Raw genomic sequence first — 57,671 nt, forward strand, 5'->3', positions numbered from 1 at the left:
CAAGAGATATGGCAATGAACTTACGGCTGTCTATCATGGAAGGAAGACTAGGCACCTTCGCGACTGCCGGCAATATCACCCCGCCCGCTTAACGGGTGCCCTTTGATCCAGAAGTTCAGGGAGGTGCCGAGGTTTGGCATCTGCGGCGCGCCCAGCATATTAAGGATGCATTCGAATGGGGTATCGCCGGGCTACCACCTTCTTCTGTCGCTCTATTGATGCCTCATTCGGTGTACCACGCTTGCACCTAGAACCCGACCTATTGCTCGCGAGACATGTTTGATTTCCCGCCCCGTTAATGTTGGGGTGCCGCTCGATAAGCTCAGATGAGAAACGCTGCTGCTTGTCAGCCAGCGCCGCGTCTGGTTACTTGTCCAGATACACGGGGGGCGTGGGCATGAAGGCGGTACTCTCCTCACTTGTGATGCTTGCTGTCGCAAGCTCTGCGGCCGTCGCACAGTCGGTGATCCCGAAAGGATGGTTCCTGCACGACGACCTGTCGCCCACACTGACGCTCGCCTATTACGATCCTGCGTCCGGTGATGTCGACGTCTCGCTGACGTTGTCGTCGCGTTCTACCCGAAGTCCGGCGACATGAGCGAAGGGCGAAGCGCCAAGCTCGAACTGCGCAACGGCGACGCAACCCATTCCATCGATGCCACCGGCAAGACCTACAACGGCCGCTATGTCTTCGACGGACTGACGACCATGGAACCGGCACTGGGGAAGTTGCTCGTCGGCGGGTTCACGATCCTTGTCGGCGGCGAGGAAATAGGCACCTATACGCCGAACGAGAACGATGGTGCGCATGTGCGCAAACTGGCCGAAGCCTGCACCGGCTGACCGCCGTCGCAGTCCCTCGTCTGACGGTCCTGTTTTCAAGCTTCATTTCGAGAGGCGAATGTCGGAACACAATAAGCTTCGCATCGAGCAAGGCGGCACAGCAATCATGACGAAGAAACCTTCCTTCAACACACCAATACTGGCGTTATTGTCAGTCATGGCCATCACTGGTTGTCAGTCGACGACTGGCGGGGCTTCAAGCGCGAAAATCGAAGCTGGGTGGCTCCAACATGATGTGGCCATGCGTCAGGCCGATCAAATGAGAGTCCGAAATAGATTGCCAGTGTCCATCCAGTGCAAGGTAGATGGGGGGACATCTTCCGATCCTTCCCGCGCAGTAAGAGTCAAATGGGTTTCAACCGAGAAAGCGATCCGGTGGACATGGGCTGTCGGAGACGACCGTGATATTGCGAAGGCAAATACCATCGCGGCAGCAAACGGATTAAAGATTGCGTCCAAGTATCGCGCCATCGATGCACGAACCAAGCTCTCCTCCGTATGCGCGATCTGGCACGGTAAGCCCGGGAACTAGGAAACACAGGTTGCAAACCGCCTCGCGACGCGAGGGATGTCCCTGACACTCGGGCAACGCTCCGCACTGGCGGTGGAGCATTGCTTGCCATCGGCCGTCAGCCTGACATGTGGCTCTGCGATCTTTTCCAAATCGCCAACTATCGTATACATTTTGTACGACACTCATCTTCCACATCGTACACAATATATGCATACATAGCCCCGCGACAGATCGAGGCGACGTTGGCACCGGGGGAAGAATGGTGCCGGCGGCCTGCGATCGCCAATCGAGGGAGGGAAGCATGAAACGTAAATTCCTGGCGCTGTGCGCCGCAACCGCCGCACTGATGGTCGGTGCCACCGCCGCGCAATCGGCCACGCTCGACACTGTCAAGGCGCGCGGCAAGCTGATCTGCGGCGTATCGCTCAGCACTCCTGGCTTTGCCGCCGCAGACGACAAGGGCCGCATGCAGGGTTTTGACGCCGACATCTGCCGCTCGATCGCGGCTGCCGTGTTTGGCGATCCCGACAAGGTCGACTTCGTCCTGACCAACATCAACACGCGCTTCCAGGCGCTGCAGTCGGGCGAGATCGACGTGCTGTCGCGCCAGACGACGGCGACTTTTTCGCGAGAGACGTCGCTCGGCATCGATTTTGGCCCGACCGTGTTCTATGACGGCCAGGGCCTGCTGGTGCCCAAGTCGCTCGGCGTAGCTTCCGCCAAGGAACTTACCGACGCCGCGATCTGCACCCTGCCGGGCACCACCACCTCGCAGAACCTGACCGACTTCTTCCGCACCATCGGCGGCAAGTTCGAGCTGGTCGTTTTCGAGAGCCCCGACGAGAACCGCGCCGCCTTCTACTCCGGCCGCTGCGAGGCGATCTCGTCCGACCGTTCCGACCTTGCCTCGATCCGCGCTGTCGCCAACAACCCCGACGACTACGTGCTGTTGCCGGAAACCATCTCCAAGGAGCCGCTGGCGCCCGCCGTGCGGCAGAACGATTCCAACTGGCGCGACATCGTTTCGTGGTCGGTGTGGATGCTGATGGCGGCCGAGGAGAAAGGTATTACCCAGGCCAATGTCGACGAGATGCTGAAGAGCGAGGACCCCGAGGTCCAGCGCATGCTGGGCGGTGCCGACGAGCTCGGCAAGATGCTCGGCCTCGACAACAAGTGGGGCTACAACGTCATCAAGAGCGTTGGCAACTACGCCGAGGTCTTCGACCGCAATCTCGGCGAAAAGACCAAGCTCGGCATGACGCGCGGGCCCAATACGCAGTGGAATGCCGGAGGCCTGCTCTACGCGCCGCCGGTCCGCTAAGAATTGCAAGGTCCGCGCCGTAACCCGGCGCGGACCTTCTTCCCTGTTCACACGACATCGGCGCGCTCATGCTGTTTTTGAACGACACGCGGTTTCGCGCGGCCTTCTACCAATTCGTCGCCATTTCAGCGGTGCTGCTCGCCGCCTGGGTGATGTACCGCACCGCGAGTGCGAACCTCGCCAGGCAGGACATCGCCACCGGCTTTGGCTTCCTGTCCAGGCAGGCCGGCATCGCCATCAGCGAGACCTCGATCGCCTACGGTCCGACCGACACGGTTGCCCGCGCCATCCTCGTCGGGCTGATCAACACCATCAAGGTGTCGTTCCTCGCAGCACTCTTCGGCACCATCATCGGCGTTTTCGTCGGCATCGGCCGGCTGTCGGCCAATCCGCTGCTCAGCCGGCTGATGCTTGCCTATGTCGAGGTGCTGCGCAACGTTCCGCTGCTGCTCTACCTGTTCTTGTGGTATTTCCTGATCATCCTGGTGTTCCCGCCGGTGCGCCAGGCGATCCAGCTGTTTCCCGGCTTCTTCTTGTCCAACAGCGGCCTGGCCGTGCCATCGCTCGAATGGCACAGCGGTTTCGAACTTGTGCTTTCCGCACTTGGTCTCGGCATCGCCGCAGCACTCGTCGTGCGCAGTGTTGCCCGGCGCCGGCGCATCGCCAGCGGCCAGGCAAATGCCGGCTGGATCGTCGCGCTCATCCTGCTCATCTTGCCGGTGCTTGCTGTCTGGGCCAGCGGCCAGGTCTCGCTGTCGTGGAGTGCGCCGGAGGCCGGGCGCTTCCGCCTCACCGGCGGCTTGCAGATCCGCCCGGAGTTCGTGGCGTTGCTGGTCGGCCTGATGCTGAACCTGTCGGCCAGCGTCGCCGAGATCGTCCGTGCCGGCATCCAGGCCGTCAGCAAGGGTCAATGGGAAGCTGCACAGGCGCTCGGCCTGCCGCGCTCGCGCACGCTCAGGCTGGTGGTGCTGCCGCAGGCACTCAGGGTGATCGTCCCGCCTTTGACCAACACCTATCTCTCCGTGTTCAAGAACAGCTCGCTCGCCATCGCCATCGGCTATCCCGACCTGGTGATGGTTTCGAACACCATCATGAACCAGACCGGCCAGGCGATGGAGACCATCGCCATCTTCATGGGCATCTATCTCGGCCTGTCGGTGCTGATCTCGCTGTTCATGAACTGGTACAATGCGCGTGTCGCGCTGAAGACGCGCTGACATGACCGACACCCAGGCACTTTCCGCACCGATCGCAAATGTCGCCCGCCCGGCGCGGCGCTCGCAGTGGCGCACCGCCTATTTCGGCACGCCGGGCAATGCGCTGGTCACGCTGGTCTGCGGCGGCGTCATCCTGCTCCTGGCCAAGTTCGCGCTCGGCTGGCTGTTCCTCAATGCCGTCTTCGACGGCGGCGCCGAAGCCTGCAAGCAAAGCTCCGGCGCCTGCTGGCCGTTCCTGGCCGACAAGCTGCGCTATATGTTGTTCGGCTTCTACCCGTTCGAGGAGCAGTGGCGCCCGCTCGTCGCGCTCAGCCTGTTCCTCGGCAGTTGCGGTTTGTCGATGATCCCGCGTGTCTGGGGCAGGGGGCTGTTGCTTGCCTGGGTAATCGGCATCCTGCCGCTGCTCTACGTCCTGATGGCCGGCGGGGTTTTCGGCCTGACCGCGGTGCCGACGTCGAAATGGGGCGGCCTGCCGCTGTCGTTCATGCTGTCCTTTGTCGGGCTGGCCTTCGCCCTGCCGCTCGGCATCGGCCTCGCCTTGGCGCGCGCCTCGCACCTGCCGGCGATACGAGTGCTCGGCGTCGGTTTCATCGAACTGGTGCGCGGCGTGCCGCTGATCAGCATCCTGTTCATGGCTGCCGTCATGCTGCCGCTGTTCATGCCGGACGGGGTCACCATCGACAAGCTGTTGCGTGCGCAGGTGGCGATCATCCTGTTTGCCGCGGCCTACATCGCCGAGATCGTGCGCGGCGGCCTGCAGGACGTGCCATCGGGACAGTTCGAGGCCGGCCGCGCGCTCGGTCTGCATTACTGGCAGGTCATGTTCAAGATCGTGCTGCCGCAGGCGCTGAAGAAGGTCATCCCGGCGCTGGTCGGCCTGTTCATTGCGTTTTTCCAGGACACGACGCTGGTGACCATCATCGGCCTGCTCGACTTCCTCGACACAGTCCGCACGGCCCTGCGCGACCCCGACTGGCAAGGCATCGCCGTGCTCGAAGGTTATGTCTTCGCGGCCGCCATCTACTTCCTGTTCAGCGCGCTGATGGGGGTCTACAGCCGTTTCCTTGAGCGGCACTTCAACACGTCGTATCGGTAACTTGCCGACCGGCAGCTTGATCTCGACGCGTTCGCGACTGCCGCCGATTTCGAGCTCGACGCGGCGCGCCGGCGCCGCGGTAGGCTGCCGGCCCCCTAGCATGTCAGCCGAGACGGATTGCGGGTCGAGTGCGAAGAGATGTCGACGTCGACGCGCCGGCGGCGCAAGCCTACCTGGCAAACGACCCGATGACGAGTGCGCCCATCACCAACGCAGTGCCGATTGTCGCGAGGATGGTGAGTGTTTGAAGAACCCCGATGGTGGCACCTGCTGCTATCACTGCAGCCGAGGCTGTAGCGGCGATGAACGCCAACACAGGCCTTTTTCGGACGACTTCGATCATGGGGCTCGATCCTTTCTGCTTTCCCCGCAATCTAACCGCTCGCATGTGAAATGCCATATCTCGCACCTGCGACATGAGGACTGGTTGCGGGATTTGAACCTGCAACCTCCAGCCTATGAGGCAGGCGAGCTACTCGTCCGGGATATCGGCAGTCAATGTAGCTGGCGGCCAGACTTCGCGCACCAAGCACGGAACCGTTTCGGTCCATACCGGTTGTTACACATCAACTCAGGAGGTATCGAGATGATTTTCCGAAACACACTTGCCGTCACCATCCTGCTCGCAGGAACCGCATTCGCGACTGCCCAGACTGTGATCGTGACCCCCGAACAGGAGATCGTAGTCCGGGAATATGTGAAAACCAATCCGGTGGTCGTCGAACGCCCGTCCAACTTTGAGCTGGTAATAGGAGCTATCGTTCCTGATATCCTCAAGCCGGGCGCACTTGCCGACAACAAGTATCAGTATGTCGTAATGGACGGCCGTACCGTTCTTATCGACCCGCAGACCCGCAAGGTCGTGCACATCATGGACTGACCGACGGGCGGCCGCCTTGATGCAGGATTCCTGTATCAGGGCGCCTTCTGCCAGGCCGCGTTTCCGCCGCTAGGCATGGCCCATATCGATCCAAGACGGGCCCTTTTGCAGCCGTCCGCAGCGCCCTTTCTCGAAGCCGATCGCATTCTTGTGGGAACGAGGTCTGCGCCTCGCGTTGCGAAGGCAACATAAGAGGAGGTCGTATGCTGCGTCTCTTTGCACTGCTGTTTTCGGATATTGCACCTACCGCATCGGCCGCGAGTTCATCGAAAGCGTGCCGGATAATTTCGATCTCGTAGAGCCCCTGCCGCTGCTGCCTTCTCCGGAGCGACAGAGACATGACGCCCATCTGGCGAGGAGAGACCGGCGGCTCAAAAAGCGCGCCGCAGGCGCTTAGACAGTTCGGCAGAAATTTCCCAACAGCGCCGGCGAACTGGCGAACCGGAGAGACCCGATGACCGACAAGCAAGAGTTTGAAGCGAAATTCTGGAAATCGATCCGCGCGGACATGACCGTCATGGTGGGCATCGCCGGAGTTGACCCGCGCCCCATGACGGCGCAGTTCGATGGCGACCACAAGACTATCTACTTCTTTACTGCCAAGGATACCGAGATTGCCGAAAAGCTGACGGGCGCGAAGAAGGCAACCCTTGTCTACGCCGCCAAGAAACATGACCTGTTTGCAACCATCCATGGGACGATCAGGATCGACAACGACCGCAATACGATCGACCGGCTGTGGAACCGCTTCGTGGCAGCCTGGTTCGAGAAGGGCAAGGATGACCCCAAGCTCTGTCTGCTACGCTTCGACCCGGCTGACGCCCAGATTTGGCTTGACGCCTCAAGCCTTGTCGCCGGCGTCAAGATGTTCCTCGGCCTGGGCGATCCCAAGCAGGATTATGCGGATAGCGTAGCAAAGGTCAGCCTCAAGTAACGCGAAGGACCCGCTCAAGCCGCCGGTTCCACGGGAGGCCCGGTAACGGCGTTGCGGGCCTCGCCTCCCTGAGGTCGACCGAGTCAAACCGAGACAGTGAGCGCCAGTACGCCCTCGCAGCTACTCCACCACCTTCGGAAACACCTTCCAGCGCTTCGGCCGGAACGCGACCCGGCTTTTCTGGGCGGCGGGGTGGCCGACGGGCAGCTCGATCTCGACGCGTTCGCGGCCGCCGCCGATCTCCAGTTCGACCCGGCGGGTGCCGGCAACGCGCCGGCTCGCCGCCACCGTGCCGGCAATGCAGCCATTGCATTCGTCGAGCAGCTCGATGTCGTGCGGGCGGAAGTAGAGCGTCGCCTCGCCATCGGTAAGTTCGGGTGCGGCAAGCCCGATCGGCCGGTCGGCGATCCAGACCTGTCCGTCCTCGACCTTGACCGGCAGCGAGCTCGACTCGCCGATGAAGCCGTAGACGAAGGGCGAATTGGGCGTGTCGTAGACCTCGTCGGCGGTGCCGATCTGTTCGATGCGGCCCTGGCTCATCACTACTACCCGGTCGGCGAGTTCGAGCGCCTCTTCCTGATCGTGGGTGACGAAGATCGTGGTGTGGCCGGTGGCGTCGTGGATCTCGCGCAGCCAGCGCCTGAGTTCGCGCCGCACCTGCGCGTCGAGCGCACCGAAGGGCTCGTCGAGCAGCAGTACGCGCGGCTCGATGGCCATGGCGCGGGCAAGCGCCACGCGCTGGCGCTGCCCGCCCGAAAGCTGCGCCGGGTAGCGCTTTTCCAGGCCTGAAAGCTGGACGAGGTCGAGCAGTTCGGAAGCGCGGCGGCGGATCTCCGCCCTGGTCGGCCGCTTGGCCGACGGCCGTACCTTGAGGCCGAAGCCGATGTTGTCGGCCACCGTCATGTGTCGGAACAGCGCGTAGTGCTGGAACACGAAGCCGACATTGCGCTCCTGGATGGTCCTGTTGGAGGCATCCTCGTCTCCGAAGAAAATCGTGCCGCGCGTCGGCCGTTCGAGCCCGGCGATCAGCCGCAGAAGTGTGGTCTTGCCCGAGCCCGAAGGCCCGAGCAGCGCGATCAGCTCGCCCGACTTGATGTCGAGCGAGACGTCGCGCAGCGCCGGAAACCGGTCGAATTCCTTGCGCACATTTGAAACGCGAACTTCCATCAGTCGACCTCTGTCAGTGTCCGCGCGTGGCGGCGATCTCGGCGCCGTAGCGGAGCTCGAGAAGGGTTTTGAGCACAAGCGTCACCAGGGCGAGGCCGGCGAGCACGGACGCGACGGCAAAGGCGCCGACGGCATTGTATTCGTTGTAGAGGATCTCGACATGCAGCGGCATGGTGTTGGTCATGCCCCTGATGTGGCCCGAGACCACCGACACGGCGCCGAATTCGCCCATGGCGCGCGCGTTGCACAGCAGCACGCCGTAGAGCAGGCCCCATTTGATGTTGGGCAGGGTGACATGCCAGAAGGTCTGCCAGCCATTGGCGCCGAGCGAAAGTGCCGCCTCCTCGTCGCCGGTGCCCTGTTCCTGCATCAGCGGGATCAGTTCGCGGGCGACGAAGGGGAAGGTGACGAAGACGGTCGCCAGCACGATGCCGGGCACGGCAAACAGGATGACGATGCCGTGCATCTTGAGCCAGGGCCCGAGCAGGCTCGATGCGCCGAACAGCAAGACATAGACCAGGCCTGAAATCACCGGCGACACCGAAAACGGCAGGTCGATCAGGGTGGTCAGGAAAGCCTTGCCCTTGAACTCGAACTTGGCGATGGCCCATGCGGCGGCGACACCGAACACCAGGTTGAGCGGCACCGAGATGACCGCGACCAGCAGCGTCAGCTTGATCGCGGCGATCGTGTCGTGTTCGTTGATGGCTTCGAGGAACGCGCCGATGCCGCGCGAAAACGCCTGTTCGAACACCACCACCAGCGGCAGCAGCAGGAAGATGGCGAGGAAGGCGAAGGCGACGAACATCAGTCCGGCGCGCGCCAGCGGCCGCTCGGTCACCGCCAGCGAGGCGTGCTCGTGATAGGCGTCGGCGGGGTAAAGCTCTGGATCAGCCATAGCGCTTGCGGGTCCGCGACTGGATGAGGTTGATGATGAGCAGCATCAGGAACGACAGTGCCAGCATGATCGTGGCAATCGCGGTCGCGGCGGCATAGTCGTACTCCTCGAGCCGGATGACGATCAAAAGCGGCGCGATCTCGGAGATGTAGGGCAGGTTGCCGGCGATGAAGATGACCGAGCCGTATTCGCCGACGCCGCGCGCGAAGGCGAGCGCGAAGCCGGTGATGACGGCCGGCGCCAGCCCCGGGAACAGCACCCGGAAAATGGTCTGGAAGCGGTTGGCGCCGAGCGTGGCGGCAGCTTCCTCGACCTCCTTGTCGATCTCCTCGATGATCGGCTGCACCGTGCGCACGACAAAGGGCAGGCCGATGAAGATCAGCGCTATGACGATGCCGAGCGGCGTGTAGGCGACCTTGATGCCCAGCGGTGCCAGCAGGCTGCCCATCCAGCCTTTCGGCGAATACAGCGTGGTCAGCGCGATGCCCGCCACCGCCGTCGGCAGCGCGAAGGGCAGGTCGACCATTGCGTCGATGACGCGGCGGCCGGGAAAGCGGTAGCGCACCAGCACCCAGGCGACGATGGTGCCGAAGACGACATTGACGGCGGCGGCGATGAAGGCTGTGCCGAAGCTGATTTCAAGCGCCTTGACGGTGCGGCGGTCGGTGGCGATGGCCCAGAAATCGGTCCAGCCGAGCGAGGCCGAACGCCAGACGAGGCCTGAAAGCGGGATCAGGATGATGAGCGTGAGGTAGGCAAGCGAGAAGCCGAGCGTCAATCCGAAACCCGGAATGACGCTCGGCTGTCTGAACCGCCACCCCGCCTTGGCGGGTGCTGTGGTCATGTCGTCCTGGTCTTCGCCTTACTGGGCCGGCTTGTAGATCTGGTCGAATATACCACCATCACCGAAGTGATAGGGCTGCGCCTTTGCCCAGCCGCCGAAAATCGGATCGTCGATGGAGACAAGCTTCAGCTCGGCCTGCTTCTGCAGGTCGGCGGCAGGCACCAGTTCGGGCTTGGACGGCCGGTAGTGGTGCTTGGCGGCGATGGTCTGGCCTTCCGCCGAATAGAGGTAGTTCAGATAGGCCTCGGCGACCTTGCGGCTGCCCTTGGCGTCGACATTGGCGTCGACCACGGCCACCGGCGGCTCGGCCAGGATCGATTGCGGCGGGAAGACGATGTCGAACTTCTCGGCGCCGAACTCGTCGAGCGCCAGATAGGCCTCGTTTTCCCAGGCCAGCAGCACGTCGCCCTGTTCGCGCTCGGCAAACGTCACGGTCGAGCCGCGGGCGCCGGTGTCGAGGATCGGCACATGGGCGTAGAGGTTGGAGACGAATTCCTTGATCTTGGCTTCGTCGCCGCCGAACTGGCCGTTGGCCCAGGCCCAGGCGGCGAGGTAGTTCCAGCGTGCGCCGCCCGAGGTCTTTGGGTTCGGCGTGATCACCTGGACGCCGTCCTTGACCAGGTCGCCCCAGTCGTTGATGCCCTTGGGGTTGCCCTTGCGGACCAGGAAGATGATGGTCGAGGTGTAGGGCGAGGCGTTGTTGGGCAGCTTCGAGCGCCAGTCCGGATTGATCTTCTTCGATTTCTCGACGATCGCGGTGATGTCGCTTTCCAGCGCCAGCGTGACCACGTCGGCGTCGAGCCCGTCGATCACGGCGCGCGCCTGCTTGCCGGAGCCGCCATGCGACTGCTGGATCGTCACGGTCTCGCCGCTCTCCGCCTTCCAGTGCTTGGCGAAGGCCTCGTTGTACTCCTTGTAGAGCTCGCGGGTCGGGTCATAGGAGACGTTGAGGAGCGTGGTATCGGCATGGGCAAAGCCCAGACCGCCGAGTTGAACCGCGCCGGCCAGCAGCGCCGAGAGAAGTACCGTTCTGCGTGAAGTGGTCATTTCCGCCTCCGTTCGAATATGGTTCTACTCTATCGAACTGGTAGAAATTAGATGCGGCGAATGTTCCGAATTTCGCGCCGCATGGGCAAATTTCATGCGAGCTGCCGGGCCGTCGGAAATTTTTTTGCTCGCTCAAAAAGTCCTGACCGGCCCGGGCGATATGAACGTTCGCCACAAGCGATGACAGCTAGGGGAGTTGGCGGGGGAGGCAAGGGCAGTCAGGCCTTGGCGATTTGCCCCGACCAAAATCTTTCAACCTCGATCCATTGCGCTGCGCTGCGCGGGCCCAGCCACTGCTTCAGTTGATCCGGCGATGTGGTCTTATGGAGGTTCCGGTTTTGGAGGTCTTCCAGCAGCCCGATCGTTGTCGCCTCCCGTTCGAGCTCATCGCCGTCGGCGAGCCAACGTTCCACGACTGCGAATATATGCTGAAGTTCACGGACCTGGCCGCCCTCCAGCTTGCCAATCACGTGTCGCGCCAAATCTCCCAGGGCCAGGTAAAGTGGCAGTTCGGTTTGGTCGCGCCATTTGTCTGCAAACGCGTCCCAAACCGGCTGGAATGTCGGGTCGACCTCCATAAGCACGTCGAACATGTCCAGCCGAGAGATCAAATCATCTACTCCACAAACACCCGCACGCTCGCCGCACGGCCCGCCGCGTCGATCACTGTCAGCGTTGAATAGCCCGTACCGTCGGGTTGCCATGTTGCCTCGCGGCGACGCGCCAGGGCCGCCAGCGGCTTGCCGTTGGCGAGCCAGCGGAACGGCGCGCGGCCGCCCTGCAGCTTGAGCACCAGCGGCGATGCGGCGTCCGTCGCAGCGCCCAGCTCGACGCGGGCGCCGTCGGGCGGAAAGACGATCTGCGGCGCCGGTTCGGTAATCGCTGCCGCAACTGTCGGCAGCTCGCTTGAGGTGGAGAAACGTTCGAGCGTCACCGGCAGGTCGGCGCGGGCGGTGCGCAGCGTTCCCGCCGGCGGGCGCGGCAGTGGCATCGCCGGCAGGCCGGAACGGGCAAAGCCCTCGAACAGGATGGGTGCTGCCGAAACATATCCCGACAGGCCGGGCACGGCACCGGCATCCGGCCGCCCCGCCCAGACGCCGAGCACGTAGCGGCCGTCATAGCCGATCGACCAGGCGTCGCGGTAGCCATAGGACGTCCCGGTCTTGTAGGCGATGGCGCGCTTGGCCGCCCCCTCCGGCGGCCTCACGCCGGAAAGAATGTCGCCGATCTGCCAGGCCGCCTGTTCCTCGAGCACCGTTCCGTTGGCGAGCGGAGGGGGCGTGGCCGTCTCCGATCCATCGCGCAGAATCTTGGCGCGGCCGCCATTGGCAAGCCCGGTGTAAAGCTGGACGAGGTCGCGCAGCGACACGCCGACGCCGCCGAGGCCGATGGCCAGGCCAGGCACTTCGTTGGGCGGCAATTGCGGAGTGACGCCGGCCTGGCGGAAGCGCGCGGTCAGTCGCTGCGGCCCGACCGCGTCGAGCAGGCGGATCGTCGGCACGTTGAGCGAAAGCTGCAGTGCCTGTCGCACCGAAACGTCGCCCTGGTAGCTCATGTCGAAATTCTTGGGCCGGTAGCCGGCGAAATCGGCGGGCCGGTCCTCGATCAGCGTCTCCTGCGCCACCAGTCCCTGTTCGAAGGCGAGGCCATAGATGAACGGCTTCAATGTCGAGCCGGGCGAGCGCACAGTGCGGGTCATGTCGATCCAGCCCGAACGCGAGGCGTCGAGGAAGCTGGCCGAGCCGACCTCGCCGAGGATTTCGCCCGTCATGGCGTCGGCCATCACCATGGCCACCGAGATGCGTGGCCCGAGCCGGGCGGCCGCCTCGCGTGCGACGGCCTCGAGCCCTTCCTGGACGCTTCTGCGCAAGGTCAGCTGGTGCCGGTCGGTGCCAGGCTGGTTGCGCAAGGCGGTATCGGCGGCATGCGGCGCCAGTGCCGGCAGCGCCAGCCGCGTGGCGGTCACGTCGTCGAGGGCGGCGCGTGCGGCCTCGCTTTCGCCGAGCAGGCCCGCCGTCACCATGCGGCCGAGCACACGGTCGCGCGCGGCCTGCGCGTTGTCGGGGTTGCGGTCGGGGCGGCGGCGCTCGGGCAGTTGCGGCAGGGCGACCAGAAGGGCTGCTTCCGAAACCGTGAGCCGCTTCGGTTCCTTGCCGAAATAGGCGAGGGCGGCTGCACGCACGCCCTCAAGGTTGCCGCCATAGGGTGCGAGCGTCAGGTAACGCTCGAGGATCTGCTTTTTCGATAGCCGCCGCTCGATCTGCATGGCGCGGGCGAGTTGCTTCAGCTTCGAGGCAAGGCTGCGTTGCTCGCGCGGCTCGATCAGCCGCGCCAGTTGCATCGACAGCGTCGAGCCGCCGGAGACGATGCGGCCGTTGGTGACGAATTGCTGGGCTGCGCGCCCCAGCGCCAGCAGGTCGACGCCTTCATGATCCCAGAATCGCTTGTCCTCATAGGCAACCAGCATCTTGACCAACTGCGGATCGACCTGGTCGAGGCCGACGCCCAGCCGCCAATGGCCCGACGGTGTCGCATAGGCGCGCAAAAGCTGGTCGTCTCGGTCGAGCACTTCGGCCGAGACGGTGAGCTTCTCGGGCAAAGGCGGCGGAAAGGCGCGGTCCAGCGCCAGCAGGCCACCAAAGGCGAGGGCGGCAAGGGCGGCTGCGCTTGCTGTCCAGACCGCGGTCTTACGGATCACCTTTGCGGAGAGCATGGCTCTGCCCCTCACCCTTACCCTCTCCCCGTGAAGAACGGGGAGAGGGAGGCGTCAACGTTGCGGCCATCTTCCTTCTCCCCGTCATGACGGGGAGAAGGTGCCGGCAGGCGGATGAGGGGCAGCGCCAACCTCTCTCCTGATGCCGATGCTGGACTGAAAGCAGACATCGCTATTCCGCCTTCACCTCCATCATGCCGGTGGCCGTACGTGCCGAATATTGCGGGCGATACATGTCCTCGACATTCGCCGCCGGGTGGGCATAGACGCCCGGCGTCACCGCGCGCACGACATAGGCAAGCGTGAATTCCTGGTCGGCGCCTTCGCCGCTTTCCATGGCGGCGACAAAGCGGTCGTTGCGGAATTCGAGATGTGCGGCCTGCGTTTGCTCCAGCCACGAGAAGTTTGACAAATTGGCGCTGTTGACCAGCCCCGGATTGTCGATCTCGAAGCCTGCCGGCAGCATGTCGGCCACCACCACGCGCGAGGGCCAGTCGTTGAGCTCGCTGACCTTGAGCACGACGACGAAGCGCTCGTTCTGCTGGACCTCCGTCACATTGGCTTCGCTGCCGTCGAGCCGGTAGTAGGTGCGGCTGATCGTAAAGCCGTCGCCGCCGGCGGGCAGGGGTTGTGCCGGGGCGGCGACCGTCGTCACCACGGCCTGCAGCGGGTCCTTGCCGGTATTGGCGATGGTAATCGGATTGACCAGCAGGTCGGCACCGTCGACGCGTTCGGAATAGGCGCCGCTATGGGCGGCACCGTTGACGTCGAGCGAGATGGCGTCGTTGCCGGCCTTCAGCGCGCGCGCCGCCAGCAGCATCCAGGCGTCGTCCTGGGTGCTGGTCCACTTGGCCGCGGCGCGGTCGGCCGCCACCATCTTGACCAGCGCCGGGATCACCGAGGGCACCGGCTTGCTTTCGGCGGCGAGCGCCAGCATGGCGGCACCGTCGCGCAGGCGCGAGCCATAGTCCGAGCGGTACCAGTTGTGCTCGGTTGTCGCTTTGGCAAGCTGGATTGCGGACTGGAAGGTCTGCTCGGAGCGCTGGCCGTCGCCATAGAGTGCCAGGCTGGCGCCGAGTTGGGCCACCGCCATCGGACTGGTGAAGGCTTCGAGCTTGGTGTCGGCGAAGTAGCGCAGGTCGCCGACCGAGGCCTTCTTGTTGCGTGCCAGCACGTAGAGCGCGTAGGCGATCTCCGAGCCGCGGTCCTCGACATCGACGTCGTAGCCGATCGAGTTCTGCAGGTTGTTGAGCGCCTGCATCATCGCTCCCTGGGGCACGTCGAAATTCTTCTCGCGCGCCCGGGTCAGGAAGTCGGTGACATAGGCGTCGAGCCAGAGGTCGCCGGAGCCGGGCGACCACAGGCCGAAGCTGCCCGACGAGGACTGGTAATTGAGAACACGGTAGATCGCGCCCTGGATGCGCTCGCGCAGTTCCGGGTCGTCAGCCATGCCGGCCTCGGCGCTGAGCTCGCTGACATAGAGCAGCGGCAGTGCCCGGCTCGTCGTCTGTTCGGCGCAGCCATAGGGGTAGCGGTCGAGCGTCATCAGGAGCGAGGGCACGTCGAAGGCCGATGCCTGCGATACGCCGACGCTGACATGGGCGTCGTCGAGCAGGCTTGCGGCCAGCAGCTCCCTGTCGATGCGCAGCGAGGCGTTGGGCGAAAGGTCGACCACCATGCGCGTGGTCACCGGCAACTGGCCGGGTCGCACGGGGAAGGAAAGCTCCTGTTCGACCGTCAGCCCCTCGGCGTTGGCGAGCCGGATCGTCAGGCCGGCAGTGCCTGCCGTCACCGGCATCAGCGGGATCTTCACCGTCTGGCGCTTGCCCGGCTCCAGTGTCACCTTCTCGGGCAGGGCGGCACTGCCGGTGGACAGGTCGCCCGTCGTCTCGACGGTCAGCGCATAGTCGCCGGCCGGCGCGTCGGTGTTGGCGATGTCCAGCGTCATCTCGGCGAAGTCGCCCGGCGCCATGAAGCGCGGCATGCCGGCCGTCAGCACGATCGGATCGCGCACGATCACGTCGCCGGTGGCGTGGCCGACCGCGTTCTTCGTCCACGCCACGCTCATCACGCGCACCGTGCCGTTGAACTGCGGGATGTCGAAGTCGACGGTCGTTTTGCCGTCGGCATCGAGTTCGACGATGCCGGAGAAGAAGGCGACCAGCTTTTCCTTGGGCGGGCTGCCCTGCGAGGTCAGGGCCGCACCGTCACCACCGGTGCGAAGCTTGCCCATGGCACCGAGAGAGCCGTCGATCAGCCGGCCATAGAGGTCGCGCAGTTCGAGCCCCAGCATGCGCTGGCCGAAATACCAGTTCTCGGGGTCCGGCGCCTTGTAGTTGGTCAGGTTGAGAATGCCGACGTCGACGGCGGCGACCGTGACATAGGCCTTGTCGCCTGCCGCAGCCCCCGTCACCGCAACCGGGATCGACAGCGTCTTGCGCGGCTCGGTCTTTTCGGGAAGCGTCAGCGCGACGGCGAGCTTCTTGTCGGCGGGATCGACCGAAAGCCATTTCAGGCCGATGGCACGCGCCGGCATGCGCGATTCTTGCGCTTCGCCCGGACGATAGAGCGTGGCCGTCACATAGGCACCGGCGCCCCAGTCCTCGCCGACGGGAATGTCGACGGTCGCACCGCCCTCGGGGATGCTCGCGGAAACGGTCTTGAGCAGCTTTTCGGCGCCGACGGTGACCAGAAGCTCGCCGGCAAAGCGCGGCGATACCTGGAGCTTGGCGACCTCGCCGGCGGCGTACTTGTCCTTGTCGAGCGCGACTTCCAGGCCGTCGGGCGTCTCGGTCGAGGTCGCCGAGACATACCAGCCGGCGTCGAACTCGTAGCTCGTTGCCGGCCCAGTCGGATCGGCGGTCTCGACCTCGAGGCGGTAGCGGCCCCAGTCGACGGGCAGCGACACCGTGGCCTCGCCGTCGGCGGTGAGGTCGACCTGGCCGGTCGCGACCGATTTGGTGAAGGTCACCGGCTCGTAGTTCCACGAGCTGCCCGAACGGTACCACTGGTAATTGCGCTCGACCTTGACCAGCGACCACTGCGCGCCGCCGAGTGCCGCGCGCTGGCCGCCAGGTTCGGCGGCGATCAGGCTGAACTTGGCGGTGCCGCCCTGCGGCACTTCCTCGCCCGAGAAGTCGGGGCGGATGCCGATCATCGTCGCCTGCGGGCGGATGCCGATGTCGAGCTTTTCCTCGACGGCACGGCCGCCGGTCTCGCGCATGCGCACCGTCAGCGCCGCGTTGACCAGTCGGGTCGTCGACGGCAACTGGTCGATGCTGACCGGGAACGTCGCCTTGCCGTCGTCGCCGACGACGGGCAGGTCGGTCAGCGGAATGCGGGTGGCTTCGCCTTCCTGCTCGTCGGCAAGGCCGAAATAGAAGCCCTTGAAGGCGTCCCACTGGCGCTTGGTCGACAGCGTCACTTCGCCTTCGAGCGCGAGGCCCGCAGCCGGCGCGCCATAGAGGAAGCGGCCATCGACGGTGGCCTCGGCGGTTTCACCGGCGGCGATCTCGCTGCGATCGGCGGTCAGCGTGAACTCGATGCGGTCGGGCACGAAGTCTTCGACCAGGAACATCTGGCTCGAAACAGCCGGCTGCTTGGGGTCGGTGTGGATGGCGAGCGTCCAGGTGCCGCGCATGGCGGCGGAGGACAACGCAAGGTCGACGGCGTGGCCGCCCGACTTGCCGCCCTGGCTGACGATGCGCCGGTCCTCGACGCCGTCGGGACGGGTGAAGATGAAGGTCAGCGGCAAATTGTCGACGCCTTTGGCGGCATCGTCGCGCGCCAAAGCCGCCGCATGCACCGTCTCGCCGACGCGGTATATGCCACGTTCGGTCCAGGCGTAGACGTCGAGCACGCCGGGTGCGGCGCGGCCGGTGACGCCGCGGTCGGACAGGTCGAAGCCGGCGCGCGTCATGTCGAGGAAGACGAAGTCGGCGTCACCCTGCTTGGCCATCAGCACCGCCGGTGCCATGCCGCCATTGCCGCGGGTGAGGCCCGGATTGAAGGTGGCGCGGCCCTCGGCGTCGGTCTTGGCGGTGCCGAGAATCTCGTTGTTGCGGGCAAGCAGCGTCAGTTCGGCGTCGGCGATCGGCTTGGCCGAGCCGAGCGAGCGGGCGAACACGTTGAGCCCGTCCTGGCCGGTATAGGTCGACAGGCCGATGTCGGAAACGACGAACCATTGGGTCGCCTTGGACGCCCAGGAGTCGCTCTTGTCGTCGATCGGCTGGGCGGTCAGCACATAGACGCCGGGCTTGCGCTCGGGCAGCGCCTCGTCGACCGGGAAGGAGGTCGTCACTTCCTTGTTGAGTTCGTTGACGATCCCCAGTTGTCCTTCCCAGACCGGCTCGCCCATCTGGTCGGAGATGCTGGACAGGTCATAACCGTCGAGCTGGCGCAGGAACTGGTAGCCCGAGAGCAACTGCGCCAGCGAGCGGTCGCCGACGCGGTAGAGCTTCATGTCGGCCGCTTCCATGTTGACCGAGACGACCGGGATGCCGCGGCGGGCGGAGGCGGGCAGCACGAAGCTGTCGCCGGTGAAGCGGGCCGACTGGGCCCGGTCCTGGACGTAGACGGACAGCACGACCGGTGCTTCGAGCACTTCGCCGATCGCCGCCGGCAGGCCGGAGCGGAAGCTGACGCGATAATGCTTGCCGTGCTCGAGGCCCTCGACGCAAATCTGCTTGTCCTTGGCCTCGATGCCCTTGGGGGCTGCGTCGTCGACGGTGACGAAGGGCGCGTAGTCGACGCCCGTCTTGACCAGCGCCTCGGAAAACTGGGCGCAGACGCGCGGCGAGGTGGTGTCGGCATCGATGGTGTGCTCGACGACGCGGAAGCCTTTCCGCGCTTTCAGGTCCTCGTATGCGGCACGCACGGACGCCGAATTGTCGAGCGCGAGGCTCGCCTCATAGGCCTGCAGCGACGGGCGGAACATGTCGCGGCGGTCCAGCCCCTGCGCCAGCAGCGACAGGTTCTCGGCGCGGCTTTTTGCGGTGCGCGACAACAGATATGCGTTGTAGGCCGCCGACGTCGCGTCGCGCTGCAGCGAGGCGGTCTCGTCGCCATTGGCCGGCTGGACGCCGATCACCGCACGGGCGAGGCGGGTCCAGATGGCGACGTCGTCCGGTAGGATGGCGACAGCGACACGGAATTTCTGCATCGCGGTGCGCGGATCGCCCAGCAGTAGAGCATTGTCGCCGGCGGCCGACAGCGCGGCCAGCCCTTCCTCGCCGATGGCCACCGAGCCATCGGTCAATGCGTTGCGATACTGGCGGGCCTCGTCGGCCATCGAAGCCGGGAAGAAGGACAGTTCGGCCGGTGCGCCGATGTCGGGATCGCCATTGACCGGAACGACCTTGCCCCCGATGGCGCCGGTGAACGGCTTGACGACGGCGAAGTCGGACTTGAGGAAGCACCATTTCGCCTTGGTGTTGTAGGTGAAGGCGCGGCACGACGAATCACCGAGGCACGACGTCTCGCACTGGTCGAGCGTCACGTTCTGCTCGGACCTGAGGTCGAAGCCGAAATAATCGCTGTTTTCAGTGGTCACGATGCGCCGCGGCTCGGCCGCCAGCGCTCCGAATGTCCAGGCCAGAAAGAGCAGAACGAAAACCGGAAAAGCACGCGCCGCACGCATCGTCATATCCCTCCAACACCCTCGTCGTCGCTTCACGCGACATGTTCAGGCTTGCCGCCGCACAGTCAATACGGAAGCCGCCGGGCTTGGCCCAGCGCGCTAAATTGCTTGTCATGGACGCTGTGCATGGTTATTGCCCGGCCATGCGGATCGCCCCGATGAACACACCCGAATCCCTATCCCGGCTGTCATTCATTCGCCCAACCAATTCTGACATATCGATTGTGGCTGCTTTACGAAAACACAGAAACTTCATTCCAATTTTAGGATTGGGAGTTACCTTGGCTTGATGTTTGTGCGGCGTATGCGTGGAATCGACAGTCCAACAGGCGCTCGCGTGCTTTGGCGCGCGGGTGTGGCGGCGCTGTTGTCTACCACGATACTTGCCGCCGAAACGCACAAGGCGGCGGCCTTCGAAATCTTCGGCATCAGGCTCTGGGGATCGGCCGAGGAAGAAGACGCCGATGTCGTCGACCCGCTCGACTATGCCGTCACTTTCGAAGTTGTCGGCGACGACGACGACCTCACCAAGGCGCTCGAAAACGCCTCTACGCTCAAGGGCGAGGAAGAGCGGCCGGTATCGGGTTCGCTCGGCCTGCTCGCCAAGGCGCGCAATGACCGGGAAAGGCTGATCGCCGCCCTGTTCTCCAAGGCGCGCTATGACGGGGTCGTCGACATCACCATCGCCGGCAAGCGGCTCGACGACCTGCAGCCCGACGCCGTGTTCGACGGTCCGCAGCCGATCCCCGTGACGGTGACGATCCAGCCCGGCTCGATGTTCACGCTTGGCGACGTCGTGCTCAAGGGCGACGCAGCCAACATCCGCGGCGCCAATTTCGGGCTGATCGCCGGCGGCAACGCCAATTCCGACGCGATCCTCAAGGCGGAAGCCGGGATCGTCCGCGCGCTCAAGGAAGAGGGCCGGCCGCTGGCCAAGGTCGTCGGCCGCACCATCGTCGCCGACCACGCCACCACCACGCTCGACGTCACCCTCGATGTCGCAGCGGGGCCGATCGCCGGCTATGGCGAAACCACGGTTGAAGGCACCGAGACCGTCGACCGCGACTTCACCGTCTACATGACCGGTCTCGAACGCGGGCGGCAGTATTCACCCAAGGAGATCGACGACGCGCGCAACAGGCTGCTGGCGCTCGAAGTCTTCAGCTCGGTGTCGATCAACGAGGCGCTGGCGCTCGATCCGGCCGGCGAAATCCCCATCGACGTCCGCGTCAGCGAACGCAAGATGCGCTATTTCGGCGCCGGCGCCACCTTCTCCAACACCGAGGGCGCGGGCATCGAGGGTTATTGGGGCCATCGCAACCTGTTCGGCCGTGCCGAAAAGCTGCGTATCGGCGGCTCGATCAGCCGCATCGGCGACACCACCGAACTCGGCGACCTCAACTACAATGCCGGCATCATGTTCGAAAAGCCGGGCGTCATCGGGCCGGCCTCGAAGTTCTTCGCCAACCTCAAGGCGGTGTCCGAGCATCCCGACGCCTACGACCGCTTCTCGATCGGCGGCAATGTCGGCCTGTCCTACGAACTGACCAAGGAGCAGACCGTCTCCGGCTCGGTGGCGGTCGACTATTCCGACATCGAGGATGCGCTCAATCCCGACGGCAAGCGCTACCTCCTGGTCAGCCTGCCGCTGCAATATGTCTATGACAACCGCGACGACAAGCTGAACCCGACGCGCGGCTTCCGTGCGCTCGCCTATGCCGAGCCGACCTACGACGCGCTCAACGGCAACATGTTCGTCAAGCTCAAGGGCGAGGGCTCGGCCTATTACGGGCTCGGCGCCGACAACCGCTTCGTGCTCGCCGGCCGCGTCGCCATGGGTTCCATCCTCGGCGCCAGCGTCGAGGACGTGCCTGCCGACCGGCGCTTCTATGCCGGCGGTGGCGGTTCGGTGCGCGGCTATGCCTATCAGGGTATCGGCCCGCACACCGACGGCAAGCCGACCGGCGGGCTGTCCTATGCCGAAACCTCGATCGAGATGCGCTACGCCTACAACGACAAGATCGGCATCGTGCCGTTCATCGATGCAGGCACCGTCTCGACCAGGCAGTTCCCCGATTTCTCGACCGTGAAGGTCGGCGCTGGCATCGGCGTCCGCTACCTCACGCCTTTCGGCCCGCTGCGCGTCGACGTGGCCGTGCCGCTCAATCCCGGTCCCGGCGACCCGAGCTACGGCATCTATGCCGGCGTCGGCCAGGCGTTCTGACCACGATGGTTATGCTGAAGAAAATCCTGCGTCTTCTTTCCATGGCGATCTTGGTCGTCCTGGCCCTGGTCATCGGTGCGGCGGCCGTTTTCACGCTGACCGCCAAGGGTCGCGAAAACCTCGCAGGGCTGATCTCGTCAGTGGCCTCCACCGACGACCAGAAGATCAAGCTGAGCGGGCTCAACGGCATCTGGTCGGGCAACCTGACCCTCGACAACCTCGTTATCGAAGACAGGGAAGGGGCTTGGCTCGCCCTGCGCGGCGTCTCGGTCGACTGGTCGCCGCTGGCGCTGCTCTCCTTCACCTTCCGCGCCGACCGCATTGCGGCCGAGCGTATCGAGGTGGCGCGCCTCCCCAAGCCGGGCACCCAGCAGGCAAAGAGCAGCAGCGGCGGCCTGTCGCTGCCGGTGGCGCTCGACATCAGGGAAATCGACCTGCCCGAGATCGCGCTCGGCGAGGTGCTCGCCGGCACTGGCATTGCCGAGCTCGCAGCCAAGGGCATGCTCAAGGCCGGCGGTTCGCCGCTCGGCATCGAGACCAGGCTCAACGTCGCCCGCAGCGACGGCAAGCAGGGGTCGGTCGATGCCGACATCGCCTTTGCGCCCGATGAAAACCGGCTGACGCTGAACGTCCGCGCGGCCGAGCCTGCCGGTGGCATCATCGCCAACATCCTGAAGCTGCCCAACCAGCCGGCGGTCGACCTGGTCGTGTCGGGCGAAGGGCCTCTGGCCGACTGGAGCGGCAACGGCACCTTCGCCGTCGACGGCACTGTCGTCACCCGCATCTCCGGTACGCACAAGCTCACCGACCAGGGCAATGTCATCGCCGCCAAGGGCGACGGCGCATTCGAGGATTTCCTGCCCGCCACCCTCAAGCCGCTGCTTGCCGGCAGCACAACCTTCGATGTCGCCGGCACACGCACCACGACCGGCGGCATCGACATCGAGCGCGCCACCGTCGCCAGCAGCGCATTGACCGCCAACGCCGCCGGTTCGCTCGATCCGGAAGGGGCTGCCGACCTGTCGCTCGACGTCAAGGCCAATGAAGGGCCGATCGTGCTCAGCCTCGGCAGCGATGCCCAGCCTGTCACCGTTGCCATCAACGCCGCCAGCCTGCGCGCCCTGGGCGATGGCAAGGTGCCGGCAGTCGATTTCAGCGCCTCGCTGCTTTCGGTCATCGCCGGCAACACCGAGTTGCGCGACATCGCCGCCTCTGCTCATTCCGACGGCTTCGACATCGCCAACCGCAGCGGGCCTGTTACGATCAAGCTTGGCGTGGCCGAGCTCAAGACCGACGTGGCCACGCTTGCGCCGCTGGTCGCCGGTCGGGTGTCGGTCGACATGGCCGGTTCGGTCAGCAAGACCGAGATCGCGGTGGATCAAGGCATCATCCGCAGCGATGCGCTCAATGGCGAGATGAACGCCAAGCTCAATCTTGCCGACCTTGCGCTCCAGCTCGGACTCAAGGCCGACGTGGTCTCCAGCGCGCTGCCGGCGGGCATCCGCATCGCGCTGGCCGAACGGACCCAGTTCTCGGCCACCGCCAGCCGCGATGCCGAGGGCGCCTTCGCTGCCAATGCCATCGAGCTCACGTCAGGCGCCCTCAAGGCACAGGGCACGGCCCGCGTGCAGGGCAGCGAGATCGACGCCGATCTCAAGGGCTCTTTCGCTGACGTCTCGCTGTTGTCGAAGGACGCCAAGGGCGCCATCGATTTCGCGCTGACGGCCAAGGGTGCGCGCACCGCGCCCGACGTGTCGCTGACGGTCACCAGCGACCGCATCGAGGCGGCAGCACGTGAAATCACGGGGCTGAACCTCAAGGCGACCGGCAAGGTCGATCCAGCCAATCCGGCTGCCAATGTCGCCCTGTCGGGCGACGTCGCCGGCCAGAAGCTTTCGGGCAGCGCCGTGCTCGCCACCGCCGACGGCACCAGCCAGATCAAGGGCCTGTCGCTTTCGCTCGGTCAGAACAAGCTGTCGGGCGATCTCGTGCTCGACAAAGGGTTCGTGCCGATCGGCACCATCAACATCGACATGCCAGACATTGGCCCGCTCGCCGCACTCGCGCTCGAAACGGCCGAAGGCGACATCCGGGGCCGTATCGACTTCACCCGCAGCGGCGATGTCCCGCAGGTCAAGGTCGAGCTGACCACGGCACAGCTCAAGCGCGGCGACCTCGCCGCCAATGCCGTCGCCGTCAACGCCGATGTGTTGAACTATCTCAAGGCGCCGGCGATCTCCGGAACGGTCAAGGCCAAGTCGGTCACCTCCGGCAAAACAGTCATTTCCGGCATCGATGTCGATCTCAAGCGCGATGGCGAGTGGACCGGCTTCTCCGGCGGCGCCACCGTTGCCGACATTCCGGCCAAGGCAGCCGGCCGCCTCAAGGTCGGCGGCGGTGTGACGACCATCGAGCTTGCTTCGGGCGAGGCGACCATGCGTGGCATCCGCGCCGCCATCGCCCGGCCGACCACCGTCGCGATCGCTGGCGGCACGACGACTCTCGATCGTCTAACGCTGAACCTGGGCGGCGGCACGGCGACGATCTCCGGCACTGCCGGTTCGGCGCTCAATCTCAATGCGGCGCTTGCCAACGTGCCGGCATCGCTCGCCAATTCCTTCTCGCCCGGCCTCGGGGCTGCCGGTTCGATCTCGGGCACGGTCAAGGTGACGGGCGCTGCCGCCAACCCGACCGTCGGCTACGACCTCAAGGTCGCGGGCGCGGCGACGTCGCAGACCACAGGCGCCGGCTTCGGCGCCATGAACATCGGCTCCACCGGCACGTTTGCGGGTGGCAAGCTCACCTTCCAGTCGACCATCGGCGATGGATCGGGCCTGGCGCTGAAGGGCGGCGGCACCGTCGTCACCAACCAGCCGGTAGCGCTCGACCTCAATTTCGCTGGCCCGGTGCCGTTTTCGTTCCTGACCCGCACGCTTGCGGCCCAGGGCATGCAACTGACCGGACAGGCCGACGTCAACGTCCAGGTGCGCGGCCCCGCCACGTCGCCGGTCATCGGCGGCAGTGTCCGTTCGTCCGGCGCGCGTCTCCTGATCGCCCAATCGGGTATCGCAATCAACGACATCAATCTCGACATCGGCATCGGCGGTGGTGTCGCGCGCATCAACCGGCTCACCGGTGCGTTGTCGACCGGTGGTGCGCTGACGGCCAGCGGCACGGTCGGCACCGACGCGGCGCAGGGGTTCCCGGCCGACATCGCCATCAAGATGACCGATGGCCGCTACACTGATGGCCGCGTCGTCACCGCCAATCTCGGCGGCGACATCGCCATCAAGGGGCCGCTGGTCTCGGCGCCGGTGCTTTCGGGCACCATCAACCTTGCGCGCACGGTCATCAGCATCCCGGAAAAATTCCCCGGCGCGCTGACCGCCGTCGACGTCAAGCACAAGAACGCGCCGAAGGCCGTCGTCGCCCAGCAGGAGGCGATGCGCCCGCCGGCCAAGGCCAGCGGCGGCAGCGGCGCGCTGACGCTCGACGTCACCGTCAATGCGCCCAACCAGATCTTCGTCCAGGGGCGTGGCCTCGACGCCGAACTCGGCGGCTCGCTGCGGTTGACCGGCTCGTCGGCGTCGCCGCAGGCCGTCGGCGAATTCAAGCTGCGGCGCGGCCGGCTTTCCATCTTGGGCAAGCGGCTCAACTTCACCGAAGGCTCGGTCGGCTTTTCCGGCTCGCTGGTGCCGACGATCAACTTCGCCGCCGAGACGACCGCCGGAGATGCCACCGTCACCATCCGCATCACGGGCGAGGCCAACAATCCGAAATTCGCCTTCTCTTCGGTGCCGGCACTGCCGGAAGACGAAGTGCTGGCGCGGCTGATTTTCGGCCGTTCGATGTCGAACCTGTCGCCGCTGCAGATCGCCCAGCTCGCAGATGCAGCGGCCCAGATGGCCGGCATCGGCGGCTCCACTTCGCTGCTTTCAAGCCTGCGCGCCACGCTCGGGGTCGACGATCTCGACATCCGCACCAACGAACAGGGCGGAACATCGGTCGCCGTCGGCAAGTACCTGAACGACCGCACCTATCTCTCGATCGAGAAGGGCGACCAGCCTGGCTCCGGCAAGGCCACCATCGACCTCAACATCGGCCGTGGCGTCAAGCTGCGGGGCCAGGCCACCGACGGCGGCGAGGCCAAGGGCGGCATCTTCTACGAACGCGAATACTGAGATCGCCGACCGCGTCTTCTGACATCATAGACACAGTGTCGTGGCACTGTCGTCGATTGTCGGGACATGGGTAGATTAGCAACGACGAAGATTCCGAATGAATCCGGCGCGCATTAGCATTTTTGCGCCAACTCTGTCGCTATCACGCGAACTGCTCCCCTCCCAAAATTGCAAACTTGGCCTTGGGAACGATGACATCCAACCGTTTTGACAACGGTAAACGGATGCGAAATGGTAACGTTACAGGCCAATTCAATGGGAGACGGAAATGACATTCTACAAGAGCAACTCTGATCTTGTTCCCGGCCACATCCGTGAGCTGGCGAAGAGCGCCGGGTCCGGGGAGATGGACCGCCGGGAGTTTCTGGCACTGGCGAGCGCCTTCGGCGCCACGACGGCGATGGCCTATGGCATGCTGGGGCTGGTCGCCCCGACCGAGGCCCTGGCGCAGGAGCCCAAGAAGGGCGGTGTCATCCGCGTTTCCATGTTCGTGAAGGATCAGAAGGATCCGCGCAGCTATGACTGGCCGGAAATGGCCAACGTGACGCGCCAGTTCCTCGAGCCGCTGGTCAAGTACACCCGCACCTTCACCTTCGAGCCGGCCCTGCTCGAAAGCTGGGAAATCAACGACGACGCGACCGAGTACAAACTCAATGTGCGCAAGGGCGCGACCTGGAACAACGGCGACGAGTTCAACGCCGACGACGTCATGTTCAACCTGCTGCGCTGGTGCGACGCTGCCGCCGAAGGCAACTCGATGGCCGCTCGCATGGGTGCGCTTGTCGATCCGGCGACGAAGAAGGCCAAGGAAGGCGCGATCACCAAGGTCGACGACCACACGATCACCATCAAGTTCCCTGCGCCAGACATCACCTTCATTCCCGGCGTCTCGGATTATCCGGGCATCATCGTCCACCGTGACTTCGAGAAGAACGGCTCCAACCTCGTCAGCCATCCGATCGGCACCGGGCCCTTCGAGCTGGTCTCCTATGACGTCGGTTCGAAGGCCGTGCTGAAGCGGCGTGAAAACGGCAAGTGGTGGGGCGGCGAAGCCTATCTCGATGGCATCGAGTTCATCGACTACGGTCCCGATCCGTCCGCTGCCGTCAACGCCTTCGAAGCGGGCGAAGTCGACACCAACTACGAAACCGTGGCCGACTATGTCGACATTCTCGACGGCCTTGGCCTGGTGAAGTCGGAAGTCGTGACGGCCGCGACCATCGTTGCGCGCTTCAACGTCAACAACAAGCCATACGAGAACCAGAAGGTTCGCAACGCGATGCAGATGGCGGTCGACAACGCCACCATTCTGCAGCTTGGCTATGGCGGCCGGGGCACGGTGGCGGAAAACCACCACGTTGCACCGATCCATCCGGAATATGTCGAGCTGCCGAAGAAGGCCCGCGACGCCGCCGGTGCCAAGAAGCTGATGGAAGAGTCGGGTCACGCGGACTTCGAGCACGACCTCATCACCACCGACGAGGACTGGCACAAGAACACCGGCGACGCCATTGCCGCGCAGATCCGCGAGGCCGGCATCAAGGTCAAGCGCACGGTGCTGCCGGGCTCGACCTTCTGGAACGACTGGACCAAGTATCCGTTCTCCATGACCACCTGGAACATGCGGCCGCTCGGCGTGCAGATCCTGGTGCTCGGCTACAAGTCCGGCGAAGCCTGGAACGAAAGCGCATTCTCCAATCCGGACTTCGACAAGAAGCTGACCGAAGCCACGGCGCAGCCCGATGTCGACAAGCGCAAGGTGCTGATGAAGGATCTCGAGCAGATCCTTCAGGACTCGGGCATCCTGATCCAGCCCTATTGGCGGTCGCTGTTCAACCACTCCGCCGCCTATGTGAAGAACCACGGCATGCATCCGACCAACGAGCACGACTTCTACAAGGTCTGGCTCGACAAGGAGGCCTAAGCGGTCCACTGTTGAAGGGGGGGACGTTCGCCGTCCCTCCCACTGTTCGCCAGGCAGTCCCGGTGATGTCGGGACCACCTGATACGAAGCCCAACCCAGTAGCAGGCAGGGGGCGACAGTGCTTTCATTCATCCTCAGGCGCCTCGGCACCATCGCGCTGACGATGCTGTGCCTGACGCTCGTCGTCTTTTTCCTGATCAACCTCGATCCCAACCTGAAGAAGCTGGCGATCAGCCAGACCGAGATGCGCTCCACCACCGAGCAGCTCGAAAGCTGGCTGCAGCGCAACGGCTATCGGCAGAACTTCTTCGTCCGCTACGGCCAATGGCTCGGCGTGATGCCGAAGCAGCCGAACATCGACCCGGCCACCGGCCAGGCCGTGCCGCGCTTTTCCTTCTGCAACGAACCGTCAGTGCCGCAATTCTCCGGCGTGCTGCAAGGCGATTTCGGCTGCTCGACCAAGTTCAAGACCACAGTCGCGTCAAAGCTGTTTCCGGCACTCGGCGCCACCGGCATCCTGATGTTCTGGGTCATGGTGACCATGGTGCCCATTGCGCTTCTGGTCGGCATCTTCGCCGGCATGCGTGAGGGATCGCGCACCGACCGCACGCTGTCGGTGGCCTCGATCGCCACCACGGCAACGCCCGAATATGTCTCCGGCGTCATCTTCACTGTCATCTTCGCCTCATGGCTGGGCTGGTTCAACGGCTCGGCGGCGAGCGCCACCTCGCAGGGCATCACCTTCTACAATTTCACCCTGCCGGTGATGACGATGGCGATCTACGGCATCGGCTACATCGCTCGCATGACCCGCGCCTCGATGGTCGAGGTCATGACCCAGCAATATATCCGTACCGCCCGGCTCAAGGGACTGAGCTTCGGCAATGTGGTGGTCAAGCATGCGCTACGCAACGCGCTGATCGCGCCGTTCACCGTCATCATGCTGCAGTTCCCGTGGCTGCTCACCGGCGTGGTCATCGTCGAGGTGATGTTCCGCTACCAGGGGTTTGGCTTCACGCTGTTCGAGGCCGCCGGCAACAACGACATCGACCTCCTGCTCGGCTGCTCGCTGGTGTCGGTGTTTATCGTGCTCATCACCCAGCTCATCTCCGACATAGGCTACGCCTATCTCAATCCCCGCATCCGGGTTCAGTAGGGAGACGGCCGCATGCAGATCGAATATATCGGCGCCTTCCAGATCTTCCTTGGCGTGCTCGCCCGCTTCTGGCCGGTGTGGCTGGCGATGGCCATCGTGCTGGCCGCCAGCTTCAATTTCCGCAAGAATCTCGGCCTCTACGGCCAGCTCTACGATTCCGGCGTCGGCATCGCCGGCCTGTTCATCTGCTTCTTCTGGCTGTTCACCGCGATCTTCGCGACCCAGGTCGCGCCGTTCGACCCGCTCAGCCAGATTCCGGTCATGAAGGATGCGCTGCCCGGCGCTGTCGAGCCGGCATCCGGGCTGACCTACCTCTTCGGCGGCGACAAGCTGGCGCGCGACGTCTTTTCGCGCATGGTCTATGGCAGCCAGATCGTGCTGATCATCGCACCTGCGGCCACCATGTTCGCGGTGATGGTCGGCATCACGCTCGGCCTGCCGGCGGGCTATTACGGCGGGCGCATCGACTCCGTCCTGTCGTTCCTCGCCAACCTCGTGCTGGCCTTCCCGGTGATCCTGCTGTTCTACCTGCTGGTCACGCCTGGGATCATGGACACGCCCATCCCCTATGCGCTGGCCGGGCTGTTCTTCCTGTTCCCGATCATCTTCTTTTCGGTGCTGTTCTACACCCGCTTCAAGGACCGGCCCGACCGCATCTATCTCCTGCTCGGCATCACGCTGTTGTTCGGCGGCTGGATCTACGCCGGCCTCGTCTTCAACGCAGATCCGTTCGGCATCGTCTCGATCGAGCCCAACCAGCTCAATATCTTCGTCGCCGTCGTCTTCGCCTCCAGCCCCGGCGTGTTCCGCATCGTCCGCGGTCTCACCATGGACATCAAGACGCGCGACTACGTGGCCGCGGCCCAGACCCGCGGCGAAACGCCGTGGTACATCATGCTGTGGGAGATCCTGCCCAATGCTCGCGGGCCGCTGATCGTCGATGCCTGCCTGCGCATCGGCTACACCACCATCCTGCTCGGCACGCTCGGCTATTTCGGCCTCGGCCTGGCGCCCGAAAGCCCCGACTGGGGCACGGCGATCAAGGATGCCAGCCGCCTGTTGCGCTCCTTCATTCATCCGGCACTGCCGCCGACAATTGCGCTGATGTCCTTCGTGCTCGGCCTCAACCTTCTTGCCGATGCGCTGCGCGAACAATCGATGAAGGACTGAGGAGAGCGTCATGAACGAGACCGTCAGAAACGCTGCCGCCGAACCGATCATCGAGATCGAAAACCTGTCGATCTCGTTCTTCACCCGCCGCGGCGAAATCCCTGCGGTGATGGATTTTTCCTGCACCGTCATGCCGGGCGAGGCGATGGGCATCGTCGGCGAAAGCGGCTGCGGCAAGTCGACCGTGTCGCTCGGCATCATGCGCGACCTGTCCAATATCGGAAAGATCGTCGGCGGCCGCATCAAGTTCCAGGGCAAGGACATGGGCGACATGTCCGACGAGGAGCTGCGCTCCATCCGTGGCAACAAGATCGCCATGATCTACCAGGAGCCGATGGCCAGCCTGAATCCGGCGATGAAGGTCGGCCAGCAGCTGATGGAAGTGCCGATGATCCACGACAAGGTGTCGAAGGAAGAGGCTTACCAACGCGCACTGGAAATGGTCCGCTCCGTCAAGCTGCCCGACCCCGAGCGCATGATGCGCTCCTTCCCGCACCAGCTCTCCGGCGGCCAGCAGCAGCGCATCGTCATTGCCATGGCGCTGCTGTCCAATCCGGCGCTGCTTTTGCTCGACGAACCGACGACCGCGCTCGACGTCACCGTCGAGGCCGGCATCGTGCAACTGGTCAAGGGGCTCGGCAAGCAGTTCGGCACCTCGATGATCTTCGTGTCGCACAATCTCGGGCTGATCCTCGAGACCTGCGACCGCATCACGGTGATGTATTCGGGCGAGGCGGTGGAGACCGGCTCGATCAAGGACGTCTTCGATCGCATGCGCCACCCCTATACGCAGGGGCTGTTCCGCTCGATCCCGCTGCCCGGCGCCGACAAGAATTCGCGGCCGCTGGTCGCCATTCCCGGCCAGTTGCCGCTGCCGCACCAGCGCCCCAAGGGCTGCAATTTCGGTCCGCGCTGCCACCACTTCGTCGAGGGCCTGTGCAACGCCGACGAAATCCCGATGATCCCGGTAGCCGGCCATGCCGGCCATTTCAGCCGCTGCGTGCGCTTCAACGAGATCGACTGGACGGCCATGCCGCCAGGTGCCGAAAAGAAGCACGCGCCGGTCAAGCCGGGCGCGCCGGTGCTGAAGATAGACGACCTGAAGAAATACTACCGCGTCGGCGGCAGCGAGGTCTTCGGTTCGAGCGAGGGCAGGGTGGTCAAGGCCAACGAGACCATCAGCTTCGAGGCGCGCGAATCCGAGACCGTCGCCATCGTCGGCGAGAGCGGCTGCGGCAAGTCAACCTTGGCCAAAGTGCTGCTCGGCCTCGAGACGGCAAGTTCCGGCAAGGTGCTGCTCGGTAACAAGGAAATCCAGTCGACCGGCATCGAGGACCGCGACGTCGCTACCGTGTCGGCGATCCAGATGGTGTTCCAGAACCCGTTCGACACGCTGAACCCCAGCCATTCGGTGGGATCGCAGATCGTCCGTACGCTGGAAAAGTTCAAGATCGGCAAGACCGCCTCGGACCGCAAGCAGCGCATGCTGGAGCTGCTGGACCTCGTCAAGCTTCCCCGCGCCTTCGCCGAGCGCATGCCGCGCCAGCTGTCGGGCGGGCAGAAGCAGCGCATCGGCGTTGCCCGTGCCTTTGCCGGCGAGGCCAGGGTAGTGGTGGCCGACGAGCCGGTGTCGGCACTCGACGTCTCCGTCCAGGCGGCAGTCACCGAGCTTTTGATGGACATCCAGCGCAAGTCGAAGACGACGATGCTGTTCATCAGCCACGACCTGTCCGTGGTGCGCTACATCGCCGATCGCGTGGTGGTCATGTATCTCGGCCACATCGTCGAGCAGGGCACCACCGACCAGATATTCTCGCCGCCCTACCACCCCTATACGGAGGCACTGCTCTCGGCGATCCCGATTGCCGATACGTCGGTGGTGAAAAAGCACATCGTGCTGGAAGGCGACATTCCCTCGGCGATGAACCCGCCGTCGGGCTGCCCGTTCCAGACACGCTGCCGCTACAAGAGCCAGGTGCCGGGCAATCTGTGCGAAACGCAGGTGCCGCCGGTGCGCGAGCTGGGCGATGGCCACCAGATCAAATGCCACCTGCCGCCAAGTGTCTTCGACGCCATGGAGCCGGTCATCAGCATGGGCAAGGGTGCTGCACCTGGCGCGCACGATGTGACGCCGGAAGCGTGAGGGGGCGAGGGGCGTGGAGAGGTTTTCCACGCTGTAGCTCCTGAATTTTTGCCGATGGCGATCCTTCGCACCCCCCTCTGGCCTGCCGGCCATCTCCCCCACAAGGAGGGAGATTAGTCTCGTCGCCGGCGGCGCCCATTCTGCAACGTCGTAAAGGATAAGCCTTGCGATATTGGCGATTAACTGCGGCGCCGATGAAGGCGTGATCTCCCTCCTTGTGGGGGAGATGGCCGGCAGGCCAGAGGGGGGTGCGAAGGATCGCAACGTCGGCGATTGGCTGTCACCATCTGTCACCAACCCGCGTGGATAGCCGCTCCCGTTTTTCCACCCGCTCTCCGCCTCCCGTATGATTCCCCTTGCGATCTTCCACGGGACTCCGGTGCGCACCGGGCAGCGGGGGGAAGCGCCGGTGCCGGGCTGGCAGGAGGTCGGATCTCCTGCTGGGTGATGAGCCCCCAAGTCCGGGCCTTGCGGCGGCTGGCGGTGAAAGCCGAGGCGACTGAGCGGGGCAAGCAACCGGGCGGGGCGCGAACGTCGCGCCACTAACTTACATCGGAAGGCACGGCCTCGCGCCCCGCTTCCCGAACCTTTTCATAAGCAATGGCCAGACCGGCAACGGGGCGTGGCAAGGTGAGAACCTGCCTTCTCCCCTTGTGGGGTGAGGAGTGGTGGCCGAAGGCCAGGAAAAGCCAACGATTTGGCTTTTCCAACGACGAACGCCCGGAGCCATAGCGGAGGGCCGGGTGGCGGCTGAGCGAAGCGAGGTCGGATGAGGAGTGTTGGAAAGAATGAGAGGATGCCGAAGGACACACAGAATAGCGACCAACCTGAAAGGTCCCACTCCGTCCAACACCCCTCATCCGCCCCTTCGGGGCACCTTCTCCCACAAGGGGAGAAGGCCTGGCTGCCGCCCTGCCTCTCGCAACGGAAGGGCTCACCCCAGAATCATCAAATCCTGACCAAAATAATCATCTTATTTTTGAGCAAAATCAAATGCTTAGGCAAAAAATTGACCAATTGATAAAAAAATAGAACGTGCTACGCTTCCTCAAAACCAAAAGAAATTGGGGAACTGGAATGGCAGAAGGTCTTTTCAAGGAAGGCATCGTCGGCGGCCGCCTTGCGCCTGCACAATACGCCGACAATTTTTCCGATCTGCACCCGCCGCTCGATCATCACGAGGCGCTGGTCGAGTCCGATCGTTGCTACTTCTGCTACGACGCGCCTTGCATGCAGGCATGCCCCACATCGATCGATATCCCGCTGTTCATCCGCCAGATCTCGACCGGAAATCCGATCGGTTCGGCCAAGACCATCTTCGACCAGAACATCCTCGGCGGCATGTGCGCCCGCGTCTGCCCGACCGAGACGCTGTGCGAAGAGGTTTGCGTCCGTGAGGTTGCCGAGGGCAAGCCGGTACAGATCGGCCGCCTGCAGCGCTACGCCACCGACGTGGCGATGGAGCAGGGCAGGCAGTTCTATGAGCGTGCCGCATCGACCGGCAAGAAGGTCGCCGTCGTAGGCGCCGGACCGGCCGGTCTCGCCGCTGCCCACAGGCTCGCCCGCCATGGCCATGAGGTGACAATCCTCGAAGCGCGGCCCAAGGCCGGCGGTCTCAACGAATACGGCATCGCCGCCTACAAGAGCACGGACGATTTCGCCCAGGCCGAAGTCGACTACGTCACATCGATTGGCGGCATCGTCACCGAAAACGGCAAGGCGCTTGGGCGCGACTACCATCTCGCCGACCTTACCGCTTCCTACGACGCGGTGTTCCTCGGCCTCGGTCTTGCCGGCGTCAACGCGCTGCGTGCCGAAGGCGAGGATGCCTCGGGCGTCTCCAACGCGGTCGACTTCATCTCGGTGCTGCGCCAGTCGAGCGACCTTGCCGGCCTGCCGGTCGGGCGCCGCGTCGTCGTCATCGGCGGCGGCATGACGGCGATCGACGCTGCCGTGCAATCCAAGCTGCTCGGCGCCGAGGAGGTGACGATCTGCTACCGACGCGGCCAGGAGCACATGAACGCCTCGGCGTTCGAGCAGGATCTCGCCGCCGCCAACGGCGTCGTCATCCGGCATTGGCTGCAGCCGAAGAAGGTCATCTCCGACGGCGGCAAGGTGGTCGCCATCGAACTCGAATACACTGCGATGAAGGGCGACAAGCTCACTGGGACCGGCGAGATCGTCAGGCTCGCCGCCGACCAGGTGTTCAAGGCGATCGGCCAGAGCTTCGAGCCTTCGGCGCTCAATGGCAGCGGCCCTTCGGTCGCCATGGAAGGCGGTCGCATCAAGGTAGACGGGGAGGGACGCACGTCGCTCGCCAAGGTCTGGGCCGGCGGCGACTGCATTGCCGGAGGCGACGACCTGACCGTCTCGGCCGTGGCGCAAGGGCGAGACGCGGCTGAATCCATCAACCGCGCCCTGATCGGCTGAGGGAGGACAAGATGGCAGACATTCGCAACAATTTCGTCGGCATCAAGTCGCCCAACCCGTTCTGGCTCGCCTCGGCGCCGCCGACCGACAAGGCCTACAATGTCATCCGCGCCTTCAAGGCAGGCTGGGGTGGCGTCGTATGGAAGACGCTTGGCGAGGAAGGCCCGCCGGTGGTCAACGTCAACGGCCCGCGCTACGGCGCGATCTGGGGTGCCGACCGGCGCCTGCTCGGCCTCAACAACATCGAGCTGATCACCGACCGCGACCTGCAGACCAATCTGCGCGAGATCAAGCAGGTCAAGATGGACTGGCCCGACCGGGCCATCGTCGTGTCGCTGATGGTGCCTTGCGTCGAGGAAGCCTGGAAGGCGATCCTGCCGGTGGTCGAGGAAACCGGCGCCGACGGCATCGAGCTCAATTTCGGCTGCCCGCACGGCATGTCGGAACGCGGCATGGGTGCCGCTGTAGGCCAGGTGCCCGAATACATCGAAATGGTCGTGCGCTGGTGCAAGCAGAACACCCGCATGCCGGTCATCACCAAGCTTACGCCCAACATCACCGACGTGCGCAAGCCGGCGCGGGCGGCTCATGCCGGCGGCACCGACGCGGTGTCGCTGATCAACACCATCAACTCGATCACCGGCGTCAACCTCGACAGTTTCGCCCCTGAGCCCACAATCGACGGCAAGGGCAGCCATGGCGGTTATTGCGGCCCCGCGGTCAAGCCGATCGCCATGAACATGGTGGCCGAGATCGCCCGTGACCCGGAAACGGCGGGCCTGCCGATCTCGGGCATCGGCGGCATCACCACATGGCGCGACGCGGCCGAATTCATGGCACTCGGTGCAGGCAACGTGCAGGTCTGCACCGCGGCCATGACCTACGGCTTCAAGATCGTGCAGGAGATGATCGCCGGTCTCGAAAACTGGATGGACGAGAAGGGCCACCGCTCGCTCGACGACATCGTCGGCCGCGCCACGCCCAATGTCACCGACTGGCAGTATCTCAACCTCAACTACGTCGCCAAGGCGCATATCGACCAGGATGCCTGCATCAAGTGCGGACGCTGCCACATCGCCTGCGAGGACACCTCGCACCAGGCGATCACCAGCATGGTCCACGGTGCGCGCCACTTCGAGGTGATCGAGGAGGAATGCGTCGGCTGCAACCTGTGCGTCAACGTCTGCCCGGTCGAGAACTGCATCACCATGGAGCCGCTGGCGGTCGGCGCCATGGACAAGCGCACCGGCAAGCCGGTGTCGCCGCACTATGCCAACTGGACGACGCATCCGAACAACCCGATGGCCAAGGTGGCTGCGGAGTAGGAGCGACAAGCCATGGACAACAAGAGCGAGATCGCAGAACTCGCTCTTGCCTGGGCGGAGGCGATCGTTGCCAACGACGCCGCCGCCATTGGCCGCTTCATGGCCGACGAGTGGGTGATCGTCGGCCCCGACGGCGCGACATCCAAGACGGATTTCCTCGCTTCGGTTGCCTCGGGCGACCTGACCCACGACATGATGCGAGCCGCCAGCGAGCCACGCGTCGAGATCTACGGCGCGACCGCGGTCTACACGGCGCGCGTCGTCAACAGCGGACATTTCCGCGGCCAGGCCTTCACGGCAGACGAATGGACCACAGACGTCTTCGTCCGACGCGGGGCGAAGTGGCAGTGCGTGCTCAGCCACGCCACACCGGCGGCAAAGCTAGACACATCCGACTTCGAGTAGCCCTGCGAAGGCAATGTTCGTCTTCCAGTCCATTCTCTTATTGTAGATAAAAAATATCCATGATATCACATATCCATGATTAGGAGTGGCGATCATGAAGCTGGGTGACGGCGTGGAGGCTGCGATCCATTGTGCGGCGCTGCTGGCGGGCGTCGACGGCGACGGCACGCTGCCGGGCAATGTGATGGCCGAGGCATTCGGGCTTTCGCCGAGCTATCTCCTCAAGCACCTGAAGGCCCTGACCGGCACGAAGATCCTGGAATCGGTACCCGGGCCAAGTGGCGGCTACCGGCTGGCGCGTTCGGCGGACAAGATCACGCTGCTCGACATCGTGCTCGCCATCGAGGGCAGGGAGCCTGCGTTCCGCTGCGGCGAGATCAGGCAGAAGGGGGCGTATTCGCTCGACCCGTCGGCCTATGTGAAGCCCTGCGGCATCAACGTTGCCATGCTCAAGGCCGAGCGGGCCTATCGCACCGCGCTCGCCGAGACGCGGCTCTCCGACATCGTCGCCGATTTCACAGCGGATGCCGATCCGCGTGTCGTGGCGGCCAGTTGCGCCTTCGTGGCGCAGAACCAGCGGCCGCAGATTTCCAAGGCAAGAACCATCAACGAAAGGAAGATGCCATGAAACCGAGGCTGAATTTCTACACCGCCGCACCGGAACTGACCAAGCATCTGGTCGCGCTCAACAAGGCGGTCAACGAGTGCGGGCTCGAGCACAGCCTGCTGCACCTGATCAAGCTCAGGGCGTCACAGATCAATGGCTGCTCCTATTGCGTCGACATGCACAGCCGCGAGGCGAAGGCGGACGGCGAGACCGAGCAACGCCTGTGGCTCGTCGCGGCCTGGAAAGAATCGCCGCTCTATACCGAGCGCGAGCGCATGGCCTTCGCCTGGACCGAGACGGTCACCAACATCGCCGACGCCGGCGTGCCAGCCGAACTTTATGCCGAAGCTCGCCAGCATTTCTCCGAGGAGGACCTAGTCAAGCTCACCGTGGCGCTGGGCATGATCAACACCTGGAACCGGCTTTGTGTCTCGTTCCATGCCGTCCACCCAGTGGGTGAAGCCAAGGCCGCCTGACCATCACAACAGACCGAAATCGGATTTGCGGCGGTCGCCCACGGGCGATCGCCTGGGAGAGACTGATGCTTGAACCTTCGACGCTGGCCTTTTTCGGCCGCCTGCTTCTAGGCGGCGCGTTCGTTTTCGCCGGCCTTCGCAATATCGCCAATGCAAAGCTTTTGGCCGGCATGATGGGCGCGCGTGGCGTGCCGCAGGCGCGGCTCGTGCTATGGGCCGGCATCGTGCTCCAGACCGTTGCCGGATCGATGCTGATCGCAGGGTTCCAAGCCCCGTATGCGGCCGCTGCCTTGATTGCCTTCCTCATCTGCGGAACCCTGATGTTCCACAATTTCTGGGATCATGTCGGGCCGGAACGCGCCGCGCGCATCAATGGCATCGTCGGTAACGTTGCCTTGGCTGGCAGCTTTCTGTTCGTGATCGCGGTCGGCCAATAAGGGCTGCTGCCGTTGCCGAATTGATTCAGCCTTTCGGCCTAAGACCTTCAACGAAAAGCTGTTCCAGGAAGCGGGCGGCATCTTCGAAACGTCCCTCGCCACCACGGTCGGGGCCGAGCACGGCGCGGACCTGGACGTCGAAATCGGCATAATGCTGGGTCGTCGCCCAGATGGCGAAGATCAGGTGCCAGGGATCGGCCTGGGCGACCTTGCCCGATCGCATCCAGCCCTTGATGACCTCGACCTTTTCGTCGACCAGTGTTTTCAGCTCGCCTTCGAGCATCGCCATGATGCGGGGCGCGCCCTGCAGGATCTCGTTGGCGAAGAGCCTGCTCTCGCGTGGAAAATCACGCGCCATTTCGAGCTTGCGCCTGATGTAGCTCCTGAGCTCGGTCATCGGGTCGCCGATGTTGTCGAGTTCCTTCAGCGGCGCCAGCCAGGTTTCCAGCAGCCGGTGCATCAGCGTTTCGTGGATGTCTTCCTTGCGGCGGAAATAATAGAGCAAATTGGGCTTGGACATGCCCGCCGCTTCGGCGATCTGGTCGATGGTCGAACCGCGGAAACCGTTGGTGGAGAATACTTCGAGCGCTGCTTCGAGAATGACCTCGCGCTTCTCCTTCTGGATGCGGGTGCGGCCGCGCGGTGTCGAGCCTTCCATGGTCATGATGTCCCGCATTCGAGGGTGTATACGGGATGCATCTGGACCAATCCGCTGGACCAGTTCTTGCCGACCTGTGGAGCGCGCCTCAGAAGCCGCATTTCCGGTAGTAATCCCTTGACCGCCGAAGCGGCGGTGCTAACGTTTGTCCAATCGGTCAAAAAATTGCGTAACACAAAAACGCACCGAAGACCAAGCGTTGGCCGTACCGAAACAGGGGAAGAAAGGAAAGCTTGGTCATGTCGGACAGGCTAAAAGTTACGCCCAACGATCTCAGCGCATTCTGGATGCCGTTCACTTCGAACAGGCAGTTCAAGCAGGCGCCACGCATGATGGTTGCGGCCAAGGACATGCATTACACGGCCAGCGACGGCCGCAAGATTCTCGACGGCACCGCAGGCCTGTGGTGCGTCAATGCCGGCCACTGCCGGCCCAAGATCACCGAGGCGATCCAGAAACAGGCTGCCGAGCTCGACTATGCGCCTGCTTTCCAGATGGGCCATCCGATCGTCTTCGAACTGGCCAACCGCCTCGTCGACATCGCGCCCGAGGGCATGGACCACGTCTTCTTCACCAATTCCGGGTCGGAATCGGTCGAGACCGCGCTCAAGATGGCGCTGGCCTATCATCGTGTGAAGGGCGATGGCGCGCGTACCCGCCTCATCGGTCGCGAACGCGGCTATCACGGCGTCAATTTCGGCGGCATCTCGGTCGGCGGCATCGTCACCAACCGCAAGATGTTCGGCACGCTGCTTTCCGGCGTCGACCACCTACCGCACACCCACCTGCCGGCCAAGAACGCCTTCACCAAGGGCGAGCCGGAGTATGGCGCGGAACTGGCCGACGAGCTCGAACGCATCGTCACCCTGCATGACGCCTCGACCATCGCTGCCGTCATCGTCGAGCCGGTCGCCGGCTCAACCGGCGTGCTGATCCCGCCGAAGGGCTATCTGCAGAAGCTGCGCGATATCTGCACCAAGCACGGCATCCTTTTGATCTTCGACGAGGTCATCACCGGTTTCGGCCGTCTCGGCACGCCGTTTGCGGCAGACTATTTCGGCGTCATTCCCGACATCATCACCACCGCCAAGGGTGTGTCGAACGGCGTCATCCCGATGGGTGCGGTGTTCGTGAAGAAAGAAATCCACGACGCCTTCATGACCGGCCCCGAGCACATGATCGAGTTCTTCCACGGCTATACCTATTCGGGCAATCCGATAGCTTCGGCTGCGGCACTCGCCACCCTCGACACCTACAAGGAAGAGGGGCTGCTGACCCGTGGCGCCGAGCTTGCCTCCTATTGGGAAGAGGCGCTGCACTCGCTGAAGGGCGAGCCGCACGTCATCGACATCCGCAACATCGGCCTGATCGGCGCGATCGAGCTGTCGCCGATTGCCGGAGCGCCGACCAAGCGTGCCTTCTCGGCCTTCGTCAAGGCGTTCGAGCGTGGCGCGCTGATCCGCACCACCGGCGACATCATCGCGCTGTCGCCGCCGCTGATCATCACCAAGGGCCAGATCGACGAATTGATCGATCACGTCCGCGAGGTGCTGAGGGCGGTCGACTGATCGACAGGAACTTGAACCCGGAGGGCGTCCATGCTCTCCGGGGAAAGCTCCGAGAGACAAAAGGGGGCCCGTCCAGCGGATGGGGCTCCGGGCGAAAGCCACCGAAGGAAATCCGGCGCCGGGAACCGCTGGGGTTTCCGGGCAGAACAAGAGAATGAGAGGACGTTGGCCATGGCCGCCCCAGGCGAGAATCTGCGAATCAATTCAGACCGTTTGTGGGATTCGCTGATGGAAATGGCGAAGATCGGCCCCGGCATCGCCGGCGGCAACAATCGCCAGACGCTGACCGACGAGGACGGCGAGGGCCGCCACCTGTTCAAGAAATGGTGCGACGCTGCCGGCCTTGAAACGGGCATCGACGAGATGGGCACGATGTTTGCCCGGCGCGAAGGCACCGACCCCGAGGCGCTGCCGGTCTATGTCGGCAGCCACCTCGATACCCAGCCGACGGGCGGCAAGTTCGACGGCGTGCTCGGCGTGCTTGGCGGGCTCGAAGTCATCCGCAGCCTCAACGACCTTGGCATCAAGACCAAACATCCGATCGTGGTGACCAACTGGACCAACGAAGAGGGTACCCGCTTTGCCCCGGCAATGCTCGCTTCCGGCGTGTTTGCCGGTGTGCTCGAGCAGGACTGGGCCTATGCGCGCCAGGATGCGCACGGCAAGCGCTTCGGCGACGAGCTGGAACGCATCGGCTGGAAGGGTGCGGAAAAGGTCGGCGCGCGCAAGATGAAGGCCTTCTTCGAATTGCATATCGAGCAGGGGCCGATCCTTGAGGACGAAGAGATCGAGATCGGCGTCGTCACCCACGGCCAGGGCCTGAAGTGGCTGCAGGTGACGCTGACCGGAACGGAGGCGCACACCGGCTCGACGCCGATGTACAAGCGCCGCAATGCCGGGCTCGGCATGGCGCGGGTGACCGAGCTGGTGCATGAAGTGGCGATGGACTACCAGCCAGACGCCGTCGGTGCCGTCGGCCACATGGAGGTCTATCCCAACTCGCGCAACATCATTGCCGGGCGCACGGTGTTCACCATCGACATCCGCTCGCCGGAGAAGGAGGTGCTGGACACGATGGATGCGCGTGTGCGCGAGGGCATCGCCACCATCTGCGAGGCGCTCGACATCTCGTTCGAGATCGAGCAGGTCGGCCATTTCGATCCCGTCGCCTTTGACAAGGATTGCGTCAAGGCCGTGCGCGACGCCGCCGACCGGCTCGGCTACAGTCATCGCGACATCGTCTCGGGTGCCGGCCACGACGCCTGCTGGATCAATCGCGTGGCGCCGACGGCGATGGTCTTTTGTCCATGCGTCGACGGCCTGAGCCACAACGAGGCCGAGGAAATCTATCCAGAATGGGCCGCTGCCGGCTGCGACGTGCTGTTCCATGCCGTGGTCGAGACGGCGGAGATCGTGGAGTGAGCTTTCGGACCGACATTGCTGCCCAGGCAGCCCTTTTTCCGATCGGGGAAGGGTGGCTTGCGCTTGGCCTGCGCGGAGTTGCTGTCCTTAGATGATATGAAACTTTGCCGAAACGCTCGAAAAGAAGCGCGGCAGCAATTGGGGAACTAAAGAATGACCAAAGTCATCAGAAACGGCACCATCGTCACGGCCGACCGGACGTGGAAGGCCGACGTGCTGATCCAGCATGGCAAGATCGTCGCCATCGGCGAGAACTTGCATGCCGACCACGAGTTCGATGCCACCGGCTGCTACATCATGCCCGGTGGCATCGACCCGCACACCCATCTCGAAATGCCGTTCATGGGCACCTATTCGGCCGACGACTTCGAGAGCGGGACACGCGCCGCCCTTTCCGGTGGCACGACGATGGTGGTCGATTTCTGCCTGCCGGCGCCCGGCCAGTCGCTGCTCGAAGCGCTGCAGATGTGGGACAACAAGACGTCGAAGGCCTGTTCCGACTACTCCTTCCACATGGCGATCACCTGGTGGGGCGAGCAGGTGTTCAACGAGATGGCCCAAGTGGTCGACAAGGGCATCACCTCGTTCAAGCACTTCATGGCCTACAAGGGTGCGCTGATGGTCGACGACGACGAGATGTACTCGTCTTTCAAGCGCTGCGCCGAGCTCGGCGCGCTGCCGCTGGTGCATGCCGAGAACGGCGACGTCGTCGCCCAGCTGTCGGCGAAGCTCCTTGCCGAGGGCAACAACGGACCCGAGGCGCATGCCTATTCGCGCCCGCCGGAAGTGGAGGGCGAGGCGACCAACCGCGCCATCATGATCGCCGACATGGTGGGCAGCCCGCTCTATGTCGTGCATACCTCCTGTGAGCAGGCGCATGAGGCGATCCGCCGGGCCCGGCAGAAGGGCATGCGCGTCTATGGCGAGCCGCTGATCCAGCACCTGGTGCTCGACGAGACCGAATATTTCAACAAGGACTGGGACCACGCGGCGCGCCGGGTGATGAGCCCACCCTTCCGCAACAAGCTGCACCAGGATTCTTTGTGGGCCGGCCTGCAGGCGGGTTCGCTGCAGGTGGTGGCGACGGATCATTGCTCGTTCACGACCGAGCAGAAGCGCACAGGCGTCGGCAACTTCACCAAGATCCCTAATGGCACCGGCGGGCTCGAAGACCGCATGCCGGTGCTGTGGACCAAGGGCGTCAACACCGGCCGGCTGACGATGAACGAGTTCGTGGCGGTGACCTCGACCAACATCGCCAAGATCCTCAACATGTATCCGAAGAAGGGCGCGATCGTCGAAGGCGCGGATGCCGACGTCATCGTGTGGGACCCCAAGCGCAAGAAGACGATCGCGGCGAAGAGCCAGCAGTCGGTCATCGACTACAACGTCTTCGAGGGCATCGAGGTGACCGGCCTGCCGCGCTTCGTCTTCACCCGCGGCGAGCTCGCCATCCAGGAGCACGAGGTGAAGGCTAATCCCGGCCACGGCGAATTCGTCACCCGCGAACCGCATGCCGCGGTCAACCGGGCGCTGTCGCAGTGGAAGGAGATCACCGCGCCGCGCAAGGTCGAACGCACAGGCATCCCGGCGACCGGGGTGTGAGCACCTGCGCGTTCGCAGGCAATTTCCGTGTACCGAACAGGGATGGCGGCCGCGCCTTGCGGCCGCAAGGATGGCGCCGGAATGACATCCGGCTTCAAGGCCAGCAAAAACATCCCGATCAAGTGGACGCCTGCCTCATCTTCGGAGAGGATGGCATGATGTGGGGTAAAGTCGGGCAATGCTCATGACAGTCAATCAAGCCACGGCGACGAGCGTCGATCAGAACGCCGTCGTCGAAGCCAGAAAGCTGGGGCTGACCTTCCAGACCAATGACGGCCCGGTGCGGGCGCTGGCGGACGTCGATCTGACCATCAACAAGGGCGAGTTCGTCTCCTTCATCGGCCCTTCGGGCTGCGGCAAGACGACGTTCCTCAGGGTCATCGCCGATCTCGAGCAGCCGACGGAAGGCAAGATCTCGATCAACGGCATGACGCCCGAACAGGCACGTGAGGCCCGGGCCTACGGCTATGTGTTCCAGGCGGCAGCGCTGTTTCCGTGGCGGACGATCGAAAGCAATGTCGGGCTACCGCTCGAGATCATCGGTCTTTCGAAGGCAGAGCAGCAGGAGCGCATCAAGCGCACGATGGACCTGGTCAATCTCTCCGGCTTCGAGAAGAAATATCCCTGGCAGCTTTCCGGCGGCATGCAGCAGCGCGCCTCGATTGCGCGCGCACTGGCCTTCGACGCGGATCTGCTCTTGATGGACGAGCCGTTCGGCGCGCTCGACGAGATCGTGCGCGACCATCTCAACGAACAGTTGCTCCGGCTGTGGCGGCAGACCAACAAGACGATCTGCTTCGTCACCCACTCGATTCCCGAGGCCGTGTATCTGTCGACGCGCATCGTGGTGATGTCGCCCAGGCCCGGGCGTGTCACCGACGTGATCGAGTCGACGCTGCCCACGGAGCGACCGCTCGACATCCGCGAGAGCCCGGAATTCCTGGCGATCGCCGCGCGCGTCCGTGACGGGCTGCGCGCCGGCCATTCCTACGAGGATTGAGCCGCGATGGATCGCCTCAGAGACCGGATTATTCCCGTCATCACCATCCTACTGGTCATTGTTGCCGCTTGGTATGCGTTCGCCGTCTACATGAATGCGCCGTTCCAGCGCGACCTCGACCGACGGGCAGGCCTGACGCCAGGTACCGTGGAATTCGTCGGCAAGACGCTGTCGCAGCCGAAGCCGACCATGCCGGCGCCGCACCAGGTAGCGCAGAACTTCTTCGAAAACACCTTCCTGAGGAAAGTCACCAGCGCGCGCAGCCTCGTCTATCATTCGTGGGTGACGCTGTCGTCGACGCTGCTCGGCTTTACCTTCGGCACCGCACTCGGCATCCTGATCGCCGTCGGCATCGTGCATGTGATCGCGCTCGACCGCAGCCTGATGCCGTGGATCATCGCCTCGCAGACCATTCCCATCCTGGCTGTGGCGCCGATGATCATCGTGGTGCTGGCGGCCATCGGCATCACCGGGCTGATCCCCAAGGCGCTGATCTCGACTTATCTGTCGTTCTTCCCGGTCGCCGTCGGCATGGTGAAGGGGCTACGCTCGCCCGATCTCATGCATCTCGACCTGATGCACACCTACAACGCCAGCGCGTCGCAGACGTTCTGGAAGCTGCGCGTGCCGGCATCGGTGCCGTTCCTGTTCGCCTCGATGAAGGTGGCGGTGGCGGCGAGCCTTGTTGGCGCCATCGTCGGTGAGTTGCCGACAGGTGCTGTCGCCGGCATCGGCGCAAAACTGCTCGCTGGATCCTACTACAGCCAGACCATCGACATGTGGGCGGCACTCGTCGCCGGCTCGGTGGTGGCGGCCATGCTGGTGGTACTGGTGGGGATCGTCGGCAAGGTTGTCGAACGTTCGATGGGAGGGCGGCCGGCATGATGAACTCCAAACCGTCCTGGCAAGCCGGGCTGGCGCTGGTGTTGTGCGCCGTCGCCATGGCGACAGTGCCGATACTGACGGCCGAAGCTACCGCGCCGATGTCGAGCGGCATGACGTCGCTTGTCGTCGGCCTCATCGCCTTGCCTGCCGTGGCCTCTTTCGCCATGTTTTCCGGCCTCGCCAGCGCCGCTGTACTTTTCGTCGGCGCGCATGGCGCTGCCTGGCTGCTGATATCTGGCATCGCAGGCAATGAAGGCACGGCGCGGATGCCGTACTTCCTGCTGCTTGCCGCCGCCTGGCTGCTGGCCTGGCGATGCGTTGCGGTGCTGTCGGCCATCCGGCCGGTGTCGACGCAGGTCAGGACGTTGCTGCGCCTGCTGATCCCGGCAATCTTCGGCGCCTGGATCCTGATCATATGGGAAGCGGTCACGCGGGGGGCGGGCGTTCCGTTCATCCTTTTGCCGCCGCCAAGTGCGATCGCCGCGCGCATCGGCAATTCGCTGCCGATCCTTCTGGCCGACGTGCGCCAGACCATCTTCAAGGCGGTGCTGTTCGGCTACATCGTCGGCTGTGCCTCGGGCTTCGCCGTGGCGATCCTGGCCGACCGGGTGCCGTTCCTGCGCAAAGGGCTTTTGCCCATCGGCAACATGGTGTCGGCGCTGCCGATCATCGGCGTCGCCCCGATCATGGTGATCTGGTTCGGCTTCGAGTGGCAGTCGAAGGCAGCCGTTGTCATCATCATGACCTTCTTCCCGATGCTGGTGAACACGGTCGCGGGCCTCGCGGCCTCGGGGCACATGGAGCGCGACCTGATGCGCACCTATGCGTCCAATTACTGGCAGACGCTGTTCAAGCTGCGCCTGCCGGCGGCCGCACCCTTCATCTTCAATGCGTTGAAGATCAACTCCACGCTGGCGCTAATCGGCGCCATCGTCGCCGAATTCTTCGGCACGCCGATCGTCGGCATGGGCTTCCGAATCTCGACAGAGATCGGGCGCATGAATGTCGACATGGTCTGGGCGGAGATCGCTGTTGCGGCTCTGGCCGGTTCCGTCTTCTATGGCGTGGTCGCCCTGATCGAGAGGGCCACCACTTTCTGGCATCCGTCTGTCCGTGGTGGGCGGGCGTGACCTGAGCTCCTTGGGCGGGGCCGCGGTCCAACTTCAGAGGGAAAAAGAAGATGAAGAGACTGATGATATCGTTGATGGCGGGGGCGATGTCGCTGGCCGCCGCGCAGGCGGCACTTGCCGCCGACAAGGTGACGCTGCAGCTCAAGTGGGTGACGCAGTCGCAGTTCGCCGGCTACTACGTCGCCAAGGAAAAGGGCTTCTACGGCGAGGAAAACCTCGACGTCGACATCAAGCCGGGCGGCCCTGACATTGCACCGGAGCAGGTGATCGCCGGTGGTGGCGCCGATGTCATCGTCGACTGGATGGGCGGCGCTCTGGCGGCCCGCGAAAAGGGTGTCGGCCTGGTCAACATCGCTCAGCCCTACAAGAAGGCGGGTATGGAGCTGGTCTGCCCGAAGGACGGACCGGTCAAGACCGAAGCCGACTTTAAGGGCAAGACGCTGGGCGTCTGGTTCTTCGGCAACGAATATCCGTTCTTCGCCTGGATGAACAAGCTCGGCCTGCCGACCGAGGGCGGCGCCGATGGCGTGACCGTGCTGAAGCAGAGCTTCGACGTGCAGCCGCTGATCCAGAAGCAGGCGGACTGCATCTCGGTCATGACCTACAATGAGTACTGGCAGCTGATCGACGCGGGCTTCAAGCCGGAAGAACTGACCGTCTTCAATTATACCGAGATGGGCAACGACCTGCTCGAAGACGGCCTCTATGCGATGGAAGACAAGCTCAAGGACCCGGCCTTCGAAGACAAGATGGTTCGCTTCGTGCGCGCCTCGATGAAGGGCTGGAAATACGCCGTCGACAATCCTGACGAGGCAGCCGGCATCGTCGTCGACAATGGCGGCCAGGACGAAAACCACCAGAAGCGCATGATGGGCGAAGTGGCCAAGCTGATCGACAATGCCGACGGCAAGCTGATCGAGGCGGCCTACAAGCGAACAGCAGAAGCGCTTTTGGCGCAGAAGATCATCACCAAGGAGCCTTCGGGCGCCTGGACGTCCACGATCACCGACAAGGCGATCAAATAAGATCTGGATGACCGGACGATCTGGAAAGGGGGCGGGTAACCGCCCCTTTTTCTTTTTCGAGGTTGGAGTTTGAGGTGCGTCCTTCGAGGCCCGCTTCGCGGGCTCCTCAGGATGAGGGAGGTCAGCGCAACGGTCCTCATCCTGAGGTGCGAGCCCCGCCCTGACCGCTGACGGCTTGGGGCTGACTTGTCATGGGCGAGCCTCAAAGGACGCACGCCCAAGCCACTGGCAAGGGGGCTGCCGCTACTTCGCCACCACGTAGAAGGTCAGCGTGCGCGACTCGCCCTTGGAATAGTTCATGCCTTCGATGCGGCCGCGCTCCCTGAGCGCTGCTGCGCCGCCCGGCACGGCAGCGAGGAAGGCCTTGCTTTCGGCCGCCGAAACCACGGCAATGGCGCATGCGGGATCGGCCGCCAGGGCCGCTGCCGCGCCCTTGCCATTGGTGAGTTGGGTCGAGGTGCCGGCGAGGAAGACCAGGCTCGGCTCGCTGTAGCCGGCGGAAGCGAGCACCGAGGTGGTGCAGGGCTTCAGTTTCTCGAACTGCTCAGCAATCTGCGGACTAAGCCACAATGGCTTGAGCGGCGGCAGGACCTTCAGGGTCAGCACGCCGAAGGCTGCGGCGGCAGCAGCCGCGGCAATGCCGGTGCGCTTGAGCGGCGACATGTCGCTCGGCATGCCGGCGCCGAGCGTGGCGGCAACCAGAACAAGCAGGCCGGCCAGTTGGCCCCACCAGGAGAACTGGCCGAGGAAATAGGGCGTGATGCCGAGTGCGATGGCAGCAAGGCCGGCACTGATGCCGAAGACGCCAAAGGCGCAGGCCCTGCGGATCCAGAGCTGCCAGCGCGACAGCTCGATGCCTGCGGCGGCCGGATCGGTCAGCGACCAGGCCATCAGCAGGAGCAGAGCGGGATAGGCCGGCATCGCATAGTGCGGCAGCTTGGTGGGGATCAGCTCGATGGCGATCCAGTAGGGCAGGTACCAGGCGAGGCAGAACAAAAGCCGGGGGTCGTCGCGGAAGCGCTTGAGCGCCTTCAGCCCGCCTTCGAGCGCCACCAAAGCGAAGGGCCACATGAACACGGAATAGGTCAGGAAGTAGTAGCCGGGTGGGAAGCCATGCGATTCCTGGCCGGAGCCGACCTTGCTCAACAGGTCCTTGCCGACCGATTCCTGCCAGAATTCGGTGCCGGTCTTGATGGTGATCAGGATCAGCCACGGCGCTGCGACGAGCAGCGTCACCAGGATGCCGGTGAAGGGGCGGAGCTTGCGCAGCCATGAGCGGTCGCGGTCGAGGATGGCGATGGTGGCGACCGTGAGCAGGCTGAGGAACGGAATGACCGGGCCCTTGATCAGCAGGGCAAGGCCGTGGGCGATCCAGAACAGCCAGTTGGCTTTGCCCTGCGGCCGGCCGGCCTTGTGGCCGAGATAGACGGCTGCGAGCGCCCCCTGGGCGAGCAGGGCGGTGGCGAGCAATGTCGCGTCGGTCTTGGCGATGCGTGCCTCGACGCCGAGCATGAGGATACCCATGAGGCCGAGGCCGGCAACGACGCCTGCCGTGCGGCCGAACATGCGGTCGCCGACGAAGGCGAGGGCAAGGACCGAGAAGGTGCCGGCCAGCACCGAAACCAGCCGGTAGACCCATATCGGGGCATCGCTGCCCTTTCCGCTGACCAGGACGGCGGCCGACTGCAGCCAGTAGATTCCGGCTGGTTTCTTGTAGCGCGGCACGTCCTGGAAACGGATGTCGACATAATCGCCACTCTCGACCATCTGCTTGGTGGCCTGGACGAAGCGCGACTCGTCGCGATCAGTCGGCGGCAGGGTGGAAATGCCCGGCGCAAAGGCAAACAGGCAGAGTGCCGCGAGCAGGAGATAGCTGAACAAAGACAAAGACTTGTGCTGGGTCTCTGTGGTTTTGATTCCGGTTGCCAGCATGCCCGCTACTCGGTGTCGGCCATGGCGGCGCGCCGCTCATTGGCGATCAGCCAGAGATTGCGGATGTAGATGAACAGGCCCAGCCCCTGGCCGGCAATGAACACCGGGTCCTGGCGCTGGATGGCATAGATCAGCAGCAGGGCGCCGCCCCCGAGCGAGAAGAACCAGAAGGCGACGGGCACGACGGAGCGCTTGGCGCGTTCCGAAGCGAGCCATTGCACGACGAAACGCATGGTGAACATGCCCTGGGCGACGAAGCCGAGCAGGATCCAGCCGTTGAACTGGGCGACGAAGACATCGTGCAGCCAGGTGCCGAGTTCGGAAATGAGGTTCATTGGCCAAGCTCCGTGACCGATGGCACGACCTTGCGGCGGCGACGCAGCCACCACACGCCCGTGAGGTCGAGGATGCCGCGCAGGCCGCGATCGAGGATGCCGTAATTGGATTTGCCGTGGCGGCGCGAGCGGTCGACGACGTCGACATGGACGACGCCGCGGCCCTCGCGCAGTGAAAGTGCGGGCAGGTAACGATGCCAGCCGTCGAAGAACGGCAGCTGGCGGAACAGATCGGTGTGCAACGCCTTGAGGCCGCAGCCTGAATCGCGCGTGCCGTCGCGCAGGATCATCTCGCGCAGGCCATTGGCGAAACGCGACGACAGCTGCTTGAGCTTGGTGTCGGTGCGCTTGAGGCGCTGGCCGGCGGCGACGCCGACCGACGGGCCGGCGGCGATCAGCGCGTCGGCGAGCTTGGGCAGGTAGGCGGGATCGTTCTGGCCGTCGCCATCCATGGTGACGACGATGCTGCCCCGCGCCGCGAAGACGCCGGAGCGGACGGCGGCACTCTGGCCCGCCGAGCGGTCGTGCCTGACATGACGCAGGCGACCGGCGCTGCGCGCCAGCTCGGCGAGAACGTCGGCCGTGCGATCGGTCGAGCCGTCATCGACGACGATGACCTCGTAGTCGCGGCCGGCCATGGCGTCGTGGACCTCGCCGACCAGTATCGGCAGGTTCTCGGCCTCGTTCTTGCACGGAATGACGATTGAAATCATCAGCTTGCCTGGGGAAGTGTTACGTCAGGATGGTGAAATGCGCGGCCTCAATAGCATCAAAGCCGCGCATTTGCCACGACGCTTGCGCTTTCCCCAAGGCAAGGGTCCCGCTTGTCCCCGGGGCAGGGATCAGCGCTTGTCCCTGATGTCGCTCAGCGTGCGGGTCGGCGTGATGGCCTCCGGATCGAGCTTGATCTCGATGATCGTCGGCTTGCCGCTGGCACGGGCGCGCTCGAAGGCGGGCGCGAATTCGTCGGTCTCGCGCACCGTCTCGCCATGGCCGCCATAGGCACGGGCAAGCGCTGCGAAATCAGGGTTCTTGAGGTCGGTCGCCTCGACACGGCCGGGATACTCGCGCTCCTGGTGCATGCGGATGGTGCCGTAGATGCCGTTGTTGACGACGATGACGATGATCGGCAGGCCGTATTGCACGGCGGTGGCGAACTCCTGGCCGTTCATCATGAAGCAACCGTCGCCGGCGAAGGCGATGACCTCGCGCTCGGGGAACAGGCCCTTTGCTGCAACCGCCGCCGGCGTGCCGTAGCCCATCGAGCCCGACGTCGGCGCGCCTTGGGTGGCGAAACGGCGGAAGCGGTGGAAGCGGTGCACCCAGGTGGCGTAGTTGCCGGCGCCGTTGGTGAGGATGGCGTCCTCAGGCAGGACCTTTTCCAGCCAGTTCATGATCGGGCCCATCTGGACCGCACCCGGGCCGGCGAGCGGCGGGGTCGACCATTCGAGATAGGCAGCATGCAGCGCCTTGGTGTTTTCGGTCCATGCCGGCTTTGCGGCCGGTTTGCGCTTGGCAAAAGCCTCGACGAAGGCTGCCGGCGAGGCGTTGATGGCGACGGTCGGGCGGTAGACACGGCCGAGTTCGTCGGCGTCGGCATGGACATGCACGAGCTTCTGATCGGGATAGGGGCTCTTGATCAGCGTGTAGTCCGATGACGGCATCTCGCCGAAGCGACCGCCGACCAGCAGCACCACGTCGGCGTCCTTGATCGCCTTGGCGATCTTCGGGTTGACGCCGATGCCGACGTCACCGGCGTAGTTTTCATGGAGATGGTCGAACAGCATCTGGCGGCGGAAGGAGACGCCGACCGGCAGCGACCAGGCTTCAGAGATTTTCTTCATGCGCTCGACGGCCTCGGCATTCCAGCGGGTGCCGCCGAGGATGACGAACGGATTCCTGGCGCTGTTGAGCAGGGCCTCGAGCTTGGCCAGCTCTTCGTCGCCCGGGCGGGTTTCGACAGCGACGGCGGGCAGGGCGGCCGGCGCCTCGACCTCGCTGGTCAGCATGTCCTCGGGCAGCGAGATGACGACGGGACCGGGTCGGCCTGATGTGGCGACGGAGAAGGCACGGGTGAGCAGCTCGGGAATGCGCGCGGCATCGTCGATCTCGACCACCCACTTGGCGATATCGCCGAAGAAGCGCCGGTAGTTGACCTCCTGGAAGGCTTCGCGCTCCTTGGCATGGCTCGCCACCTGGCCGATGAACAGGATCATCGGGATGGAATCCTGCATGGCGATGTGCACGCCGGCGGACGCGTTGGTGGCGCCAGGGCCACGGGTGACGAAGCAGATGCCCGGCTTGCCGGTGAGGCGGCCATGGCAGTCGGCCATCATCGCCGCACCGCCTTCCTGGCGGCAGACGATGCTCCGGATCTTGGAATCATGCAGCGCGTCGAGTACCGCGAGATAGGATTCGCCCGGCACGCAGTACATGCGGTCGACGCCGTTGGCCTCGAGCGCGTCGACGATCAGTTGTCCGCCGGTCTTCATTTTTCGTTCTTCTCCAGTTCGGCAAGGATTTCCGCGGTGTGTTCCCCGAGCCGCGGCGAAGGTCTGACATATGAAAGAGGTGTCTCGGACATGATCATTGGCGCGCGCACTGAGGGCAGCGCATTGCCGTGGCCATCGTCGAGGTCCATCCGCATGCCGCGGGCGATCGCCTGCGGATCGGCGAAGGCCTGGCCGATATTGTTGATGGGGCTTGCCGGCACGCCTGAAGCCTCGAGCCGGGCGAGCAGGGTTTCGCGGTCGAAGGCCGCGAGCGCGGCGACGATCTTCTCGCGCAAGGCGACGCGGTTGGCGACGCGGGCCGAATTGGTGGCAAAGAGCGGGTCGGCGGGGAGATCGTCGAGGCCGACGATGGCGCAGAATTTCTGGAACTGGCCGTCATTGCCGACGGCGAGGATGAAATGCCCGTCGCGCACCGGCAGCACCTCGTAAGGCGAGATGTTCGGATGGGCGTTGCCCATCTGCACCGGCGAATTGCCCGAGACGAGATAGTTGAGGTTCTGGTTGGCGAGCACCGACATCTGGGCGTCGAACAGCGCCATGTCGACATGCTGGCCCTGGCCGGTGGCCTCGGCGTGGCGCAAAGCCGCCTGGATGGCGATGACCGAATAAAGCCCGGTGAAGATGTCGGTGACGGCGACGCCGACCTTTTGCGGCTCGCCGCCGGCAGGCCCGGTGATCGACATCAGGCCCGACATGCCCTGGACGATGAAATCGTAGCCGGCGCGCGGCGCATAAGGGCCGGACTGGCCGAAGCCGGTGATCGAGCAATAGACCAGCCTGGGGTTGATCTTCTTCAGGCTGTCATAGTCGAGACCGTATTTCTTGAGGCCGCCAAGCTTGAAGTTCTCGATCAGCACGTCGGCGCCGGCGACCAGCTTGCGCACGATCTCCGCACCTTCCGGCGTCGAGAAATCGAGCGCGATCGAGCGCTTGCCGCGATTGCAGGCGTGGTAATAGGCGGCCGACAGGTTCTCGCCGTCATGGGAGGTGACGAAGGGCGGGCCCCATTTGCGGGTGTCGTCGCCGCCGTCGGGGTTTTCCACCTTGACGACATCGGCGCCGAGATCGGCGAGCAACTGTCCGGCCCAGGGGCCGGCGAGGATGCGGGCGAGTTCGATGACGCGGACGCCGTGGAGGGGCGGATTGCTCATGGGGCACCAGAGATCATTTCGGTCGCGCCACGATCTATCAGGAGTCCCGGTATCCCGCCACCACGTTGCGATGGGCCAGCAAGCATGTTCACCGCGGAAACGTCAGGTCGAGCCAGCCGGCAAAATCGGTCATCACGGCATCGCGATTGATCTCGTTCAGGCTTTCGTGGCGGGTTTCTGCGTAAACCTTTGAAACGAGATTCGAAAAGCCCATCCGGCGCATGCGCGAAGCCAGCGCCTCGACCGCCTTGCCGCCATCGGTTGCCGGGTCGTGAGCGCCGCCGATGAGGTTGAACGGCAGGTCCTTGCGCACGCTTGCGAAGTTGCCGTCGTCGGCACCGGCAAAGACCAGATCGAAAATGTCGATCCACATCGACACCGAGGCGTTCCAGCCGCAGAGCGGGTCGGCGATGTAGGCATCGACCTCGGCCGGATCGCGCGAGAGCCAGTCGAATTCGGTACGGCGGCCGGGGATCTTCTTTGCCCAGTCGCCGAAGGTCAGCTTGGGCAGGATGCGGGAGGGCACGTCCGACCCGAGCCGGAAGCGCTCGAAGGCAAGGATGGCCTGTGCCAGCCGGCCGAGGATGCCGGCGGAGAAATTGGCGTTCCAGATGGCCGCGGCTGCCACGCGTTCGGAATGGCGCAGCACGAAATTGAGCGCGATCAGCCCACCCATCGAGTGGCCGACGATCACAACCGGCAGATCGGGGTGCTGGACTGCGATGAAGTCATGCACGGCTCCGACATCGGCCAGGACGCGGTCGACACCGTCCTTGGCCGCGAAACGCCCGGTAGGCGCATCGGGCGCCGACGTCGCGCCATGGCCGCGATGGTCATGGGCGTAGACGTGACAGTCATGGGCGGCGAGGAAATCGGCGAAGCGGCCGTAGCGTGCGGCATGTTCGGCCAAGCCGTGGTTGATCTGAACCACCGCCCGGGCAGGTGCCTCGGCGCGGCGGACAAACAGGTTGATATGGGCGCCCGTGGGCGATGCGAGCGGAATGCGACTGTCGAACGGCATTGTTGTCTCCCCTCGATCGGAACTGTTGAGGGCCCCACCCTTGCGCGTCAAGGGCGGCGGCCGGTGGTGCACACGACAATGTCAGGAGGCGGCGGCGTGCCCCTTGTTCGCACGATATCAGCCCATATATTCCGCTAACCCCAGCGCCGGCGTGCCCCCAGCCGGTTTTGCCCTTCATTTCCATTCAAATCTCAAGCGATGATCGCCATGCAGCCGATTATTTCCGTTTCCAATCTTTCCAAGACCTATGCGTCGGGCTTTTCGGCGCTGAAGAACATCAATCTCGACATCAGCCGCGGCGAGATCTTCGCTTTGCTCGGGCCCAACGGCGCCGGCAAGACGACGCTGATCAGCATCATCTGCGGCATCGTCAACCCGACCGAGGGCATGGTGCTGGCGGATGGGCACGACATCGTTCGCGACTACCGTGACGCGCGCTCGCGCATCGGGCTGGTGCCGCAGGAACTGACCACCGACGCCTTCGAAACCGTATGGGCGACGGTCAGCTTCAGCCGCGGCCTGTTCGGCAAGCCGGCGAACCCGGCGCATATCGAGAAGATCCTCAAGGACCTGTCGCTGTGGGAGAAAAAGGACAGCAAGATCATGACGCTGTCGGGCGGCATGAAGCGGCGCGTGATGATCGCGAAGGCGCTGTCGCACGAACCGCAGATCCTGTTTCTCGACGAGCCTACCGCCGGCGTCGACGTCGAGCTGAGGCGCGACATGTGGGAGGTGGTGCGCTCGCTGCGCGAAACCGGCGTCACCGTCATCCTGACCACGCACTACATCGAGGAGGCCGAGCAGATGGCCGACAGGGTAGGGGTCATCTCCAAGGGCGAGATCATCCTCGTCGAGGAGAAGGCCGAGCTGATGCGCAAGCTGGGCCGCAAGCAATTGAAGCTGCAGTTGCAGAGCCAGCTCGACAGCCTGCCGCCGGCGCTCGCCAGCCACGGCCTGGAGCTGGCCGACGGCGGCCACGAAATCGTCTACACCTACGACGCGCAGGGTGAACGAACCGGCATCACGGCGCTGCTCAAGGACCTCAACGACAACGGTATCCGCTTCAAGGACCTTCAGACCAGCCAGAGTTCGCTGGAGGAGATCTTCGTCAATCTGGTGAGTGAACGGCGATGAATTTTCACGCGATCCGCGCAATCTACCTGTTCGAAATGGCGCGCACCTGGCGCACGCTGCTGCAAAGCATCGTTTCGCCCGTCATTTCGACTTCGCTCTATTTTGTCGTCTTCGGTGCTGCCATCGGCTCGCGCATCAGCGAGATCAACGGCATCAGCTACGGCGCGTTCATCGTGCCCGGGCTGATCATGCTGTCGCTTTTGACCCAGAGCATCTCCAATGCCTCGTTCGGCATCTATTTCCCGAAATTCGTCGGCACCATCTACGAGCTGCTGTCGGCGCCGGTGTCCTATCTGGAGATCGTCATCTCCTATGTCGGGGCGGCAGCGTCGAAGTCGATCATCCTCGGGCTGATCATCCTTGCGACCGCCGCACTGTTCGTGCCGCTGCAGATCCAGCATCCCGGCTGGATGCTGTTGTTCCTGGTGCTGACGGCGGTGACCTTCAGCCTGTTCGGCTTCATCATCGGCATCTGGGCCGGCAATTTCGAGCAATTGCAGCTGGTGCCGATGCTGATCGTCACACCGTTGACCTTCCTTGGCGGCAGCTTCTACTCCATCGACATGCTGCCGCCGTTCTGGCGCACCGTGTCGCTGTTCAACCCGGTGGTCTATCTGGTCAGCGGCTTCCGCTGGAGCTTCTTCGGCATATCGGACGTCAATGTCGGCATCAGCCTCGGCATGACGCTGGTGTTCCTCGTTGCCTGCCTGATTGCGGTCTGGTGGATATTCAGGACCGGCTGGCGCATCAAGGCGTAGGCTAGGAAGACAACAATCGGCTAGCTTATGCGGCTGCACGCCAAAGACTTTTCGGTGCAGCCGCAGCGAGGACGCCTAGCCGAACTCAGACTCCTCTGTCGTTCGAGATCGCCGAAAAGCCGCGCCGCCAGAATACCAGCGGTGCGAGGTCTTCCGTCTGGGTGTGCTCGATGATCGCCGTGACCAGTATGTGGTCGCCAAGCGACAGCTGGTCGCGGACGCGGGCCGCAATCCACAGCAGCGTCTCGTCGATGCGGGGAAGCGCGTGCTCCTCGCACCATCGCGTGTCGCCGAACCGATCTATGCCTGGCGTGGCAAAGCGGCGCGCTATGTCGTGCTGATGGGCGGCGAGAACGTTGATGCCGACAGGCCTTCCCACCTCCAGCCGCTGCAGCAGGCTGGAGGTCTGTTTCATCGCGAACATCAGCATCGGCGGGCCGAGGGACAGTGCTGTCAGCGTGCCAACCGTTGCACCATAGCGCTCCGATCCGCTGCCTGTCGTGACGATTGCAACAGATGTCGGAACCTGGGCGAAGGCCGACTTGAGGGCGTCAAGCGACATTGTGGCTGGCCGCTCTGCGACGCTTACCATCTCGCAGCAAGCGGCGAAGGCCCCTCCAGCGACGGGAAGTGTGGCAAGACCTCTTCGGCGAGTTCCTGGATGATCTCGCCAGCCGGGCGGCCGGAAAACTGCATCCCCAGAGCCGCATGGTTGACGCCGGCCTCGCGCCATTCTCCGAGAAGGTCGATCAGCCCCTTGCGGCCGGTCTTCAACACGAATCCGCCGCGGAGCGCAGTGCGGGGGAAGTCGGGGTCGTCGGAGAGATCGAGCCACTCGTTGGTCATATGCGGGCGAAAGCCACCATCCGGAATCTGGTCCCGCCAAGCGCGAATGTTCTGCGCCAGCCGCTTCGGGCCCTCCGCTATGTGGGTGGGCTGCGGGTAGGTCAGCCAGCCATCGGCATGTTCGGCAACCCATGCCGGCGTCTGCCGGCTGGATCCGGTGACGATCAGCGGAATACGACCTACCGGCGGCTTGGGCAGGAAGTCGATGCCTGTCATCGTTCCGAGCCTTGAATTGATGGACGGCCGGCCGGGTGCGATCAGTTGCCGGAAATAGGCCACCGCTTCCGCAAATCGCCTGCCCCGATCGTCCATGTCCAGGCCGTAGGCCGGAAACTCCGCCGGGCGGTCGCCTGATGCGATTCCCAGCACGAGACGGCCGCCGGAAAGGTGGTCGATCGTGGTTGCCGCCTTGGCGAGATCGATGGGATGGCGCAGCGAAAAGATGGCGCTTCCCGTGGCCAGCGCGACTTTATGCGTCCGCGCCGCCAGATAGGAAAGATAGGTGAAGGGGTCGAAAAGCTGGCCGGCATCGCCAAAGCCCGGATCGAAAAGCGGCACGTCACGGACCCAGATGCTTGCAAAGCCGCGGCGGTCGATGTCCTCGACCAGTTCAGTCTGGCCTTCCAGGACAGCCATGTCGCCCTCATAGAAGCGCAAGGGCAGAAAGATGCCGACGGTCAGCCGGTCCGGAGCGAACATGCGCCGATAGCCGGGGTGACCGGCAAAAGCTTCACTGGATGCGCCGGAATGGGCGGTCGAACGATCTGTTCGGGGGGCGGCGATGTTCATAGGCAGAAGTTTCCTTGTCGCGGATTCTTTCCCGAGCCTGGCGGAGGCCCGGCAGTGGGAGCTTGCGCTTTTGCAGCGCTAACCTGGCAGCACGTTACGAAACCCGGACAAGTGAGGGAAACGATGAATTCTCGTCTAAGAAGGTAGTTCAGCTAAATTCTAAAGGGGCTTCACGATGGCGAATTGCCGTGAATTTCTCTATATGAAATATGGATGCATGCCGCGCCCCAAGGTAATCGACGATGAGGAGGGCGCTTCAATAGAGTTTAGCTCATTTCATATCTGGATCGGACGTCTCTCATGGGCAGG

47 protein-coding genes (1 of these 47 only partly in view) are annotated in these 57,671 nt (G+C 64.1%); 30 read left to right on the plus strand and 17 right to left on the minus strand.

The window, feature by feature from the left end; translation table 11 throughout:
• The first annotated feature begins 397 nt into the window (after window positions 1-397).
• The 6 genes from GGQ99_RS01710 to GGQ99_RS01735 all read left to right on the plus strand — a co-directional run bounded on the left by GGQ99_RS01710 (window position 398) and on the right by GGQ99_RS01735 (window position 4,991).
• Window positions 398-598, plus strand: coding sequence for a hypothetical protein (locus GGQ99_RS01710; RefSeq protein ID WP_183260248.1), 201 nt, complete (start codon window positions 398-400; stop codon window positions 596-598).
• A complete protein-coding gene (locus GGQ99_RS01715) occupies window positions 595-843 on the plus strand; it encodes a hypothetical protein (RefSeq protein ID WP_183260250.1) in 249 nt (82 codons plus the stop codon). The genes GGQ99_RS01710 and GGQ99_RS01715 overlap by 4 nt, the downstream gene beginning before the upstream one ends.
• A 58-nt stretch (window positions 844-901) precedes the next feature.
• Window positions 902-1,375, plus strand: coding sequence for a hypothetical protein (locus GGQ99_RS01720; RefSeq protein ID WP_183260253.1), 474 nt, complete (start codon window positions 902-904; stop codon window positions 1,373-1,375).
• Between the two features lie 283 nt (window positions 1,376-1,658).
• Window positions 1,659-2,678, plus strand: coding sequence for an amino acid ABC transporter substrate-binding protein (locus GGQ99_RS01725; protein WP_108607557.1), 1,020 nt, complete (start codon window positions 1,659-1,661; stop codon window positions 2,676-2,678).
• A gap of 68 nt (window positions 2,679-2,746) precedes the next feature.
• Window positions 2,747-3,895, plus strand: coding sequence for an amino acid ABC transporter permease (locus GGQ99_RS01730; RefSeq protein ID WP_183260255.1), 1,149 nt, complete (start codon window positions 2,747-2,749; stop codon window positions 3,893-3,895).
• Window position 3,896: 1 nt separating this feature from the next.
• A complete protein-coding gene (locus tag GGQ99_RS01735) occupies window positions 3,897-4,991 on the plus strand; it encodes an amino acid ABC transporter permease (RefSeq protein WP_183260257.1) in 1,095 nt (364 codons plus the stop codon).
• Between the two features lie 169 nt (window positions 4,992-5,160).
• On the opposite strand, the gene GGQ99_RS01740 is transcribed toward GGQ99_RS01735, so the two are convergent.
• Entirely contained in the window at window positions 5,161-5,334 is a 174-nt protein-coding gene (locus GGQ99_RS01740; protein WP_159091637.1) for a hypothetical protein, read from the minus strand.
• A gap of 243 nt (window positions 5,335-5,577) precedes the next feature.
• Between GGQ99_RS01740 and GGQ99_RS01745 the strand changes: the two genes are divergently transcribed.
• Window positions 5,578-5,871, plus strand: a complete 294-nt coding sequence (locus tag GGQ99_RS01745; RefSeq protein ID WP_108607561.1) for a DUF1236 domain-containing protein — start codon at window positions 5,578-5,580, stop codon at window positions 5,869-5,871.
• 454 nt (window positions 5,872-6,325) lie between these two features.
• Entirely contained in the window at window positions 6,326-6,805 is a 480-nt protein-coding gene (locus GGQ99_RS01750; protein ID WP_183260259.1) for a pyridoxamine 5'-phosphate oxidase family protein, read from the plus strand.
• 120 nt (window positions 6,806-6,925) lie between these two features.
• Here the strand turns inward: GGQ99_RS01750 and GGQ99_RS01755 are convergent, their stop codons facing one another.
• The 7 genes from GGQ99_RS01755 to GGQ99_RS01785 all read right to left on the minus strand — a co-directional run bounded on the left by GGQ99_RS01755 (window position 6,926) and on the right by GGQ99_RS01785 (window position 19,118).
• Entirely contained in the window at window positions 6,926-7,972 is a 1,047-nt protein-coding gene (locus tag GGQ99_RS01755; protein WP_183260261.1) for a sulfate/molybdate ABC transporter ATP-binding protein, read from the minus strand.
• Window positions 7,973-7,985: 13 nt separating this feature from the next.
• Window positions 7,986-8,870 (minus strand): sulfate ABC transporter permease subunit CysW, encoded by an 885-nt coding sequence (gene cysW, locus GGQ99_RS01760; protein ID WP_108607565.1) that lies wholly within the window; start codon window positions 8,868-8,870, stop codon window positions 7,986-7,988.
• The gene (gene cysT / locus GGQ99_RS01765; protein ID WP_183260263.1) at window positions 8,863-9,714 is read right to left on the minus strand and encodes a sulfate ABC transporter permease subunit CysT; all 852 of its coding nucleotides are present in this window, start codon (window positions 9,712-9,714) and stop codon (window positions 8,863-8,865) included. Before cysT ends, cysW begins: the two co-directional genes overlap by 8 nt.
• Window positions 9,715-9,732: 18 nt before the next feature.
• A complete protein-coding gene (locus tag GGQ99_RS01770; RefSeq protein WP_183260265.1) occupies window positions 9,733-10,761 on the minus strand; it encodes a sulfate ABC transporter substrate-binding protein in 1,029 nt (342 codons plus the stop codon).
• A 218-nt stretch (window positions 10,762-10,979) separates the two neighbouring features.
• A complete protein-coding gene (locus tag GGQ99_RS01775; RefSeq protein ID WP_183260267.1) occupies window positions 10,980-11,372 on the minus strand; it encodes a DUF7674 family protein in 393 nt (130 codons plus the stop codon).
• A gap of 5 nt (window positions 11,373-11,377) precedes the next feature.
• Window positions 11,378-13,474, minus strand: a complete 2,097-nt coding sequence (pbpC, locus tag GGQ99_RS01780; RefSeq protein WP_183260269.1) for a penicillin-binding protein 1C — start codon at window positions 13,472-13,474, stop codon at window positions 11,378-11,380.
• 172 nt (window positions 13,475-13,646) lie between these two features.
• Window positions 13,647-19,118 carry an alpha-2-macroglobulin family protein gene (locus tag GGQ99_RS01785; RefSeq protein ID WP_183260270.1) on the minus strand — a complete coding sequence of 1,824 codons (5,472 nt, stop codon included), beginning with the start codon at window positions 19,116-19,118 and terminating at the stop codon, window positions 13,647-13,649.
• 283 nt (window positions 19,119-19,401) lie between these two features.
• On the opposite strand from GGQ99_RS01785, the gene GGQ99_RS01790 reads away from it, so the two are divergent.
• The 12 genes from GGQ99_RS01790 to GGQ99_RS01845 all read left to right on the plus strand — a co-directional run bounded on the left by GGQ99_RS01790 (window position 19,402) and on the right by GGQ99_RS01845 (window position 37,590).
• Entirely contained in the window at window positions 19,402-21,336 is a 1,935-nt protein-coding gene (locus GGQ99_RS01790) for an autotransporter assembly complex protein TamA (RefSeq protein ID WP_183260272.1), read from the plus strand.
• A 5-nt stretch (window positions 21,337-21,341) separates the two neighbouring features.
• Window positions 21,342-25,517 (plus strand): translocation/assembly module TamB domain-containing protein, encoded by a 4,176-nt coding sequence (locus GGQ99_RS01795; protein WP_183260274.1) that lies wholly within the window; start codon window positions 21,342-21,344, stop codon window positions 25,515-25,517.
• Window positions 25,518-25,785: 268 nt separating this feature from the next.
• Window positions 25,786-27,441: an ABC transporter substrate-binding protein gene (locus GGQ99_RS01800; RefSeq protein ID WP_108607573.1), complete on the plus strand. Its 1,656-nt coding sequence runs from the start codon at window positions 25,786-25,788 to the stop codon at window positions 27,439-27,441.
• A 118-nt stretch (window positions 27,442-27,559) separates the two neighbouring features.
• Window positions 27,560-28,597, plus strand: a complete 1,038-nt coding sequence (locus GGQ99_RS01805) for an ABC transporter permease subunit (RefSeq protein ID WP_183260276.1) — start codon at window positions 27,560-27,562, stop codon at window positions 28,595-28,597.
• 12 nt (window positions 28,598-28,609) lie between these two features.
• Window positions 28,610-29,767, plus strand: a complete 1,158-nt coding sequence (locus tag GGQ99_RS01810; protein ID WP_108607575.1) for an ABC transporter permease — start codon at window positions 28,610-28,612, stop codon at window positions 29,765-29,767.
• Between the two features lie 10 nt (window positions 29,768-29,777).
• Entirely contained in the window at window positions 29,778-31,910 is a 2,133-nt protein-coding gene (locus GGQ99_RS01815) for a dipeptide ABC transporter ATP-binding protein (protein ID WP_108607576.1), read from the plus strand.
• 1,077 nt (window positions 31,911-32,987) lie between these two features.
• Entirely contained in the window at window positions 32,988-34,340 is a 1,353-nt protein-coding gene (locus GGQ99_RS01820) for an NAD(P)-dependent oxidoreductase (RefSeq protein WP_183260278.1), read from the plus strand.
• 11 nt (window positions 34,341-34,351) lie between these two features.
• Entirely contained in the window at window positions 34,352-35,665 is a 1,314-nt protein-coding gene (gene preA / locus GGQ99_RS01825) for an NAD-dependent dihydropyrimidine dehydrogenase subunit PreA (protein ID WP_183260280.1), read from the plus strand.
• A gap of 12 nt (window positions 35,666-35,677) precedes the next feature.
• Window positions 35,678-36,070 carry a nuclear transport factor 2 family protein gene (locus GGQ99_RS01830; protein WP_183260281.1) on the plus strand — a complete coding sequence of 131 codons (393 nt, stop codon included), beginning with the start codon at window positions 35,678-35,680 and terminating at the stop codon, window positions 36,068-36,070.
• Between the two features lie 94 nt (window positions 36,071-36,164).
• On the plus strand, window positions 36,165-36,698 hold the full coding sequence (locus GGQ99_RS01835) for an RrF2 family transcriptional regulator (RefSeq protein WP_183260284.1): 534 nt from the start codon (window positions 36,165-36,167) through the stop codon (window positions 36,696-36,698).
• Window positions 36,695-37,153: a carboxymuconolactone decarboxylase family protein gene (locus GGQ99_RS01840; RefSeq protein ID WP_183260286.1), complete on the plus strand. Its 459-nt coding sequence runs from the start codon at window positions 36,695-36,697 to the stop codon at window positions 37,151-37,153. Before GGQ99_RS01835 ends, GGQ99_RS01840 begins: the two co-directional genes overlap by 4 nt.
• Window positions 37,154-37,218: 65 nt before the next feature.
• Window positions 37,219-37,590, plus strand: coding sequence for a DoxX family protein (locus GGQ99_RS01845; protein WP_183260289.1), 372 nt, complete (start codon window positions 37,219-37,221; stop codon window positions 37,588-37,590).
• A gap of 25 nt (window positions 37,591-37,615) precedes the next feature.
• Here GGQ99_RS01845 and GGQ99_RS01850 read toward each other — a convergent pair whose 3' ends face one another.
• Complete coding sequence (locus tag GGQ99_RS01850; protein WP_183262328.1) at window positions 37,616-38,248, minus strand: TetR family transcriptional regulator C-terminal domain-containing protein; 633 nt, start codon at window positions 38,246-38,248, stop codon at window positions 37,616-37,618.
• Window positions 38,249-38,487: 239 nt separating this feature from the next.
• Between GGQ99_RS01850 and aptA the strand changes: the two genes are divergently transcribed.
• From aptA to GGQ99_RS01885, 7 genes are all read left to right on the plus strand, one after another.
• Window positions 38,488-39,816, plus strand: coding sequence for an omega-aminotransferase AptA (gene aptA / locus GGQ99_RS01855; protein ID WP_108607582.1), 1,329 nt, complete (start codon window positions 38,488-38,490; stop codon window positions 39,814-39,816).
• 171 nt (window positions 39,817-39,987) lie between these two features.
• Window positions 39,988-41,238, plus strand: coding sequence for a Zn-dependent hydrolase (locus GGQ99_RS01860; protein ID WP_183260291.1), 1,251 nt, complete (start codon window positions 39,988-39,990; stop codon window positions 41,236-41,238).
• A gap of 153 nt (window positions 41,239-41,391) precedes the next feature.
• Window positions 41,392-42,843 (plus strand): dihydropyrimidinase, encoded by a 1,452-nt coding sequence (hydA, locus tag GGQ99_RS01865; RefSeq protein WP_183260292.1) that lies wholly within the window; start codon window positions 41,392-41,394, stop codon window positions 42,841-42,843.
• A gap of 178 nt (window positions 42,844-43,021) precedes the next feature.
• The gene (locus GGQ99_RS01870; protein WP_183260294.1) at window positions 43,022-43,843 is read left to right on the plus strand and encodes an ABC transporter ATP-binding protein; all 822 of its coding nucleotides are present in this window, start codon (window positions 43,022-43,024) and stop codon (window positions 43,841-43,843) included.
• Between the two features lie 6 nt (window positions 43,844-43,849).
• Window positions 43,850-44,728, plus strand: a complete 879-nt coding sequence (locus tag GGQ99_RS01875) for an ABC transporter permease (RefSeq protein ID WP_108607585.1) — start codon at window positions 43,850-43,852, stop codon at window positions 44,726-44,728.
• Window positions 44,725-45,858 carry an ABC transporter permease gene (locus tag GGQ99_RS01880; protein WP_425486772.1) on the plus strand — a complete coding sequence of 378 codons (1,134 nt, stop codon included), beginning with the start codon at window positions 44,725-44,727 and terminating at the stop codon, window positions 45,856-45,858. Before GGQ99_RS01875 ends, GGQ99_RS01880 begins: the two co-directional genes overlap by 4 nt.
• A 50-nt stretch (window positions 45,859-45,908) precedes the next feature.
• Entirely contained in the window at window positions 45,909-46,883 is a 975-nt protein-coding gene (locus GGQ99_RS01885) for an ABC transporter substrate-binding protein (protein WP_183260296.1), read from the plus strand.
• 243 nt (window positions 46,884-47,126) lie between these two features.
• On the opposite strand, the gene GGQ99_RS01890 is transcribed toward GGQ99_RS01885, so the two are convergent.
• From GGQ99_RS01890 to GGQ99_RS01915, 6 genes are all read right to left on the minus strand, one after another.
• The gene (locus GGQ99_RS01890) at window positions 47,127-48,815 is read right to left on the minus strand and encodes an ArnT family glycosyltransferase (protein WP_183260298.1); all 1,689 of its coding nucleotides are present in this window, start codon (window positions 48,813-48,815) and stop codon (window positions 47,127-47,129) included.
• 5 nt (window positions 48,816-48,820) lie between these two features.
• Window positions 48,821-49,150 (minus strand): lipid-A-disaccharide synthase N-terminal domain-containing protein, encoded by a 330-nt coding sequence (locus GGQ99_RS01895; protein WP_108607588.1) that lies wholly within the window; start codon window positions 49,148-49,150, stop codon window positions 48,821-48,823.
• Window positions 49,147-49,863 carry a glycosyltransferase family 2 protein gene (locus GGQ99_RS01900; RefSeq protein WP_108607589.1) on the minus strand — a complete coding sequence of 239 codons (717 nt, stop codon included), beginning with the start codon at window positions 49,861-49,863 and terminating at the stop codon, window positions 49,147-49,149. The genes GGQ99_RS01895 and GGQ99_RS01900 overlap by 4 nt, the downstream gene beginning before the upstream one ends.
• 129 nt (window positions 49,864-49,992) lie before the next feature.
• Window positions 49,993-51,642 carry a thiamine pyrophosphate-binding protein gene (locus GGQ99_RS01905; RefSeq protein WP_183260301.1) on the minus strand — a complete coding sequence of 550 codons (1,650 nt, stop codon included), beginning with the start codon at window positions 51,640-51,642 and terminating at the stop codon, window positions 49,993-49,995.
• Window positions 51,639-52,814 carry a CaiB/BaiF CoA transferase family protein gene (locus GGQ99_RS01910; protein WP_108607591.1) on the minus strand — a complete coding sequence of 392 codons (1,176 nt, stop codon included), beginning with the start codon at window positions 52,812-52,814 and terminating at the stop codon, window positions 51,639-51,641. The genes GGQ99_RS01905 and GGQ99_RS01910 overlap by 4 nt, the downstream gene beginning before the upstream one ends.
• An 88-nt stretch (window positions 52,815-52,902) precedes the next feature.
• Complete coding sequence (locus GGQ99_RS01915; RefSeq protein ID WP_183260303.1) at window positions 52,903-53,835, minus strand: alpha/beta fold hydrolase; 933 nt, start codon at window positions 53,833-53,835, stop codon at window positions 52,903-52,905.
• A gap of 207 nt (window positions 53,836-54,042) precedes the next feature.
• Between GGQ99_RS01915 and GGQ99_RS01920 the strand changes: the two genes are divergently transcribed.
• Complete coding sequence (locus GGQ99_RS01920) at window positions 54,043-54,969, plus strand: ABC transporter ATP-binding protein (RefSeq protein WP_183260304.1); 927 nt, start codon at window positions 54,043-54,045, stop codon at window positions 54,967-54,969.
• The gene (locus GGQ99_RS01925; protein WP_183260306.1) at window positions 54,966-55,727 is read left to right on the plus strand and encodes an ABC transporter permease; all 762 of its coding nucleotides are present in this window, start codon (window positions 54,966-54,968) and stop codon (window positions 55,725-55,727) included. The genes GGQ99_RS01920 and GGQ99_RS01925 overlap by 4 nt, the downstream gene beginning before the upstream one ends.
• Window positions 55,728-55,812: 85 nt before the next feature.
• Here the strand turns inward: GGQ99_RS01925 and GGQ99_RS01930 are convergent, their stop codons facing one another.
• Window positions 55,813-56,289 carry a flavin reductase family protein gene (locus GGQ99_RS01930; RefSeq protein ID WP_183260309.1) on the minus strand — a complete coding sequence of 159 codons (477 nt, stop codon included), beginning with the start codon at window positions 56,287-56,289 and terminating at the stop codon, window positions 55,813-55,815.
• Between the two features lie 23 nt (window positions 56,290-56,312).
• Entirely contained in the window at window positions 56,313-57,362 is a 1,050-nt protein-coding gene (locus GGQ99_RS01935; RefSeq protein ID WP_183260310.1) for an LLM class oxidoreductase, read from the minus strand.
• Between the two features lie 300 nt (window positions 57,363-57,662).
• Here GGQ99_RS01935 and GGQ99_RS01940 point away from each other — a divergent pair, with 300 nt between their 5' ends.
• Window positions 57,663-57,671 carry the start of a LysR substrate-binding domain-containing protein gene (locus tag GGQ99_RS01940; RefSeq protein WP_183260312.1) on the plus strand. 879 nt of this gene lie beyond the right edge of the window, so the window shows 9 of its 888 coding nt (coding positions 1-9); the start codon lies at window positions 57,663-57,665; its stop codon lies off the right edge, out of view.

Origin of the sequence: Aminobacter niigataensis, assembly GCF_014200015.1 — a bacterium.
GTDB classification, from domain to species: Bacteria; Pseudomonadota; Alphaproteobacteria; order Rhizobiales; family Rhizobiaceae; genus Aminobacter; species Aminobacter niigataensis.

What these genes read in the sequence shown, in the direction of transcription:
- GGQ99_RS01710 (WP_183260248.1), top strand. Translation starts at nt 398, where the DNA reads ATGAAGGCGGTACTCTCCTCACTTGTGATGCTTGCTGTCGCAAGCTCT.
- GGQ99_RS01715 (WP_183260250.1), top strand. Translation starts at nt 595, where the DNA reads ATGAGCGAAGGGCGAAGCGCCAAGCTCGAACTGCGCAACGGCGACGCA.
- GGQ99_RS01720 (WP_183260253.1), top strand. Translation starts at nt 902, where the DNA reads ATGTCGGAACACAATAAGCTTCGCATCGAGCAAGGCGGCACAGCAATC.
- GGQ99_RS01725 (WP_108607557.1), top strand. Translation starts at nt 1,659, where the DNA reads ATGAAACGTAAATTCCTGGCGCTGTGCGCCGCAACCGCCGCACTGATG.
- GGQ99_RS01730 (WP_183260255.1), top strand. Translation starts at nt 2,747, where the DNA reads ATGCTGTTTTTGAACGACACGCGGTTTCGCGCGGCCTTCTACCAATTC.
- GGQ99_RS01735 (WP_183260257.1), top strand. Translation starts at nt 3,897, where the DNA reads ATGACCGACACCCAGGCACTTTCCGCACCGATCGCAAATGTCGCCCGC.
- GGQ99_RS01740 (WP_159091637.1), bottom strand. Translation starts at nt 5,334, where the DNA reads ATGATCGAAGTCGTCCGAAAAAGGCCTGTGTTGGCGTTCATCGCCGCT.
- GGQ99_RS01745 (WP_108607561.1), top strand. Translation starts at nt 5,578, where the DNA reads ATGATTTTCCGAAACACACTTGCCGTCACCATCCTGCTCGCAGGAACC.
- GGQ99_RS01750 (WP_183260259.1), top strand. Translation starts at nt 6,326, where the DNA reads ATGACCGACAAGCAAGAGTTTGAAGCGAAATTCTGGAAATCGATCCGC.
- GGQ99_RS01755 (WP_183260261.1), bottom strand. Translation starts at nt 7,972, where the DNA reads ATGGAAGTTCGCGTTTCAAATGTGCGCAAGGAATTCGACCGGTTTCCG.
- cysW (WP_108607565.1), bottom strand. Translation starts at nt 8,870, where the DNA reads ATGGCTGATCCAGAGCTTTACCCCGCCGACGCCTATCACGAGCACGCC.
- cysT (WP_183260263.1), bottom strand. Translation starts at nt 9,714, where the DNA reads ATGACCACAGCACCCGCCAAGGCGGGGTGGCGGTTCAGACAGCCGAGC.
- GGQ99_RS01770 (WP_183260265.1), bottom strand. Translation starts at nt 10,761, where the DNA reads ATGACCACTTCACGCAGAACGGTACTTCTCTCGGCGCTGCTGGCCGGC.
- pbpC (WP_183260269.1), bottom strand. Translation starts at nt 13,474, where the DNA reads ATGCTCTCCGCAAAGGTGATCCGTAAGACCGCGGTCTGGACAGCAAGC.
- GGQ99_RS01785 (WP_183260270.1), bottom strand. Translation starts at nt 19,118, where the DNA reads ATGACGATGCGTGCGGCGCGTGCTTTTCCGGTTTTCGTTCTGCTCTTT.
- GGQ99_RS01790 (WP_183260272.1), top strand. Translation starts at nt 19,402, where the DNA reads ATGTTTGTGCGGCGTATGCGTGGAATCGACAGTCCAACAGGCGCTCGC.
- GGQ99_RS01795 (WP_183260274.1), top strand. Translation starts at nt 21,342, where the DNA reads ATGGTTATGCTGAAGAAAATCCTGCGTCTTCTTTCCATGGCGATCTTG.
- GGQ99_RS01800 (WP_108607573.1), top strand. Translation starts at nt 25,786, where the DNA reads ATGACATTCTACAAGAGCAACTCTGATCTTGTTCCCGGCCACATCCGT.
- GGQ99_RS01810 (WP_108607575.1), top strand. Translation starts at nt 28,610, where the DNA reads ATGCAGATCGAATATATCGGCGCCTTCCAGATCTTCCTTGGCGTGCTC.
- GGQ99_RS01815 (WP_108607576.1), top strand. Translation starts at nt 29,778, where the DNA reads ATGAACGAGACCGTCAGAAACGCTGCCGCCGAACCGATCATCGAGATC.
- GGQ99_RS01820 (WP_183260278.1), top strand. Translation starts at nt 32,988, where the DNA reads ATGGCAGAAGGTCTTTTCAAGGAAGGCATCGTCGGCGGCCGCCTTGCG.
- preA (WP_183260280.1), top strand. Translation starts at nt 34,352, where the DNA reads ATGGCAGACATTCGCAACAATTTCGTCGGCATCAAGTCGCCCAACCCG.
- GGQ99_RS01830 (WP_183260281.1), top strand. Translation starts at nt 35,678, where the DNA reads ATGGACAACAAGAGCGAGATCGCAGAACTCGCTCTTGCCTGGGCGGAG.
- GGQ99_RS01835 (WP_183260284.1), top strand. Translation starts at nt 36,165, where the DNA reads ATGAAGCTGGGTGACGGCGTGGAGGCTGCGATCCATTGTGCGGCGCTG.
- GGQ99_RS01840 (WP_183260286.1), top strand. Translation starts at nt 36,695, where the DNA reads ATGAAACCGAGGCTGAATTTCTACACCGCCGCACCGGAACTGACCAAG.
- GGQ99_RS01845 (WP_183260289.1), top strand. Translation starts at nt 37,219, where the DNA reads ATGCTTGAACCTTCGACGCTGGCCTTTTTCGGCCGCCTGCTTCTAGGC.
- GGQ99_RS01850 (WP_183262328.1), bottom strand. Translation starts at nt 38,248, where the DNA reads ATGGAAGGCTCGACACCGCGCGGCCGCACCCGCATCCAGAAGGAGAAG.
- aptA (WP_108607582.1), top strand. Translation starts at nt 38,488, where the DNA reads ATGTCGGACAGGCTAAAAGTTACGCCCAACGATCTCAGCGCATTCTGG.
- GGQ99_RS01860 (WP_183260291.1), top strand. Translation starts at nt 39,988, where the DNA reads ATGGCCGCCCCAGGCGAGAATCTGCGAATCAATTCAGACCGTTTGTGG.
- hydA (WP_183260292.1), top strand. Translation starts at nt 41,392, where the DNA reads ATGACCAAAGTCATCAGAAACGGCACCATCGTCACGGCCGACCGGACG.
- GGQ99_RS01870 (WP_183260294.1), top strand. Translation starts at nt 43,022, where the DNA reads ATGCTCATGACAGTCAATCAAGCCACGGCGACGAGCGTCGATCAGAAC.
- GGQ99_RS01875 (WP_108607585.1), top strand. Translation starts at nt 43,850, where the DNA reads ATGGATCGCCTCAGAGACCGGATTATTCCCGTCATCACCATCCTACTG.
- GGQ99_RS01880 (WP_425486772.1), top strand. Translation starts at nt 44,725, where the DNA reads ATGATGAACTCCAAACCGTCCTGGCAAGCCGGGCTGGCGCTGGTGTTG.
- GGQ99_RS01885 (WP_183260296.1), top strand. Translation starts at nt 45,909, where the DNA reads ATGAAGAGACTGATGATATCGTTGATGGCGGGGGCGATGTCGCTGGCC.
- GGQ99_RS01890 (WP_183260298.1), bottom strand. Translation starts at nt 48,815, where the DNA reads ATGCTGGCAACCGGAATCAAAACCACAGAGACCCAGCACAAGTCTTTG.
- GGQ99_RS01895 (WP_108607588.1), bottom strand. Translation starts at nt 49,150, where the DNA reads ATGAACCTCATTTCCGAACTCGGCACCTGGCTGCACGATGTCTTCGTC.
- GGQ99_RS01900 (WP_108607589.1), bottom strand. Translation starts at nt 49,863, where the DNA reads ATGATTTCAATCGTCATTCCGTGCAAGAACGAGGCCGAGAACCTGCCG.
- GGQ99_RS01905 (WP_183260301.1), bottom strand. Translation starts at nt 51,642, where the DNA reads ATGAAGACCGGCGGACAACTGATCGTCGACGCGCTCGAGGCCAACGGC.
- GGQ99_RS01910 (WP_108607591.1), bottom strand. Translation starts at nt 52,814, where the DNA reads ATGAGCAATCCGCCCCTCCACGGCGTCCGCGTCATCGAACTCGCCCGC.
- GGQ99_RS01915 (WP_183260303.1), bottom strand. Translation starts at nt 53,835, where the DNA reads ATGCCGTTCGACAGTCGCATTCCGCTCGCATCGCCCACGGGCGCCCAT.
- GGQ99_RS01920 (WP_183260304.1), top strand. Translation starts at nt 54,043, where the DNA reads ATGCAGCCGATTATTTCCGTTTCCAATCTTTCCAAGACCTATGCGTCG.
- GGQ99_RS01925 (WP_183260306.1), top strand. Translation starts at nt 54,966, where the DNA reads ATGAATTTTCACGCGATCCGCGCAATCTACCTGTTCGAAATGGCGCGC.
- GGQ99_RS01930 (WP_183260309.1), bottom strand. Translation starts at nt 56,289, where the DNA reads ATGTCGCTTGACGCCCTCAAGTCGGCCTTCGCCCAGGTTCCGACATCT.
- GGQ99_RS01935 (WP_183260310.1), bottom strand. Translation starts at nt 57,362, where the DNA reads ATGAACATCGCCGCCCCCCGAACAGATCGTTCGACCGCCCATTCCGGC.